This window comes from Nonomuraea sp. NPDC049637 (assembly GCF_040675235.1).
Classification (GTDB): Bacteria; Actinomycetota; Actinomycetes; order Streptosporangiales; family Streptosporangiaceae; genus Nonomuraea.
In genome coordinates, this window is sequence record NZ_JBFAOM010000052.1 from 1 (window position 1) to 54,690 (window position 54,690).

At 74.3% G+C, this 54,690-nt stretch carries 55 protein-coding genes and 1 pseudogene (1 of these 56 only partly in view); 17 read left to right on the forward strand and 39 right to left on the reverse strand.

Annotated elements, in window-relative coordinates; all coding sequences use genetic code 11:
• Positions 1–683: pseudogene (locus tag AB0J71_RS42285) on the forward strand (phospholipid carrier-dependent glycosyltransferase); the annotation flags it as partial.
• Between the two features lie 112 nt (positions 684–795).
• On the forward strand, positions 796–1,995 hold the full coding sequence (locus tag AB0J71_RS42290) for a hypothetical protein (protein ID WP_364419750.1): 1,200 nt from the start codon (positions 796–798) through the stop codon (positions 1,993–1,995).
• Here the strand turns inward: AB0J71_RS42290 and AB0J71_RS42295 are convergent.
• Complete coding sequence (locus AB0J71_RS42295; protein ID WP_352326258.1) at positions 1,982–2,380, reverse strand: MerR family transcriptional regulator; 399 nt, start codon at positions 2,378–2,380, stop codon at positions 1,982–1,984. The two genes, AB0J71_RS42290 and AB0J71_RS42295, sit on opposite strands and share 14 nt — an antisense overlap.
• 91 nt (positions 2,381–2,471) lie before the next feature.
• On the opposite strand from AB0J71_RS42295, the gene AB0J71_RS42300 reads away from it, so the two are divergent.
• Complete coding sequence (locus AB0J71_RS42300; RefSeq protein ID WP_364419752.1) at positions 2,472–3,413, forward strand: DUF5996 family protein; 942 nt, start codon at positions 2,472–2,474, stop codon at positions 3,411–3,413.
• A 214-nt stretch (positions 3,414–3,627) separates the two neighbouring features.
• Here the strand turns inward: AB0J71_RS42300 and AB0J71_RS42305 are convergent, their stop codons facing one another.
• On the reverse strand, positions 3,628–5,046 hold the full coding sequence (locus tag AB0J71_RS42305) for an MFS transporter (RefSeq protein ID WP_364419754.1): 1,419 nt from the start codon (positions 5,044–5,046) through the stop codon (positions 3,628–3,630).
• Positions 5,043–5,720, reverse strand: a complete 678-nt coding sequence (locus AB0J71_RS42310; protein WP_364419756.1) for a TetR family transcriptional regulator — start codon at positions 5,718–5,720, stop codon at positions 5,043–5,045. Before AB0J71_RS42310 ends, AB0J71_RS42305 begins: the two co-directional genes overlap by 4 nt.
• A 70-nt stretch (positions 5,721–5,790) precedes the next feature.
• Between AB0J71_RS42310 and AB0J71_RS42315 the strand changes: the two genes are divergently transcribed.
• Complete coding sequence (locus AB0J71_RS42315; protein WP_364419758.1) at positions 5,791–6,573, forward strand: alpha/beta fold hydrolase; 783 nt, start codon at positions 5,791–5,793, stop codon at positions 6,571–6,573.
• Here AB0J71_RS42315 and AB0J71_RS42320 read toward each other — a convergent pair.
• A complete protein-coding gene (locus AB0J71_RS42320) occupies positions 6,482–7,489 on the reverse strand; it encodes a YafY family protein (RefSeq protein WP_364419760.1) in 1,008 nt (335 codons plus the stop codon). The genes AB0J71_RS42315 and AB0J71_RS42320 overlap by 92 nt on opposite strands.
• 86 nt (positions 7,490–7,575) lie before the next feature.
• Between AB0J71_RS42320 and AB0J71_RS42325 the strand changes: the two genes are divergently transcribed.
• Positions 7,576–8,058 carry a VOC family protein gene (locus AB0J71_RS42325; RefSeq protein ID WP_352326251.1) on the forward strand — a complete coding sequence of 161 codons (483 nt, stop codon included), beginning with the start codon at positions 7,576–7,578 and terminating at the stop codon, positions 8,056–8,058.
• Here AB0J71_RS42325 and AB0J71_RS42330 read toward each other — a convergent pair.
• Both AB0J71_RS42330 and AB0J71_RS42335 read right to left on the reverse strand, forming a co-directional pair.
• Positions 8,009–8,428 carry a DUF5360 family protein gene (locus AB0J71_RS42330; RefSeq protein ID WP_364419762.1) on the reverse strand — a complete coding sequence of 140 codons (420 nt, stop codon included), beginning with the start codon at positions 8,426–8,428 and terminating at the stop codon, positions 8,009–8,011. The two genes, AB0J71_RS42325 and AB0J71_RS42330, sit on opposite strands and share 50 nt — an antisense overlap.
• The gene (locus AB0J71_RS42335) at positions 8,412–8,960 is read right to left on the reverse strand and encodes a TetR/AcrR family transcriptional regulator (protein ID WP_352326247.1); all 549 of its coding nucleotides are present in this window, start codon (positions 8,958–8,960) and stop codon (positions 8,412–8,414) included. The genes AB0J71_RS42330 and AB0J71_RS42335 overlap by 17 nt, the downstream gene beginning before the upstream one ends.
• 101 nt (positions 8,961–9,061) lie before the next feature.
• Between AB0J71_RS42335 and AB0J71_RS42340 the strand changes: the two genes are divergently transcribed.
• The gene (locus AB0J71_RS42340) at positions 9,062–9,853 is read left to right on the forward strand and encodes a maleylpyruvate isomerase N-terminal domain-containing protein (RefSeq protein ID WP_364419764.1); all 792 of its coding nucleotides are present in this window, start codon (positions 9,062–9,064) and stop codon (positions 9,851–9,853) included.
• Between the two features lie 13 nt (positions 9,854–9,866).
• Here AB0J71_RS42340 and AB0J71_RS42345 read toward each other — a convergent pair whose 3' ends face one another.
• Together AB0J71_RS42345 and AB0J71_RS42350 are read right to left on the reverse strand one after the other, a co-directional pair.
• The gene (locus AB0J71_RS42345; RefSeq protein ID WP_364419766.1) at positions 9,867–10,322 is read right to left on the reverse strand and encodes a pyridoxamine 5'-phosphate oxidase family protein; all 456 of its coding nucleotides are present in this window, start codon (positions 10,320–10,322) and stop codon (positions 9,867–9,869) included.
• Between the two features lie 4 nt (positions 10,323–10,326).
• Complete coding sequence (locus AB0J71_RS42350) at positions 10,327–10,710, reverse strand: MerR family transcriptional regulator (protein ID WP_352326244.1); 384 nt, start codon at positions 10,708–10,710, stop codon at positions 10,327–10,329.
• 89 nt (positions 10,711–10,799) lie between these two features.
• Between AB0J71_RS42350 and AB0J71_RS42355 the strand changes: the two genes are divergently transcribed.
• Complete coding sequence (locus tag AB0J71_RS42355) at positions 10,800–11,441, forward strand: SDR family NAD(P)-dependent oxidoreductase (protein ID WP_364419768.1); 642 nt, start codon at positions 10,800–10,802, stop codon at positions 11,439–11,441.
• Between the two features lie 4 nt (positions 11,442–11,445).
• Here the strand turns inward: AB0J71_RS42355 and AB0J71_RS42360 are convergent, their stop codons facing one another.
• The 18 genes from AB0J71_RS42360 to AB0J71_RS42445 all read right to left on the reverse strand — a co-directional run bounded on the left by AB0J71_RS42360 (position 11,446) and on the right by AB0J71_RS42445 (position 31,181).
• On the reverse strand, positions 11,446–12,624 hold the full coding sequence (locus AB0J71_RS42360) for a hypothetical protein (RefSeq protein ID WP_364419770.1): 1,179 nt from the start codon (positions 12,622–12,624) through the stop codon (positions 11,446–11,448).
• 37 nt (positions 12,625–12,661) lie between these two features.
• A complete protein-coding gene (locus AB0J71_RS42365; protein WP_364419772.1) occupies positions 12,662–13,090 on the reverse strand; it encodes a carboxymuconolactone decarboxylase family protein in 429 nt (142 codons plus the stop codon).
• Entirely contained in the window at positions 13,090–13,887 is a 798-nt protein-coding gene (locus AB0J71_RS42370) for a methyltransferase domain-containing protein (RefSeq protein WP_364419774.1), read from the reverse strand. Before AB0J71_RS42370 ends, AB0J71_RS42365 begins: the two co-directional genes overlap by 1 nt.
• Complete coding sequence (locus AB0J71_RS42375) at positions 13,884–15,545, reverse strand: fatty acid--CoA ligase family protein (protein ID WP_352326237.1); 1,662 nt, start codon at positions 15,543–15,545, stop codon at positions 13,884–13,886. The genes AB0J71_RS42370 and AB0J71_RS42375 overlap by 4 nt, the downstream gene beginning before the upstream one ends.
• Complete coding sequence (locus AB0J71_RS42380; protein WP_364419777.1) at positions 15,546–17,408, reverse strand: CoA transferase; 1,863 nt, start codon at positions 17,406–17,408, stop codon at positions 15,546–15,548.
• On the reverse strand, positions 17,399–18,991 hold the full coding sequence (locus tag AB0J71_RS42385) for a class I adenylate-forming enzyme family protein (protein ID WP_364419835.1): 1,593 nt from the start codon (positions 18,989–18,991) through the stop codon (positions 17,399–17,401). Before AB0J71_RS42385 ends, AB0J71_RS42380 begins: the two co-directional genes overlap by 10 nt.
• A gap of 76 nt (positions 18,992–19,067) precedes the next feature.
• Entirely contained in the window at positions 19,068–20,345 is a 1,278-nt protein-coding gene (locus tag AB0J71_RS42390) for an FAD-dependent oxidoreductase (protein ID WP_352322160.1), read from the reverse strand.
• Positions 20,342–21,268 carry a UbiA family prenyltransferase gene (locus AB0J71_RS42395; RefSeq protein ID WP_364419779.1) on the reverse strand — a complete coding sequence of 309 codons (927 nt, stop codon included), beginning with the start codon at positions 21,266–21,268 and terminating at the stop codon, positions 20,342–20,344. The genes AB0J71_RS42390 and AB0J71_RS42395 overlap by 4 nt, the downstream gene beginning before the upstream one ends.
• On the reverse strand, positions 21,265–22,404 hold the full coding sequence (locus AB0J71_RS42400) for a DegT/DnrJ/EryC1/StrS family aminotransferase (protein ID WP_364419781.1): 1,140 nt from the start codon (positions 22,402–22,404) through the stop codon (positions 21,265–21,267). Before AB0J71_RS42400 ends, AB0J71_RS42395 begins: the two co-directional genes overlap by 4 nt.
• The gene (locus AB0J71_RS42405) at positions 22,401–23,603 is read right to left on the reverse strand and encodes a DegT/DnrJ/EryC1/StrS family aminotransferase (protein WP_352322154.1); all 1,203 of its coding nucleotides are present in this window, start codon (positions 23,601–23,603) and stop codon (positions 22,401–22,403) included. The genes AB0J71_RS42400 and AB0J71_RS42405 overlap by 4 nt, the downstream gene beginning before the upstream one ends.
• A 169-nt stretch (positions 23,604–23,772) precedes the next feature.
• Positions 23,773–24,300, reverse strand: coding sequence for an EF-hand domain-containing protein (locus AB0J71_RS42410; protein ID WP_364419783.1), 528 nt, complete (start codon positions 24,298–24,300; stop codon positions 23,773–23,775).
• A 171-nt stretch (positions 24,301–24,471) separates the two neighbouring features.
• The gene (locus AB0J71_RS42415) at positions 24,472–24,930 is read right to left on the reverse strand and encodes a hypothetical protein (protein WP_352322150.1); all 459 of its coding nucleotides are present in this window, start codon (positions 24,928–24,930) and stop codon (positions 24,472–24,474) included.
• A complete protein-coding gene (locus AB0J71_RS42420) occupies positions 24,927–25,847 on the reverse strand; it encodes a Gfo/Idh/MocA family oxidoreductase (RefSeq protein ID WP_364419785.1) in 921 nt (306 codons plus the stop codon). Before AB0J71_RS42420 ends, AB0J71_RS42415 begins: the two co-directional genes overlap by 4 nt.
• Positions 25,844–27,028, reverse strand: coding sequence for an Ldh family oxidoreductase (locus AB0J71_RS42425; RefSeq protein ID WP_352322147.1), 1,185 nt, complete (start codon positions 27,026–27,028; stop codon positions 25,844–25,846). The genes AB0J71_RS42420 and AB0J71_RS42425 overlap by 4 nt, the downstream gene beginning before the upstream one ends.
• Positions 27,025–28,311, reverse strand: coding sequence for a M20/M25/M40 family metallo-hydrolase (locus AB0J71_RS42430; protein ID WP_352322145.1), 1,287 nt, complete (start codon positions 28,309–28,311; stop codon positions 27,025–27,027). Before AB0J71_RS42430 ends, AB0J71_RS42425 begins: the two co-directional genes overlap by 4 nt.
• Positions 28,301–29,149: a sugar phosphate isomerase/epimerase family protein gene (locus AB0J71_RS42435; protein ID WP_364419787.1), complete on the reverse strand. Its 849-nt coding sequence runs from the start codon at positions 29,147–29,149 to the stop codon at positions 28,301–28,303. The genes AB0J71_RS42430 and AB0J71_RS42435 overlap by 11 nt, the downstream gene beginning before the upstream one ends.
• A complete protein-coding gene (locus AB0J71_RS42440; RefSeq protein ID WP_352322141.1) occupies positions 29,130–30,152 on the reverse strand; it encodes an oxidoreductase in 1,023 nt (340 codons plus the stop codon). Before AB0J71_RS42440 ends, AB0J71_RS42435 begins: the two co-directional genes overlap by 20 nt.
• A 156-nt stretch (positions 30,153–30,308) precedes the next feature.
• Positions 30,309–31,181, reverse strand: a complete 873-nt coding sequence (locus AB0J71_RS42445) for an alpha/beta hydrolase (protein ID WP_352322139.1) — start codon at positions 31,179–31,181, stop codon at positions 30,309–30,311.
• 78 nt (positions 31,182–31,259) lie between these two features.
• On the opposite strand from AB0J71_RS42445, the gene AB0J71_RS42450 reads away from it, so the two are divergent.
• Positions 31,260–33,203 carry a BTAD domain-containing putative transcriptional regulator gene (locus tag AB0J71_RS42450; protein WP_352322137.1) on the forward strand — a complete coding sequence of 648 codons (1,944 nt, stop codon included), beginning with the start codon at positions 31,260–31,262 and terminating at the stop codon, positions 33,201–33,203.
• Between the two features lie 140 nt (positions 33,204–33,343).
• Here AB0J71_RS42450 and AB0J71_RS42455 read toward each other — a convergent pair whose 3' ends face one another.
• The 6 genes from AB0J71_RS42455 to AB0J71_RS42480 all read right to left on the reverse strand — a co-directional run bounded on the left by AB0J71_RS42455 (position 33,344) and on the right by AB0J71_RS42480 (position 37,942).
• Positions 33,344–33,475, reverse strand: coding sequence for a bacteriocin (locus tag AB0J71_RS42455; RefSeq protein ID WP_352322135.1), 132 nt, complete (start codon positions 33,473–33,475; stop codon positions 33,344–33,346).
• 183 nt (positions 33,476–33,658) lie between these two features.
• On the reverse strand, positions 33,659–34,837 hold the full coding sequence (locus AB0J71_RS42460; RefSeq protein ID WP_364419789.1) for an SMI1/KNR4 family protein: 1,179 nt from the start codon (positions 34,835–34,837) through the stop codon (positions 33,659–33,661).
• Positions 34,838–34,925: 88 nt separating this feature from the next.
• Positions 34,926–35,894 (reverse strand): TIGR04500 family putative peptide maturation system protein, encoded by a 969-nt coding sequence (locus AB0J71_RS42465; protein WP_364419791.1) that lies wholly within the window; start codon positions 35,892–35,894, stop codon positions 34,926–34,928.
• Positions 35,891–36,868, reverse strand: a complete 978-nt coding sequence (locus AB0J71_RS42470; protein ID WP_364419794.1) for an MvdC/MvdD family ATP grasp protein — start codon at positions 36,866–36,868, stop codon at positions 35,891–35,893. The genes AB0J71_RS42465 and AB0J71_RS42470 overlap by 4 nt, the downstream gene beginning before the upstream one ends.
• A 64-nt stretch (positions 36,869–36,932) precedes the next feature.
• Positions 36,933–37,085 carry a hypothetical protein gene (locus AB0J71_RS42475; RefSeq protein ID WP_352322127.1) on the reverse strand — a complete coding sequence of 51 codons (153 nt, stop codon included), beginning with the start codon at positions 37,083–37,085 and terminating at the stop codon, positions 36,933–36,935.
• A 146-nt stretch (positions 37,086–37,231) separates the two neighbouring features.
• The gene (locus tag AB0J71_RS42480; RefSeq protein WP_364419797.1) at positions 37,232–37,942 is read right to left on the reverse strand and encodes an amino acid racemase; all 711 of its coding nucleotides are present in this window, start codon (positions 37,940–37,942) and stop codon (positions 37,232–37,234) included.
• 111 nt (positions 37,943–38,053) lie between these two features.
• Between AB0J71_RS42480 and AB0J71_RS42485 the strand changes: the two genes are divergently transcribed.
• Positions 38,054–39,094 carry an Lrp/AsnC family transcriptional regulator gene (locus tag AB0J71_RS42485; RefSeq protein ID WP_352322125.1) on the forward strand — a complete coding sequence of 347 codons (1,041 nt, stop codon included), beginning with the start codon at positions 38,054–38,056 and terminating at the stop codon, positions 39,092–39,094.
• Between the two features lie 40 nt (positions 39,095–39,134).
• Here the strand turns inward: AB0J71_RS42485 and AB0J71_RS42490 are convergent, their stop codons facing one another.
• Together AB0J71_RS42490 and AB0J71_RS42495 are read right to left on the reverse strand one after the other, a co-directional pair.
• Positions 39,135–40,310: an amidase gene (locus AB0J71_RS42490; protein ID WP_364419799.1), complete on the reverse strand. Its 1,176-nt coding sequence runs from the start codon at positions 40,308–40,310 to the stop codon at positions 39,135–39,137.
• 111 nt (positions 40,311–40,421) lie between these two features.
• On the reverse strand, positions 40,422–41,297 hold the full coding sequence (locus AB0J71_RS42495) for a LysR family transcriptional regulator (RefSeq protein WP_352322122.1): 876 nt from the start codon (positions 41,295–41,297) through the stop codon (positions 40,422–40,424).
• Between the two features lie 118 nt (positions 41,298–41,415).
• On the opposite strand from AB0J71_RS42495, the gene AB0J71_RS42500 reads away from it, so the two are divergent.
• The 4 genes from AB0J71_RS42500 to AB0J71_RS42515 are packed head-to-tail and all read left to right on the forward strand — an operon-like array spanning position 41,416 to position 45,639.
• Positions 41,416–42,978, forward strand: a complete 1,563-nt coding sequence (locus AB0J71_RS42500) for an amidohydrolase (protein ID WP_364419801.1) — start codon at positions 41,416–41,418, stop codon at positions 42,976–42,978.
• A 14-nt stretch (positions 42,979–42,992) separates the two neighbouring features.
• Positions 42,993–43,955, forward strand: a complete 963-nt coding sequence (locus tag AB0J71_RS42505) for an ABC transporter substrate-binding protein (RefSeq protein ID WP_352322118.1) — start codon at positions 42,993–42,995, stop codon at positions 43,953–43,955.
• A gap of 2 nt (positions 43,956–43,957) precedes the next feature.
• Positions 43,958–44,866, forward strand: a complete 909-nt coding sequence (locus AB0J71_RS42510) for an amino acid ABC transporter permease (protein ID WP_352322116.1) — start codon at positions 43,958–43,960, stop codon at positions 44,864–44,866.
• A gap of 29 nt (positions 44,867–44,895) precedes the next feature.
• A complete protein-coding gene (locus AB0J71_RS42515; protein ID WP_358301108.1) occupies positions 44,896–45,639 on the forward strand; it encodes an amino acid ABC transporter ATP-binding protein in 744 nt (247 codons plus the stop codon).
• 32 nt (positions 45,640–45,671) lie between these two features.
• Here AB0J71_RS42515 and AB0J71_RS42520 read toward each other — a convergent pair whose 3' ends face one another.
• The 3 genes from AB0J71_RS42520 to AB0J71_RS42530 form a co-directional block, all read right to left on the reverse strand.
• On the reverse strand, positions 45,672–46,955 hold the full coding sequence (locus AB0J71_RS42520) for a hypothetical protein (RefSeq protein WP_364419803.1): 1,284 nt from the start codon (positions 46,953–46,955) through the stop codon (positions 45,672–45,674).
• An 87-nt stretch (positions 46,956–47,042) separates the two neighbouring features.
• Positions 47,043–47,612 carry a hypothetical protein gene (locus AB0J71_RS42525; RefSeq protein ID WP_364419805.1) on the reverse strand — a complete coding sequence of 190 codons (570 nt, stop codon included), beginning with the start codon at positions 47,610–47,612 and terminating at the stop codon, positions 47,043–47,045.
• A gap of 31 nt (positions 47,613–47,643) precedes the next feature.
• Positions 47,644–48,429: a hypothetical protein gene (locus tag AB0J71_RS42530; RefSeq protein WP_364419807.1), complete on the reverse strand. Its 786-nt coding sequence runs from the start codon at positions 48,427–48,429 to the stop codon at positions 47,644–47,646.
• 290 nt (positions 48,430–48,719) lie between these two features.
• Between AB0J71_RS42530 and AB0J71_RS42535 the strand changes: the two genes are divergently transcribed.
• The 3 genes from AB0J71_RS42535 to AB0J71_RS42545 are packed head-to-tail and all read left to right on the forward strand — an operon-like array spanning position 48,720 to position 51,798.
• The gene (locus AB0J71_RS42535; RefSeq protein WP_364419809.1) at positions 48,720–50,333 is read left to right on the forward strand and encodes a PP2C family protein-serine/threonine phosphatase; all 1,614 of its coding nucleotides are present in this window, start codon (positions 48,720–48,722) and stop codon (positions 50,331–50,333) included.
• On the forward strand, positions 50,330–51,433 hold the full coding sequence (locus AB0J71_RS42540) for a cobalamin B12-binding domain-containing protein (RefSeq protein ID WP_364419811.1): 1,104 nt from the start codon (positions 50,330–50,332) through the stop codon (positions 51,431–51,433). Before AB0J71_RS42535 ends, AB0J71_RS42540 begins: the two co-directional genes overlap by 4 nt.
• On the forward strand, positions 51,430–51,798 hold the full coding sequence (locus tag AB0J71_RS42545; protein ID WP_352322105.1) for an STAS domain-containing protein: 369 nt from the start codon (positions 51,430–51,432) through the stop codon (positions 51,796–51,798). Before AB0J71_RS42540 ends, AB0J71_RS42545 begins: the two co-directional genes overlap by 4 nt.
• A 94-nt stretch (positions 51,799–51,892) precedes the next feature.
• Here the strand turns inward: AB0J71_RS42545 and AB0J71_RS42550 are convergent, their stop codons facing one another.
• The gene (locus AB0J71_RS42550; protein ID WP_364419813.1) at positions 51,893–52,417 is read right to left on the reverse strand and encodes an STAS domain-containing protein; all 525 of its coding nucleotides are present in this window, start codon (positions 52,415–52,417) and stop codon (positions 51,893–51,895) included.
• Positions 52,418–52,568: 151 nt separating this feature from the next.
• On the opposite strand from AB0J71_RS42550, the gene AB0J71_RS42555 reads away from it, so the two are divergent.
• Positions 52,569–53,618 (forward strand): lytic transglycosylase domain-containing protein, encoded by a 1,050-nt coding sequence (locus AB0J71_RS42555; protein ID WP_364419816.1) that lies wholly within the window; start codon positions 52,569–52,571, stop codon positions 53,616–53,618.
• A 19-nt stretch (positions 53,619–53,637) separates the two neighbouring features.
• On the opposite strand, the gene AB0J71_RS42560 is transcribed toward AB0J71_RS42555, so the two are convergent.
• Positions 53,638–54,690, reverse strand: partial view of an FAD-dependent monooxygenase gene (locus tag AB0J71_RS42560; protein ID WP_364419818.1) — the 3' portion only. Its footprint extends 117 nt past the window's final position; only the last 1,053 of its 1,170 coding nucleotides appear in the window; its start codon lies beyond the right edge, outside the window; the stop codon is at positions 53,638–53,640.

Genomic DNA, 54,690 nt, shown 5'->3' on the forward strand with positions numbered 1-54,690 from the left:
GCTGGTTCGCCTCCGCCAACGGCTACGGCCGCAACTGGGACCAGGCCACCTCCTCCGGCCCCTTCTTCTTCCTGTTCGACTCCATGCGCTCATGGGTCCAGTACCAGTGGCAGGTGTTCTCCTTCCACAACGGGCTGGAGACGTCCCATCCGTACATGTCCGAGCCGTGGCAGTGGCCGCTGCTGCTGCGTCCGGTGGCCTTCTTCTACGAGGGCAAGCAGAACGTGTGCGGGGCCAAGGACTGCTCGGAGGCGGTGCTCGGCGTGGGCACGCCGGTGATCTGGTTCGGCGCGCTGGCCGCGCTGGTGGCCCTGATCGCCTGGTACGTCTCCTCGCGCGACTGGCGGGCGGGGGCGGTGCTGCTGGCGTACGCGATGGGCTGGCTGCCCTGGTTCTACTTCGCCATCTCCGAGAACCGCACGATGTTCCTGTTCTACGCGATCCCCATGGTGCCGTTCATGATCCTGGCGCTGACGTTGTGCGCCGGGTTGCTCATCGGCCCCGCCACGCCGACGGAGAGCGGGGCCATGCCGATGCGCCGTACGCTGGGGGCCGCGGTGGTCGGCGCGTACGCGCTGCTCGCACTGATCAACTTCTGGTGGTTGCACCCCATCCTGTCCGCCGAAGTGATCCCCTACACCGAGTGGAAGGCCCGGATGTTGTTCGACAAACGATGGATCTGACCCGCTCACTGTAGGTAAACATCGGTTTCGTAGGGTAGTCGCTGTGCAAGACCCAATACGCACCGCATTCGGTCATCGTCATAGCTGGGTGCGATACGGCAAACTTCGAGGCATGAGTGCACCGGATGTCACCGCCCTTCTCGCCGAGTTGGAGCGATCTCAGCCGGACCTGGCCGAGGAGGCCAGGACCGCCGTCGAATGGTTGACGGGTGGGGAACCGCTGGAGACGGTGACCCAGCTCGACGTCTGCGAGTTCCTCTGGTACACGCTTCCGATCAAGGTGGGCCCGCTCCGGCCCGGAGGCGACCACGAACGCCTGTCCCGCTCGCTCGGGCGGCTGCTGCAACTGGGCGGCATGGAACGTTACGCCGCCCTGTGCGTGTCCCCCACCACCGCGCAGATCCTGCGCACCTACGCCCAGGAGGGCGAGGACGCCGGCACCAGCGCCTACCAGAAGGCTCTTGAGGCCACGGGCGTGCTCCCGCCCGACGTGCCCGAGCTGCAGTGGAGCATGATCATGGGTCCGGAGGAGCTGGGCGCGCACGTGGCCTGCTCCGCCGCGCTCGAACTGGCGATCGTCGCCGGCGACGACCTCGACCGCACCGCGCTCACCCGCCGCTGGCTCACCGAGCCCCGCGCCGAGCTGGGCGGCGACAGCTGGCTCAACCGTGTGCACGGGGAACGGCTCAACCGCTGGGTGCTCGGCCGCGGCCCGGCCAGGCGGGAGCTGGCGCAGCCGTTCGAGGTGCGCCTGTACGCGCCGGTGACGCCGCAGCCCCTGCCCGCCCTGCGCAAGTTGTTGTCCCTGGCCGCCTCCGAGGGCAGCCTGCCGCTGCGGCTGGCCCCCTCGCCCGCGGCGCTGCGGCTGCGCGAGCTGGCCGAGCGCGAGCTCGGCGCGATCAGCCGCGACGGCGTCCGGCTGACCATCACCGACTACGGCCGACACCTGCTGGGCTCGCCGGAGGCCATGTGGGAGGCGGTGACCCGGCTGCTGCTGGCCAGGGGCGAGCACGAGTTCGAGGTCTCGGCCCGCGAGGCCACGCTCATGCTGCTGGCCGACGGCGTCCTGATGTCCCCCGCCCAGCTGCGCGAACGGGTGGCCGAGGTGGTGGGGGGCGAGGGCTGGCACCCGGCCACGAGCCTCGACGACGTCACCGCGCCGGTCGCCGACCTGGTCTCCCAGCTCACCGCGCTGGGCCTGGCCTACAGCGACGACCTGGTCGTCCGGATGGACCGGCCCGGCCAGTACGCGGCCCTGGCCGCGCTGCGCGCCCACGCCCTGCGCCCGCGCAAGTACGTCAGCTCTGGCTGACGGCCTTCACGGCCTGCTTGAACTCGGGGCACTCGACCAGCGGGTCGTGCTCGCACACGGCCGCGTGGCGCAGGCTGTCGCGCAGCCGGGTGAGCTGCCGCACCCGCTGGTCCACCTCGCGTTCCTTGGCGGCCATGCGCTCGCGCAGCCGCGTGTCCGCCGGCCGGGCGCGCAGGAACTCGGCGATCTCCGACAGCGTGAACCCGGCGTCGCGGGCGCAGGTGATCAGCGCCAGCCGGTCGAGCGTCTCGGGCAGGTAGACGCGGCGCAGGCCGTTGCGGCCCTCGGCCTCGATGAGCCCTTTGCGCTCGTAGAAGCGCAGCGCGGACGCGGCCAGCCCGGTACGCCTGGCCACCTCGCCAATGTCGATCAACGTGTCCCGCATGCCCCGGCTCCTCGGCTTGAACCACCCTTCGAGCCGGATATTAGCGGAGACCCACTGAAGAATCGTTACGCAGCGTAGTTACGATGGACACATGGAGCTCTTTCCGGCCATGCCACTCGAAAAGTGGGCCGACACCAAGGAGACCTTCCACCGCTTCGCGCAGATCGTCGGGAAGATCCGGCTGACGGTGAGTAACCGGCGTAACCACTGGTGGCAGGTGCCGTTCCATCTGACCGGGCGTGGCCTGACGACGCGTCCCATGGGCGGGCTCGGCGAGCAGCCGCTGTTCTGCGTGGACTTCGACCTCGTCCGCCACCGCCTGGTGATCGACGTGCTGGACGGCCGCAGCGCGGAGTTCAGCATGATCGGGCTGTCGGTGGCCGCGTTCCAGTCCCGGCTCTTCCAGACGCTGGCCGACCTGGGCATCCGGCCGGAGATCTGGGCGGTGCCCTACGACCTGGACGACGAGACGCCGTTCGCCGAGGACACCCGCCACGCGCACTACGACCCGGTCCTGATCAACCGCTACTGGCGGATCCTGTCGCAGGTGGCGCAGCTGCTCGACCGGTTCGCCGCGGACTTCGGCGGCAAGGTCAGCCCAGTGCACCACTTCTGGCACACGTTCGACATCGCGGTCACCCTCTTCACCGGACGCCGGGCCGAGGTGCCGGAGGAGGCCGACCCGGTCACCCGCGAGGCGTACAGCCGGGAGGTGATCAGCGCGGGGTTCTGGTTCGGCGACAAGGAACGGCCCTGGCCGGCGTTCTACTCCTACACCGCGCCCGAGCCGGCGGGGCTGGAGCGGGAGCCGCTGCTGCCCGAGCAGGCCGAGTGGCTGCCCGCGCGCGGCAGCCATCTGGCCGTGCTGCGCTACGACGACGTGCGGGCCATGGGCGATCCGGTGGCAAGCGTGCTGGAGTTCCTGCAGAGCGCCTACCAGGCCGGGGCCAAGCTGACCCACCTGGACGTCGAGGAGCTGGCCTGCCCCGGCGGCATCACCGACCCGTACTACGTGAAGAACCGCCCGGCCTGAACGACGCGAAAGCCCGCCCTCCGGAGAGGGCGGGCTTCCACGTGTGCGTGTACCGGTGTGCAGGTCGCCTCTCGGCGAAAGGCACAACGCGGCTCCAGCCGAACGGTAGTCCGCGAAGGCAATAGGTGAGGCCCGGGGACACTGGACACACCGGCCACGGTCTATATAACGGGCGTTCCCCCAGGAACATTCCCCGCGTTCCCCCAGAATCCGTTCAGGCCCGGACGGCGGCCGGCTGCCGGGCCGGCAGCCCGCTCTCGCGGACCAGCAGCAGGACGGCGAAGGCCAGCAGGCCCGCGACCCCGCCGGTCCAGGCGACGGTGGAGCCCACGGCCGCCGCACTGACCTGCGCGCCGATGAGCGACTGGGCACAGGCCAGGCCGAAGGAGCCGCCGAGCTGCTTGGACAACGCCGAACCCGCGGTGGCCGTGCCCATGTCGGCGGGCGGGACGCTGCCCTGCGTGGCGATGGTGAGGCCGCCCATGGCCGGGCCCGTGCCGAGCCCCACGAGCAACAACCAGACTCCCACCAGGTACGGCGAGGTGCGCGGCCCGAGCGCGGCGAAGGCCAGCGTGCCGGCGGTGAGCAGCGCGGCCCCGGCCAGCAGCACCGGCCTGGTGCGCCCGGAACGCAGCACGAGGACGGCCGTCAGCCGGTTCCCGGCGATCATGCCCACCAGCATCGGGAGCAGCAGCAGGCCGGACACCGTGGCCGAGTAGGCGCGTACGTGCTGGAGGTACAGCGGCAGCAGCACGCCCGCGGGCAGCCCCGCCACCTGGAAGAAGAACCCGCCCGCGAGCAGCGCCGCGTACGTGCGGCGGCGCATCAGCCGCGGCGGCAGCACCGGCGTGTCCGCCCGCCGCTCGACGGGGACGAGCGCGGCCAGCAGCGCCGCCCCGCCGAGCAGCGAGCCGAGCACGGCCGGGTCGCTCCAGCCGCGGCCGGTGTTGCCCTTGAGGCTCAGGCCGATCAGCACCAGCGACAGGCCCGTGGTGAGCAGCGCGATCCCGGCCGCGTCGAGCCTGCCCGAGGTGCGCGGCGGACGCCGGTCGGGCAGCAGCAGCACGATCAGCGCGGCCGCGAGCCCCCCGGCGGGCAGGTTGACCAGGAACGCCCAGCGCCAGCCCGCGTGGTCGGCGAGCAGGCCCCCGAGCAGCGGCCCGCCGACCATGCCGGCGATCATCATGGTGGCCAGCAGGGTCTGCATGCGGATCAGGCCCTCGCTGCGGTGCGGCGGATGGAGGTCGCGGATCAGGGCCATGCCCAGGGTGAGCAGCGCGCCCGCGCCGACCCCCTGGACGGCCCTGCTGACGATCAGGACCTCCATCGAGCCGGCGAGTCCGCAGGCCAGGGAGCCGGCCAGGAAGATCGCGAGGCCGGAGAGGAGGAGACGGCGGCGGCCGTACAGGTCGGAGAAACGGCCGTAGATCGGGACGCTCACCGACGAGGTGAGCAGGTAGGCGGTGATCAGCCAGACGTACCAGGAGGTGGTGCCGCCGACCTGCGCGACGATGCGCGGGAGCGCGGTGCCGACGACGGTGCCGTCGAGCATGCCCAGGAAGGCGCAGCCGAGTAAGGCGTAGGTGACCGCCGTGCGACGGCCGGGCGCGAGGTCCTCGTAGAGGTCGGTCAAGGGCGTTCGCCCGCCGCGAGCGCGCCGTTCAGGAACAGCTCCACCAGCTCTTCCGAGCTCAGCGGGGACGGGCCGCGGCCGGCCGCCATCACCAGGAACTGGAACGCCTCGGCCAGGCGCTCGGGGGCCAGCCTGAGCCGGTCGCGCTCGGGCTCGAACAGCCCGGCCAGGGCCTCGCGGGAGGCCGCCATCGACTCCTCCCGCCCGGACCCCGGCCGCCCGCCCCCCTCGGCGGCGCGGGGCTCGCCTCCTGAGGCGGGGCTGGCCTCGTCTCCGGGTGCCGGGCGGTCGCCTCCGGGGGCGGGGCGGCGCAGGCCGCCCGTGGTGGCCAGGGCGCCCGCGACCGCGCCCATCCTGGCCAGGTAGCCGCGCAGCGCCTCGGCGGCCTCCACCAGCCGGTCGGCCAGCGGCAGGTCGAGGGAGATCGCGGACACGTGGGCGAGGGTGTCGTCGGGGCGCAGCGCCTCGGCCAGGCAGGCGGCGAGCAGCGCCTCCTTGTCGCCGAAGGCGCGGAAGATCGTGCCCTCGCCGATGCCGGCCGCGCGGGCGACCTGGGCGGTGGTCACGGAGGTGCCGTACTCCACCACCAGGGGGAGGGCGGCCTTCACGATCATCTCGCGGCGTCGTTCCGGGCTCATCGCCGGCGCTCTCCGCCGGCTCGTCTCGTTCGTCATGCCGTCAACGGTACGGAGTGAGTACTCACTCCGTCAAGGGCACGGACGTCGCCGTGGCACCATCGAAGGCGTGCCTTTCGCCATGACGGGCGGCGTCAAGCTGTCCTACCAGGTCCGCGGCAGCGGCCCCGCGCTCATGCTGCTCCAGGGCCAGGCCAACGACCACCGCTGGTGGGACCCGGTCCGCGACGACTTCGACCGCGCCCACCGCACGATCACCTTCGACTACCGCGGCACCGGCGACAGCGACAAGCCCGACGAGCCCTACACCACCCGCGGGTTCGCCGAAGACGTGCTGGCCGTGCTCGACGAGCTGGGCGTCGCCCGCGCCGACGTCTACGGCACGTCGATGGGCGGCCGGGTGGCCCAGTGGCTGGCCGCCGACCACCCCGGCCGGGTGGGGGCGCTGGTGCTCGGCTGCACCTCCCCCGGCGGCGTCCACGGCTTCGAACGCGGCGCCGACGTGCGCAGGGCGCTCGCGCAACCCGACCGGGCCGCCGCCGGACGGGCGCTGCTGGAGCTGATGTACACGCCGGGCTGGCTGGCCACGCATCCGGGGCCGTACCGGACGGTGGGCGATCCGGGCATGCCCGCCCACGCGCGCCGCCGCCACCTGGCCGCCAGCGCCGGGCACGACGCCTGGGCCGTGCTGCCCGCCATCGCCGCACCGACCCTGGTCGTGCACGGCGCCGACGACGTGTTCAACCCGGCCGCCAACGCCCCGCTGCTGGCCGGGCGCATCCCGGGGGCGGAGCTGCGGCTCATCGAGGGGGCGCGGCACGCCTACTTCGAAGAGTTCCGCGAGGTGGCGAGCCCGCTGGTGCTGGAGTTCCTGGCGCGCTCGCGCGGGTGAGCCGGGCGGCCAGCCCCTGAAGGTGGGCGACGAGCTCGGGCGGCTCGTGCGCCTCGAACTCGCAGCCGAGCGTGATCAGCCGGAAGGCCAGCCAGTCCAGGGTGTCGGCGGAGGCGCGCAGCAGGCAGGTGTCCGCGTCCAGCGGGGTGAGCTCGCCGGGGATCGCGCGGGCCACGACCTCGGCGGGCGCGTGCAGGGTCACCACCGCCTCGTACGTGGGCACGCCCGAGTAGAGCTTGGCGGCGACGTACGCGGCGGGGTCGGCCGGCTCGGTCGTGGTGACGCGGGCGCCGGTGGCCCGTACGTCGTCCATGCGGTCGACGCGGAACAGCCGCCGGTCGTCCCGGTCGTGGTCGTGGGCCAGCAGGTACCAGCGCCGCCCGGCGGCCACCAGCCGGTACGGGTCCACCAGCCGGGCGCTTCGCGCGCCGTCGGCCGCCAGGTACCGGAAGCGCACCCGTTCGCGGTTGGCGACGGCCATGGCCAGCGTCGTGAGCCGGCCCGGATCGACGTCGAACCCCTCGGAGCCGGGCAGCGGGACGGTCGCGGCGCCGAGCGAGGCCACCCGATGGCGCAGCCGGGACGGCAGCACCTGCTCCAGCTTGGCCAGCGCACGCACCGACGCCTCCTCGATGCCCTGCACGGGATGCCGGGCCGCGGTCACCAGGCCCACGGCGATGGCGACGGCCTCCTCGTCGTCCAGCAGCAGCGGCGGCATGGCCGCGCCCGCGACCAGCCGGTAGCCGCCGTCCGCGCCCATGGTGGCCACGACCGGGTAACCCAGGTCGCGCAGCCGCTCGACGTCGCGCCGGACCGTGCGGCGGCTGACCCCGAGCCGCTCGGCCAGTTCGCCGCCCGGCCATTCGCGCGGGGTCTGGAGCAGTGACAGCAGGCTCAGCAACCGCAAGGACGTCATGGTCCAAGAATGCCGTCGATATAGGACAGAAGTTGACCTACTGGCCTCCTAAAGTCGTCTCGACGCACCGATCGAGGAGGCACAACATGACCGTCAACCCCATCCCCGAGGGCTACACCACCGTGACGCCGTGGATCATCTCGCGGGACACGGCGGGGCTGATCGACTGGCTCAAGGCCGCCTTCGACGCCGTCGAGCTGGGCCGGATGACGGGCCCGGACGGCGACGTCCAGCACGCCGAGGTGCGGATCGGGAACGCCGTGGTGATGATGTTCGACGCCCGGCCCGAATGGCCTGACACGCCCGGTTTCCTGCGCCTGTACGTGCCCGACGCGGAAGCCGTCCACCGCCGCGCGGTCGAGGCGGGCGGCACGTCCGTCACCGAGGTCACGCACCTGTTCTTCGGCGACCTGGTCGGCCGGGTGCGCGACCCCTGGGGCAACCTGTGGTGGATCCAGACCCACATCGAGGACGTCTCCGCCGAGGAGGCGGGCCGCCGCCTGAGCGACCCCGGGTTCGTCAAGGCGATGGAATACGTCCAGGGCGCGGAATTCTTCCCCGGGCGGTGAGCGCGGCGATCGCCGGCAGCGGGAAGAGCAGCAGGTAGAGGTTGGGGATCCACCAGGCGGGCGAGAAGTCGCCGCGCAGCGTCCAGAACGCGATCGCCATCAGCCCCGAGGCCGCCGTCAGCACCAGCGAGACCAGCATCAGCGGCTCGCCCGCGGGCGAACGCCGGCGCAGCAGCCACAGGCTGGTCAGTCCGGTGGCGCTGGCCGGCAGGTCGATCCAGAGGAACGACCAGTTCCAGTCGGCCATCAGCGGATCGGCGTAGCCGGCGAAGGCCCACCCGGGCGGGATCAGGCCGAGCCCGGTGATCGTGAAGTAGGCCACGAAGCCGAGATCTGTCAGCACCATCAACGCCTTAGTCGCGCGCAGCACGGTCGATGGCCTCCATCAGGTAGCGGCGGGTGGGTTCGTGCAGGCCGGGGCCGGGTTCGCCGAGGCCGAGCAGGCGGGCGGCCCACCAGCCGTCCACCGCCAGCCGGACGGCGGTCGCGGCGGCCGGGTCGATGCCGTCGTCGGCCAGCCGGGCCTGCCAGGCGGCGAACCGCTCGCGCAGCGGCTCCAGCCCGGCCGGATCGACCAGCACGCCCGCCAAAAGCGCGACGGTGACCCGGTCGGCCGGGACGGAGGCGGTGTGGCGTTCGGGGATCGTGGCCCGGACGTAGGCCCGCAGGAAGTCGCCCGGACGCCCGCCCGCCGCCGCCAGCGCCTGGTCGAAGGCGTCGGTCAGCCGCGCGACCATGGCGGCGACCAGGGCCTGCTTGGTCGGGAAGTGGTAGAACAGGCCGCCCTTGGAGACGCCCGCCCGCCGGGCGACCGCCTCCAGCGTGAGCGACTCCGCGCCTTCGGTCAGCAGCACGTCGGCGGCGGCGTCGAGCAGCCGGTCCTTGGAACTGGGTCGTGGCATGGCCATTACTGTACCGGCTGACCGGTACAGTTTCGAGCCGTTCCCGCCTGCGCATAACCTCATCCGACCTTGCGCACACCCGGCCCGATCGGAGCGAGCCCATGGATCACGTCGCGCACTTCCACCGCGAGGTACGGGCGTTCGAGGCGGCCGCGCGGCGGGCGACCGCGTCGGGCGGCGCGCCCCTCGTGCCGTCCTGCCCCGGCTGGTCGGTCGCCGACCTGGTCATCCACCTGGGCGCGGTGCACCGGCACGTGCACGCGGTCATCGACGAGCGCCTTCCCGGGCTGCCCGACCCCGCCGACGTCGCCGTCCTCGGCCTGCCGGCTGACTTCGGCGACTGGCCCCATCCCGACCGCGCGCCCAACACCGGGCCGGTGCCCCCGGCCGTGCTCGACTGGTTCGCCGAGGGCGCCGCGCGGCTCGAAGCGCGCTTCTCCGCCGCCTCCCCCGACGACCCCGCCTGGACGTGGTCCGCCGAGCAGACCGTCGGGTTCTGGCAGCGGATGCAGGCCATCGAGGCCGCCGTCCACCGCTGGGACGCCGAGAACGCGCTCGGCACGGCCGCCCCGATCGACGCCGCGTTCGCCGCCGACGCCGTCACCCAGGTCTTCGAGGTGATGGCCCCGGCCCGCCGGTCCTGGACGCAGGCTCCGCCCGGCGCGGGCGAGCGCTACCTGTTCCGCCAGAGCGACGGGCCCGGAAGGTGGGCGGTGTGCTTCGACGGGGACGACGTCCGGCTCACCGGCGACTCCAAGGGCGCGGTCGAGGTCGCCGGAACGGCCTCCGACCTGCTGCTGCACCTGTGGCACCGGCTGCCGGCCGACCGGCTCGACGTACGCGGCGACCGGGCCCTGCTGGACCGCTACTTCACGCTCGTCCCGCCGGTGTGAGCCTGCCTCGGCCTCACGCCTCCCCGCCGAGGCGCTCGACCACCACCCCGCCCGGATGCAGCGGCAGGCGACGCCCGGACATGCGGTGCAACGGCAGCCGCACGAGCACCGGGTCGGTCAGCTCCGGCCAGGGCGCGCCGGTCAGCCGCTCCAGCCGCCCGACCTCCTCCCGATCCCGGACGACCTCCGCGACGCCGGTCACCAGCACGCTCCACCCGGTGCGCATGGCCGGCTCCATGTCGTCGATCTCGAACGCCATCGGCACCCGGTGCTCGATCGCCTCCAGGATGCGGCCGGGCGGGATCCGGAACACGACGGTGTCGGCGTCGAGCGTGAAGTTCACCGGCAGCACGATGATCGTGCCGCCCGGCCGCGCCCACGCCACCCGGCCCACGGGGACCGTGGACAGCAGCGTCAGGCACTCCTCGCGACTCATCGCCCGGATGGCCCCCAGATCCATGCCGTCCATCCTCTCACCTGGGCGGACGCTCCCCTTCTGCAGGCTCGCGGGCGGTGGCGAGCATGGAGTCGAGCGCGTTCCGCGAGGCCGCCAGGCGGCTGATCTCGCCGCTGATGCGGGCGCGCTCGCGGTTGAGGTTGTCCATCATCTCGGGGCAGGAGGAGGGCACCATGTCGGCGCCGTCGTCGTGCACGCAGTGCAGCACCCTGGTGATGACCGCAGTGGGCAGGCCGGCGTCGAGCAGCGCGCGGATGTGGCGCACCTCCGCGACGTCGGTCTCGGCGTACTCGCGGTAGCCGTTCGGCAGGCGCAGCGGTTTGAGCAGGCCCTGGTCCTCGTAGTAGCGCAGCAGCCTGCGGCTCACTCCGGTCTGCCGGGCGAGATCGCCGATTCGCATGGAACCTCCGGGTTGACCTTCACATGGATGTGACCCTTTATCGTCCCTATTGTCGCCAATACAGATGGGAGATGAAGGTGTCCGGAGCAGTGATCATCGCAGCGGGGCCGGGGATCGGGCAGGCGGTGGCGCGCCGGTTCGCCGCCGAGGGGCTGCCGGTCGGCCTGATCGCGCGCACCGCGCGGACGGTGGAGTCGGCGGCGGCGTCCCTGTCCTCCTACGGCGTGCCGGTCGCCACGGCGGTCGCCGACAGCACCGACGAGGACGCGTTGCGCGCCGCGCTCGACAAGACGGCCGCCGAGCTGGGGCCGCCCGACGTCGTGGTCTACAACGCCGCGATCGTCCAGGCCGACCGGCCCGGGGAGCTGCCCGCGAAGGCCCAGCTCGACGCGTACGCGGTCAACGTCGTCGGGGCGCTCACCGCCGCGGCCCACGTGGCGCCGGGGATGGCCGGGCGCGGCGGCGGCACGTTCATCGTCACCGGCGGCATGCCGCATCCCAAGCCGGGCTACGTGAGCCTGTCACTGGGCAAGGCCGGCGTACGGACCCTGGTGACCCTGCTCGACCAGGAGTACGGCGCGGACGGCGTGCACGTGGCCAGCGTCACGGTGGCCGGCGTGGTCGCCCCCGGCACCGCGTTCGACCCCGACGACATCGCCAAGCACTACTGGCGCCTGCACACCCAGCCCCGCGACCAGTGGGAACACGAGGCCCAGCACCTCGGCACCTGACCCCTCACCAGGCGGCGACCGGCGACTCGCCCTCGCCCGATCGTTTGCCCGCGTCGATCCGGACCGACGTGGTGGACCCGTCGGCGAGGTCGACCCGGCGCGCCCGCCATCCGTCCGTGTACAGCAGCTGCCTGCCGGTCCCGTCGATGCTGAAGCGAAGGCCCAGCGAGGCTCCCCGCGGCAGGGTCAGCCGCGCCACCACCTGGGGCCGGCCGCCCGCGACCGGCACCCGCTCGACGTCGTGACCGGCGGAGTAGAGCAGGGCGCCCCCGTCGGGGGTGAAGGCCACCGACTGGGGGATCCACACCGCCCTGTCCGCCCTGTCCGGCCTGACCGGCCGCGACGCGGCGATCAGATCGGAGCCCTTGTTCCCCAGGTCGAGCACCTTGACGCCGCTGGGGAGCATCGCCATGGCCAGCCGCCGCCCGTCGGGCGCCCAGGCCAGGCCCATGACGGCGGTGCTCTCCCGGGTGACCCAGTCCCGCCGCCGCCCGGTGGCCAGGTCGAGGACCGCCACCTTGGTCCCGCCGCCGACGAGCGTGACGGTGTAGGCGAGCCTGGTGGCGTCCTGGCTGAGTGCCATCGCGGTCACCTGGTCGGGCTCGGGTTCGAGGTCGGGCACGAGCTCCGGCTCGCCGGGCCGTCCCTTCTCGTCGAGACGGATGCGGAAGAGCCGGAGCGGCGTGTCCAGCCCCGTCCATCCGGCCAGCACGAACGTGCGGTTGTCGGGGGCGGCGGCGACGAGGTGCCAGGACGAGCGCACCCCGGGCGGCAGCGGCACGGCCGCCACGAAGGCGCCCGTCACGGCGTCGTTCACGGCGGGCGGCACCGGCGTGGCGTGCGCCGTCTTGGACGAGTCCGTGAAGGAGAAGATCGGCGTCCGGGCGGTGACGAAGAAGCGCGGCGGCCCGGTCGCCGTCAGGGGCCTGCCCGTCGCCATGGGCTCGGCCAGCGAGGTCGCCGGAACCAGCGGCGGCGGCCGGAAGGACGACGGCGAAGGAGTCCCGCCCGGCATCGTCGGGGCGTCCGTGGCGACGCGGGGCATGGCCGGCGCCAGGCTGGACGACGGCGGCGCGGACGGGTCGTTCATCAGGGAGACCCGCTGGGTCGCCGGGTCGGCGCAGGCGCCGGTCAGCGTGAGCACGATCAGGCCCGCTAAGGCCACCTCCGTACGGGATCGCATGCCTCGATCGTGCCACAGCCACCGCCACGATCACCGCCTATCCGGCGGGCGGACCGGCCGCGATCGCCATCCGGTTCCAGACGTTGATGGCGGCGATCGTCCACAGCAGGTGGGCCAGCACGGTCTCGTCGAAGTGCTCGCGGGCCGCGTCGAACACCTCCTCCGGCACCCCGGCCTCGGCGATCCTGGTCATCGACTCGGTGAGCGCCAGCGCCGCGCGTTCTGGCCCGGTGAACAGGGTGCTGTCGCGCCAGAGGGCGAGGGCGTGCAGGCGTCCGGCGTCCTCGCCCGCCTCCAGGGCGGCGCGGGTGTGCCTGCCGAGGCAGACCGCGCAGCCGTTGAGCTGCGAGGCCCGCAGCCGGACGAGCTCGGCGAGCGCGGGATCGAGCTCCCGGCTCGCGGCGGCGTCGAGGCGGGCCATCGCGGAGTGCACGCCCGGCGCGGCGCCGTACAGGTCGATGCGCATCACGCCACCTCCAGGGGACGGCGGCCCTGCACGGAGTAGGTCACGCACGAGGTGGCGCGGAAGTCCGGATGGGCCAGCAGCGCGCGCACGTCGGCGAGCTGCCGGTCGGTCAGGCCCTCCTCGGCGAACCGGCCGCGCAGGTGCCTGGTGTGGTGGGCGACCAGCCGCGCCCCCGGCGAGCGGGCGTCCCACAACTCCACCCGGGGCCTGGGGTCGACGCCGGTCAGCCCGGCCCGCCGCATCGCCCCGGCCGCGTGACGTCCCCAGGCCACGTCCACCCCGGCGCGCGTCATCACGCGGATCTTGGCCTGCATGAACGTCTCGTAGAGCTCGGCCGCAGCCGGGTCGGGCATCAGCAGCCCGGGGCCGTAGGTGATGTCGAACTCGTCGAGCTGCAGCACGCCGCCCGGCTTCAGCGCCCGGACGAGCCGGTCCAGCACGGCCAGCCGCTCCGGCAGGAGCAGCAGCACCAGCCGCGCGTGCACCACGTCGAACGCGGCCTCCGGCAGCGGGTCGCGGACGATGTCGTGCCTGATCACCTCCAGCCGGGGGGCCACGGGCGCGAAGGCGGGCTCGATGTCGGTGGCCAGCACGCTCCCGGCCGATCCGACGCGGCGGGCCAGCCACTCCGCCACGCTGCCGCCGCCCGCGCCCACCTCCAGGCACCGCATGCCGGGCCCGACGCCCGCCTCGGCCAGGCGCTCGACGGTCATCGGGTCGTAGGCCAGCTCCAGGCAGCGGTGCTGCTCGGCGACGTGGTCGCGGCGCTCGCCGAACACGTAGGCGGTCCGGCTCATCGGCCGCTCCTCATCGGGCTGCGCGGGACGGGCACCGCCGACCGCGCGGCCAGCCGGGTGAGGGTGGCGGCGCAGACCTTGCCGGTCGGGCCGAGCGGCAGTTCGGGCAGCCAGAGGAACCGTTCGGGGAGTTTGCGCCGGTCCAGGCCGCGTTCCTCGCGCAGGTAGACGATCAGCTCGGCCGGGGACGGCGGTCTCGCGCCGGGCCGCGGCGACACGCAGGCGCACATGCGCTCCCCCAGGTCGTCGTCCGGCACCGGGACGCAGAAGGCGTCGGCGACGTCGGGATGGGTGCTGAGCTCGCGTTCGACCTCGGCCGGGGAGATGCTGAGGCCGCCGCGCATCACGACGCGCTTGATCCGGTCGAGGACCCACAGCGTGCCGTCGGGGTCGAGGCGGCCCAGGTCGCCGGTGCGGACCCAGCCGCCGGGGGCGCGGTAGCGGTCGTCCAGGTCGGGGGCGGCGACGTAGCACAGAGGGGTCATCGGGCCGAGGGCCCAGATCTCGCCCGGCTCGCCCGGCGGCACCGGCTCGCCCTCGGCGTCCCGGATGGTGATCTCGGCGACGGCGGGGTCCGGGGTTCCGGCCAGGCCGGGGGCCCACCGGTCCGGGGCACGGCCGGTGTGGCAGTTGACGCCGTCGGTGGAGCCGTACACGTTGACGAGCGGCACGCCGAACCGGTGGGCGCACGCCTGCCTGGCCTCGCCGTGCAGGGGCTGGGCGCTGCTGACGACGCGGCGCAGCGACGACAGGTCGGCCTCGGCCGCCGAGTCGGCCATGCGGCGCAACATCGTCGGGACGCCGTACAGGTGGGTGGGGCGGTGCCGCTCGACGGCGCGCAACGCATCGGCGGCGTCGAAGCGGGCGCGCAGGATCAGCGTGCCGCCGTGCCGGGCCAGCAGCACGGACGTGCCGCAGGAGCCGTAGGAGGAGGCCAGCGAGACCAGCAGCAGGTTGCGCGTGGGCCCGTCCTCGCCCAGCACGGCCCGCAGGTAGGCGCCCCGGCCGCCGGCCATGGCGTTGTGGGAGTAGGCGACCATCTTCGGCTCGGACTCGGTGCCGGAGGAGAGCAGGATCCGGGCGGGCCACTCGGCGGCCGGGCACGCGGGCCGCCACCCGCGGACGTCGTGCTCTGCCACGTCGTCGAGCGATCGGGTGCCCGGCGTGGGCGGGCCGAACGTCCACGTCTGCGCCAGGTACGGCAGCCCGGCCCGCAGCCCCAGGGCCAGTTCCGGCACGGTGATCAGCGCGGCCGCCCGGGAGCGGTTCAGCAGGCCCGCGATGTCGCGCTGCCCCCGCGTGTGCGGGATGGGCAGGGCCACCGCGCCGATGGCGGCCACCGCCAGCTCGGCCACCACCGCGTCACGCCCGTTGGGCAGCAGAACGGCGATGATGTCGGCCGTTCCCCGCCCGGCGGCGGCAAGCGCGGCGGCGGCCCGGCGCACGCGGGCGTCCAGGCCGGCGAAGTCGAGCGAGCCGGTCTCGTCGGCGACCGCCTCACGGTCCGGCGTGCGGCGCACGTGCCGGCTGAACAGGCTGTACAGGTCCAGGCCGGGGCACAGGCCGCGGGCGGTCCATGCCGCGCGCACGTCCGCGGGCACGCGGTCGGCCAGGACGATCCCGTTGGCCGACGTCCAGGGCAGGGGGTCGGTACGCATTCAGAGGGCCTCCTCGTGGTGGGGGGCTGGCACGAACGTCCAGGGGGCACGGCTGTAGGCGGCTTGCGGGGTACGGTCGAGCACCTGGTCGAAGGCGGGGTCGTCGGCCATGGCGGCCAGGTCCGTCACGGCGGCGGCCGCCCGGCTCGCCGGCGGGGCGCCGGACGAGGTGGCGGGCGGGGAGCCGGGCGGGATGGCGGGCGGGGAGCCGGGCGGGATGGCGGGCGGGGTGGGGGGCGAAGTGGGGAGCGGGGTGGCGCGCAGCAGGCGGGCCGCGTCGATGAGCGCCGTCCCCGCGCGTACGCCGGCGCCGGTGCGGGCGCGGGCCACCAGCGCCGCGACGACGGCTTCCGCGCTGATCAGCGCGCCCAGCACGTCGGTCAGCGTCATCAGGGACGGCGTGGGCTGCTCGCCGGGTCCGGCCAGCCGCGCCGCCACCCCGCTGTAGGCCTGCACCAGGTAGTCGGTGCCCATGGGCTGCGGCGGGGGCAGCGCCTCGGCCCACCCCCCGGCCTGCGCGTACACCAGGGACGGCCGGACGGGCGCGAGGTCGTCGTGGTCCAGCCCGTACGAGCAGGCCCTGCCGGGCGGCCAGTTGTGCAGGAACACGTGGGCGCAGGCGATCAGGCGCAGGGCGGCCCGGCGTCCGGCGGCGGACTTGAGGTCGGCTTCGAGGGCGCGTTTGCCCCGGTTGAGCGCGAGGAACCGGGCCGACGTCGGCCCCGCCATCGGGGGCACCCCGCGCAGCGGGTCCCCGCCGGGCGGCTCAAGGCGCACGACGTCCGCGCCGAGCAGGCCGAGCACGTGCCCGGCCAGCGGCCCCTGCACCCGGTTGGTGGACTCCACGACGAGCAGCCCGGCCAGCGGGCCCCGGGCGTCCCGGGCGAGCGGCGGCAGACCGGCCGGCTCCCCGGCGGCAGCCTTGGTGGCGGCCCCGGCGGCGGCCCCGGTGGCGGTCTCGGTCAGTGCGCGCAGCCGCCACGGCGAGGCGGGCGGGGGCGCCAGCGGTGCGTCCGCGTCCCGTACCGGGAGCACGCTGACGCCGGCGTCCGCGGCGGCCGCCACGACGTCCCGGTAGCAGGCGGCGGCGGCCGTCCGGCCCAGCTCGGCCGGCAGTGCGCAGGTCGCCGTCGCGAACCGCTGCTGGAACGGCGGCCAGCCCGCCGCCACCGCCATCGGCTCGGCGCCGAGCAGCTCCCAGAACCGCCGCCAGCACTCCGCGTCGAACGTCTCGATCTCGAACCGCACGCCGTCCGCCGACCGGAACGGCGGCACCCGCCCCTCGCCCGGGGCCGGCACGCGTCCGGCGGAGAGGGGCGGGTCGAAGCGTTCACAGGTGGCGACGGCGATGTACTGGGTGAGCGCGAGCAGCGCCGCCTGCGCGACGGACGTGCGCGCCGCCAGCGCGGGCCCGCCCCGCAGCAGGGCGAGCAGGACCGCCGTGAGCGCCTGGGCGGTGAGCACCCCGGCGCACACCGACGCGTAGTCCAGGCGCAGCGCCCTCGGCCCGCCGGCGGTCCGCCCGTGCACGTGGGCGATCCCGCAGGCCGCCTGTACGTCGTGCTCGCCCGCCATCGGCACCCCGACCGGCCCCGACCAGCCGATCCCGCACTCCGGCAGCGCCTCCCCCGGCCTGCCGAACGGCGTGGAGGCGACCCCCAGCCACCCGGCGGGCGACCCGCCGGGCGGCGGCGCGCCGTCGAACCGGACCTCGCAGCCCAGCGCGCACAGCCGCTGGACGGCCACCCGCAACGCGACCGACTCGCCCCGCGCCCGCACGACCACGCCCGCCAGCGGCCAGGCGACCGCCTCCCGCTCGGCGACGGACCGGCCGGCGGCCCGCGACCCCGGCGTCACGTCCACCGCCCGGTGCCGTACGTGTCGGGGGTCTCGCCCAGCAGCTCGCGCAGCGCCGTCCTGCGGACCTTGCCCGTGCCGGTGCGGGGGACCTGGTCCCAGGTGATCACCACGGGGTCGGCCAGTTCGGGCAGGTCGGCGACGGCCCGCCGCCACGCGTCGCGGTCGAGGCCGCCGTCCTCGGTGACCACGACCGGCACGGTAGGCCGCCCGGGGACGCCCAGGATCACGCACTCCAGCACTTCGGGCAGCCGGTCGTCGATCACGTCCTCCAGCTCCACGCAGCTCGCGCCGGGGATCGTGTCGGTCTCCCGGTCCACGAACCGCACCCGGCCGGTACGGCTGAGCGTCCCGACGTCCCCGGTGTGCCACCATCCGCCGAGTCGTTTGCCCAGCCACCGTTCCTGCTCGCCGACGTACCCGAGGCACAGGGCCTTGGTGCGGCAGACCATGAGCCCGCTCGCGCCGCGCGGCAGCGGACGCAACGTCTCCCGGTCCACCACCCGCAGCCGGGTCCGCGTGGGCACCGGACGTCCGAGGTCGCGCGTGGTGGGGTGGCGGCCGTCGTCGCCCGCCATGGAACGGCGGGTGAGCAGGCGGAAGGTCAGCGGGCCGGTCTCGCTCTGCCCCCAGCCCTGCATCCACACCGGCCGCCGGTGCCGGGTGGCGTTCAGGAAGGCGCGCACGGTCGGCGGGTGCACGGCGTCGAACGTGCTGATGTACAGGCGTACCCGCGCGAACGGGCCGGCCTCGCCGAGCGTGCGCCGCTGCCACCGCACGTACGTGGCCGGCAGCGCCTCCAGCGTCGTGGGCCGGTGCCGGGCCAGGAACGGGCCGGCCTCCTCCCAGCCGGGTGCGGAGACGGCCAGCACCTTGGCGGGGCCGAGCCACAACACGCTCGCGGTCCAGGCCAGGGCCCGCCCGTGGGCGAAGGAGATGGCGCTCGCCACGACGTCGTCGGGACGGCTGCCCAGCACCGGCCACCGGTGGGCCTCGAACCCGGCCAGGCGGCGCAGCAGCGTACGGGTGGAGTGCACGACGAGTTTGGGCACCCCGGTCGTCCCCGAGGTGTGCATGACGGCCAGCGGGTCGTCCAGCGCGGGCCGGTGCGCCGGCGGCACGGCCCAGCCGCGGACGTCGTCCAGCGACAGCAGCCCCTTCGCCGGGCCGTCGAGGACCAGGGTGCGCGGCGCCTGGAACGCCACGCCGGGCCGGGCGGCGAGGGCGGAGTCGGTGACGAGCAGCGCGGGCTCCAGCCGTTTGAGCAGGATCTCCAGCACGTCGGGCGGCAGGTCGGCGGACAGTGTGGCGGGCACCGCCCCGATGCGCGCGGCGGCGCAGGACAGCAGCACGTAGTCCCAGTGGTTGCGCTTGACGACGGCGACCCGGTCACCCCGGCGCGCGCCGGCCGCGGCCAGCCAGCCGGCCGCCTCCCTGACCAGCTCGGCCAGGTCCGGCAGGTCGAGGTCGGTGCCGAGGTGGGGGGCGATGTCCAGGGGACGGCTCACGTGCACGCCGGTCCTGCGTCCGCGATCGGCGAGGTCGTCGAAAAGGGTGCCCAACTCGATGGGCCGGGTGAAGAAGGCCATCTGCTTTCTCTCCATGCGCGTACGTCATTGACAGGCGGGCGGCCCCGGCAGGCGGGCGGCCCCGGCAGGCGGGCGGCTACGACAGGCGGGCGAGCACCCGCGCGGCGGCCTGCTCCCCCGCCGCGACCGCGCCCTCGCTGCACGGCCGCTGGGCGACCCAGTCGCCCGCGTAGTCGACCGCCGCCCCGGGACGCCCCTCGAACGCCGCCCGCAGCGCCAGCGCCCGGGGCGTCGCCTCCGGCAGCCCGTGCGGGAAGCGGTGCACGTGGAAGCGGGCCACCCGGCCGGCCAGGCCGGGCACGAATCGCTCGGCGCGCCCGACGAGCTGGTCGGCGACCTTCTCGTCGCTCTCCCCCATGAGCGCGGCGGTGCCCTGCGGCGAGGTGATGAGCGAGATGAGCCCGGTACCGGCGGGGGCCCGGCCCGGGTGCTTGTGGTGGTCGACGGTGATCACGTTGAGCACGGGGTCCTCGGCCGCGGGCACGAGCGTGGCGAACCCGCGCCAGCCGGGCGCCGCCGGCCGGGACAGGACGAGACTGAGCCGGAGCATGGGCGCGTACGTGGACGCCTCCAGGTACGCCCGCTCCTCCGGCGGGGCGCCGGGGTGCAGCCGGGCCGCCACGGGCGCGGGCACGGCCAGGACCGCCGCCCGCGCGCTCACGCTCCCCCGCGGCGACTCCAGCCGCACCCCTCCCGGGCACGGGACCACCCCTGTCACTTCGTGCCCGGTGACCACGTCGAGCCCGGCGGCGAGCACCCTGGCCAGGGTGTCCATGCCGTCGCGGTAGGTGTGCCAGGTGCTGGTGCTGCCGGTGCTCGTCAGGTGCTCGGCGAACACCGCGGCGGACGAACGCCCGGCGTCCCAGCCGAAGAACCCCGCGACCAGCGGCTCGACGAGAAACGCGCGCAGGTCGGGATGGTACTTCCCGACCAGGTCGGCGACGGTGGCCTGCGGCCCTGGACGGCCGCGGGCCAGGCGGAGGCGCAGGCGTACCAGGTCGAGGCGGGCACGCGGCGGCAGGCCCGCGCCGGTGAGCAGCCCGAGCGGGCGGCCGACGTGCGGATGGACGCGCCCGTCGCGCCACACGCCGAGGGCGTCGGGCACCCTCGGCACGGCCGCCGCGTCGAGGCCGACCGCCCTGATCAGCCGCCAGGTGGCCGGGTAGCCGTCGGCGGACGGCAACATCTCGGCGCCGGTGTCGATCAGGCAGCCCCGCGCCCGCAGGGTGCGCATCCGCCCGCCCACCGCCTCGGCCGCCTCCAGGACGCGGACCGCGAGCCCGGCCCGGTCCAGCGCGTACGCCGCCGCCAGGCCCGCCGGCCCGGCGCCCACCACCGCGACGTCCACGTTCATGCCAGGACCAGGTTGGCCAGGATCAGCACGCCGACGGTGACGCGGTGGGTGCGGATCGCCACCCGCCGGGCCCGCAGCACGTCTCCCCGTACGAACCCGATCACGAGCTGGGTGACGCGGAGGGAGACCAGCGGAACGAGCACGCCCAGGAACCACCGGGGCGCGACCCCGGCGGCCACGGCCCACACGACGACCAGGCTCTCGGCCGCGCTCACCGCGGTGACGAAGGCGGCGTTGGCCCGCGGGGACGTCCGCGCCGCGACGGTGAACCGCCCGGCCTCCCGGTCACCGCGGGCGTCGTTGGTGTTGGAGTACAGGCCGAAGATCATCGGCCCGAGCCCGAAGAGCACCGCCTGCACCGCCACGAACCCGCTCGCCTGCCCGGTCAGCAGCCCGTACGGCACCAGCACCCACCCCACGCCGAGCCCGACGAGGAACAGCTCCTGGAACCCCCGGTAGCTGAGCTTGAGCCCCCACGAGTACTGCACGGCCGCGACCGCGCACGCCGCCGCCGTCACGACGACCCAGGCGGGCCGGTGGGGGGCGGCGGCCACGACGGCGGCCCACAGCACGGCGCTGATCGCGGTGGCCGTCCACGCGAAGCGCAGCGCCTGCCGTTCGGTGAGCGTGCCGGCGACCAGCGGTTTGCGGGCCAGTCTGCGGCGGGCGGCGTCGGAGGAGTAGTTGGCCGCGTCGCTGCCGTCGCGGTGGCCGGTGATGTCGTCGAAGCCGACCATCGCGGCCACCACGGCCGCCTCGGCGATCAGCACGGACAGCAGCAGGCCGACCGCGTACGGCTGCCATCGCCCGGCCGGCGGCAGCAGCGACCACACCAGCGGCAGGCCCAGGTAGTAGTCGTAGATGTCGAGCTTGGCCAGCCGCGCGTAGGGGCCGAGGCCGCGGGTGACCACCTGGTCGGTCATGGGTTCTCCTGCGGGGAGCCGTGAGCGAACGCGCAGACCGCGTCGGCGATCCGTTCGACCTCGGCGTCGGCGAGCCGCGGGTGCAGCGGCAGCGACAGGTTGCGCCGGGCGGCCGACTCGGCCACCGGCCACGACGCGCCGGGCGGCGCGAAGCGGGCGAAGGCCGGCTGGGCGGGCAGCGTGCGCGGGTAGTAGACGTGGGTGGCGATGTCGTGGGCGGCCAGGTGGGCCGCCAGCGCGTCCCGATGCTCGGTGAGCACGGTGTAGACGTAGTGGAACCGCCCGTCCCCTCCGACGGGCGGTGCCACGATCCCGCGTTCCGCCAGGGGTTCGAAACGCCGGGAGTAGTAGGAGGCGATCTCGGCCCGGCGCGACAGGCGGTCGTCCAGGCCGGCCAGCCGGTGGAGCTGGAAGGCCGCCATCACCTCGTCGAAGCGGCTGTTGTGGCCGACGCGGCGGTGGTGGAAGCGCCGGGCGCCGTCCTGGCCGTGGTTGCGCAGCATCCGTACGTGCGCCGCCAGGGCCGGGTCATCGGTGATCACGACCCCGCCCTCCCCCGGCATGCCGAACGTCTTGACCTGCACGAACGAGTACACGCCCGCGTCACCCCACCGACCGGCGGGCCGCCCGCCCAGCGTGCCGCCCTGGGCCAGCGCGGAGTCCTCGACCAGCCGCAGGCCGTGCCGGTCGGCCAGCTCGCGGAAGCGCGGCATGTCGGCCATCACGGAGAACATGTGGGCCGGCATCACCGCCTTGGTCCGCCCGGTGACCAGCGACTCGGCGGCGGCGGGATCGGCGGCGAGCGTCACGGGGTCGACGTCGGCGAACACCGGCCGCGCCCCCGCGCCGACGACGGTGGCGGCCAGCGGGGCGCAGCCGAAGGCGGGCACCACGACCTCGTCGCCGGGGCCCACGTCCATGGCGGCCAGCACCAGGGTGAGCGCGGACGTGCCGCTGGAGCAGGCCACGACGTCGGCCGCGCCGAGCCGGTTGCGCAGCTCGCGTTCGAACCGGGCGGTGTGCTCGCCCAGGATGAACTTCTGGGCCTCGCCGGTGCCGATGGCGTAGACCGTGCGCAGCAGCGTCGCCCGGTCGGCCTCGAACAGGTCGGCGGCGAAGAACGGCACCCGGCTCATCCGCGCCGCCCTCGGTAGAAGCCCTCGATCTCGTCGCACACCCGGTCGGCCGCGGCGTCGGACAGGTCGGGGTAGAGCGGCAGGGCGAGGGCCCGCTCGCAGGCCGCCTCCGCCCTCGGGAAGTCGCCCCGGACGTGGCCGAGGTGGGCGAAGCAGGGCTGGAGGTGCAGCGGGACCGGGTAGTAGACCTCGGTGCCGATGCCCGCCGCGGCCAGGTGCGCCGCCAGCGCGTCGCGCGACTCGACCTCGACGAGGTAGACGTAGCAGACCCGGTTGCCGCCCGGGTGCGGCGGCGCCGCGCCCGGCACGGCCAGCACGCCGGGCACGTCGCGCAGCCGCGCGTCGTAGCGGGTGGCCAGCTCGGACCTGCGGGCGATGTCGGCGTCGAGCCGGGCGAGCTTGGCCAGCAGGACGGCGGCCTGGAGATCGTCCATCTTGCTGTTGCAGCCGGGCAGGATCGTGGGGTTGGCGATGCCGGGGAAATGGTCGAGGGTACGGCCGCCGCGGCCGTGGTGGCGCAGCGCCCGCGCGGTCTCGGCGATGCCGTCGTCGTCGGTGAGCAGCGCTCCGGCGTCGCCGATGGCCCCGAGCGTCTTGGACGGGAAGAACGACAACACGCCGCCCGCGCCGACGAGCCCGGCGTGCGTGCCGTCGAGGCGCATGCCGATGGCCTCGGCGCTGTCCTCCAGCACGGTCAGGTCGCGCCGCCGGGCCACCTCGCACACGCCCCGCAGGTCGGCCAGGCGGTCGAACAGGTGCGCCGGCATGACCATCGTGGTGCGCGGCCCGGCCACGGCGTCGACGGAGGCCGGGTCGATGCCGTAGCCGTGCTCCTCGATGTCGGCGAAGACCGGCACGCCGCCGGCCAGCACGACGGAGCTGGCGGTCGCGATGAAGCTGTAGGCGGGCACCACGACCTGGTCGCCCGGTCGCAGGCCGGCCGCGCGCAGCAGCAGCACCAGCGCGTCGGTGCCGGAGTTGACGCCGACGACGTGCGCGGCGCCGGTCCACAGGGCGAGCCGGCGTTCGAGCTCGGCGACCTTCGCGCCGTGGGAGAACTTGCCGCGGTCCAGCACGTCGACGCACCCGGCGCGGATCTCCTTCCACAGCCGGTCGAACGTGGCCGCCTGGGAGAAGAAGGGGATGGGAGCGGCGGCGCGGGGCGGCGATCCCCCGGGCGGAGAGAGTGTTTTCTCCAAGGTTCCCGTCCTGGTGCGATGGTGGCGGCGGGGCCGCCCGGGGATGCGGCCCGGACGGCCCCTTCTTCGGGCGGAGCCGCCCGGGGACAAGGCCCCCGGACGGCTCCCTCGGCGGAGCCGCCCCGGAGACAGCGGCTCTGGGCGACCCTTCGGCCTGCTCGGGCCTAGGTCACCTGCCGAGCAGAGGGATGTCGTTCTTGCCGAGGTGGTAGTCGCGGACGGCGGCGACCAGCTCGTCGACGGAGAGTCTGCCGGTGCCGTCGGTGTCCATCTGCCGGAAGGCCTCGGCGGCGACCTCGCCGTCGAGCCCGATGGCCGCGAACCACTTGGCCATCTCGGAGGAGTCGACCTCGCCGTCGTTGTCACGGTCGAGGACGTTGACGATGGCCTGGATGGTCGGGCCGACGACCTGGGCGAACCCGTCGTCGCCCCTGCTGATGATCTCGCGCTCGGCGGCCTGGAGGAACTGCGCCTGGTCGAGCCGCGACGCGCCCACCGCCCCCGCGAGGTGGTCGAACATCGCCAGGTACGCCTGCTTCAGCTGGTGCGCCTGCGGCGTCCCCTGCACGCCCAGGCCCTCGATGATGCCGTCGGCCTCGTTCTCGAAGTCGGAGCGCTCGATCGCGCCGGAGCCGTCGTTGTCCCAGAGCCGGAAGCGCTCTTCCAGCCGGCTGGTCGTCTTGGTGCCCGCAGCCATTGTCTGTCCTTTCGTGACACGCGCCCGCCCGCCGTCGTGGGGATCATCGGGGGGAGGGACGCGACCTTTAGTGGGCTCGAAATCGAGTGGTTCCCACTACTGTGCGCAACCAACACATTACCCTGAGTGACTGAAGGTAAACCAGAGGTCACGGAAAGTAATCGAAAGCTTCTACAGCAGAGGCCAGCGGAGGACGCGGGCGCCGCCCTCTTCGGGGCCCTCCGGGAGGGCCTGGCTGAACACCAGCGGCTCGCCCGGCATGAGTCCCAGCTCCCGTCCGGTGACCGCGGGATCGCTGTGGATCAGCACGTTGTAGTGGTTGGGCAGGTGGCAGCCGTCGAAGCCGAGCAGCACCCCGACCCGGCGCCCGCCGATCCACACCTCGTCGCCCCGGTCCAGCACGCCGGCCGCGACGATCTCGGCGAAGCCCAGGAAGGCGACCCGGTCGATCCGGGCGCCTGCGTCGGTCTCGGTGTGGTCGGTGGCGACCAGCTCGTGCACCTCGCCGGCGCGCACGCACCGGCTGGCGTACGGTTCGAGCCGCATGCCGCGGTCCTGCCTGCGGTGCACCAGCACCTTGAGCAGGGTCCCGGTGACCGCGGTCTTGGGGCCGTCCTCGTCGGGGTTCACGCGGCACCCCGTCCGGCGCCGGCCTTCTCCAGGCGGTAGACGTCCTCGACGAAGCGCAGGGCGGGCAGGCCGCCCTCGCCGTCGGGGGTGCCGTAGCGCACCGAGCGTTCGAACGCGGCCAGCACGCCCTCGTACTCGTGCCACAGGGAGTTCTTGAAGCCGGAGTGGCCGGCCAGCATGTCGGCGTACAGGGTGCGGCCGTCGGCCAGGCGCACCTCCAGGTCCTTGCGCTCGCCCGGGTAGGACCAGTCGAGCAGGATGCGCGCGCGGGCCGTGCCGGCGCGCAGCTCGACGTCCGCCTGCCGGTCGGCCCCCGCGGCGTCCCGGTCGACGTGCGCGGAGACGACGTGCGCCGGGCCGAGCAGCAGGTCCACCAGGTCGTAGGCGTTGGGGCCGTTGTCGGCGACGCAGCCGCCGCCGCAGCGCCGTACGTCCAGGTACCAGGAGTCGTCGCCGGCGTGCTCCTCGATGCGTTCCAGGTAGCGCACGGTCAGCTCCTCGACGCGGGCGCCCGCGCACGCCGCGCGCAGCCGTCCGACGGCGGAGTTGTAGCGCCGGTGGAAGGCGGTGAACAGCGGCACGCCTGAGCTCGCGGCCAGGTCCGTGAGCCGCCTGCCCTGCGCGGCGTCGAGGGCGAGCGGCTTCTCCACGCAGACCGGGACGCGCCGCTCCAGCGCGTCTGCGCAGACCCGGGCGTGCAGGTCGTTGGGGACGGTGACCACGACGGCGTCGGGCCGTTCCTCCTCCAGCAGCCGGACGTGGTCGCGGTAGCCGGGGACGCGATGCCCCTCCAGGACGCGCGGATCGGTGTCGCACACCGCGGCCAGCCGCAGCCCGGGCGAGCTGTGCAGGGCCGCCAGGTAGAACCGCGAGATCACGCCGAGCCCGATGACCGCGACGCGCAGCCGGGCGCTCACCGCGCCACCACCGGGGCGGGGGCGTCGAGCCCTGTGGCGGCGGCGAGGGCGGCCAGCTCGTCGTACAGGTCCGGGCCGAGCGGGACGCCCGAGCGCCGGTGTTCCTCGGCCCGGCGATGCTCGTGCCAGCCGGGATAGCTCACCGGCGAGGCGGGGTCGGCGGGCGGGCAGCCGAGCAGCGCGCCGAACATCGTGGCCGCGTCGCCCTCCACGCCCTCGCGCAGCGCCCCCGGCGCGACGGCCAGGGCCAGGAAGCCGATGTCGTCGTCGCGCCCGCTCGGGCCGCCGTCGCCGTCGTGGGCGTCGGGGTGGGCGCCGAGACCCGCACCGGACACCAGCGCGGCCAGCACCTCGACCGCCACCCCCAGCCCGAAGCCCTTGTACTGCCCCGCCTGGCCGCCCAGCCAGAGCAGGTGCGCCCGCCCCTCGCCGAACGCCGCCGCGTCGGTCACGGGAGCGCCGTCGTCGCCGGCCAGCACCCCTTCGGGCAGCTCGGCGCCGTGCCGCGCGGCCTGCCTGACCCGTCCGGTGGGCATGGCGGTGGTGCTCATGTCCAGCACGAACGGCGGATGCCCGCCGGCGGGGGCCGCGACGCTGATCGGGTTGGTGCCCAGCATCGCCACCGCGCCGCCGGGCGGCCTGGCGATGCGCTGGCGGCCGCAGTTGCCGGCGATGACGCCGACCATGCCGTACTCGACCGCGCGCAGCGCGTGGTGCCCGGCGCAGCCGAAATGGGTGCCCCCGCGCACGGAGACCATGCCGACGCCGTACGTCGAGGCCCGGCCCGCGGCGATCTCCATGGCCAGGCCGGCGGCCCACAGGCCCAGGGCGCGATCGGCGTCGAGCAGCACGGCCGCGCCCCGGTCGGCCAGCACGGACGGCTCGGCCAGCGGATCGGCCCGCCCCTCGTCGAACAGCGGCAGGTAGAGCCGGGTCAGGTTGGCCAGGCCGTGCGAGGTCATGCCGACGAGGTCGCCGTAACACAATGCGGCGGCGGCCTCGCGGGCGCGTTCCGGGGCCAGGCCGCGGGTGGTGAACACGGCGGCGACGAAGTCCAGCAGGTCGTCGTGGCGCACCCGTACGGCGGCCCGCGCCGGCCGGGCGGCTGCCGGGACTGCCGGGACCGGCGGGTACGGCTGCGCGGGCGGTGCGTCCGTCGCGGGTGAGGCGGTGGGGTTCATGCTCCTCGTCCAATCCTGTCGTCGGTGAAGGCGATCATCAGCCGGGCCACGGCGGCGGCGAACCCGGCGAGTTCGGCGGCCCGCGCGAACTCCCCTTCGGCATGGGCGTTGTTGCCGGCCAGGTCGCCCGGCCCCAGGACGACCGTGCACGCGCCCCCGACGCCCGCCATCCAGATGGCGTCGCAGGTGAACGCCGGTTCTCCGGCGGGCCAGGGCGGGATCCCGGCCCGGTCGCGCAGGAGCGCGTGCCCCCACGCGTCGCGGTCGTCGAGCACGGGCAGGCCGCGCTTGCGCCACTCCAGCCGGGTGACCGCCCTGGCGTCGCGGGCGGTTCTGGCGAACAGGGCGGTGCCGCCGAAGGCCGCCGCGAAGGCCGCGAGCCCGTCGTCCAGGGCGCGCGTGAGGTCCCGTTCCAGGCGGCGTCCGGTGGCGGGGGTGGCGTAGGGCAGGTTGAGCAGGAGGGAGCCGCGGCCGTACACCTGGTTGTGGCGGGTGCCGGTGTGCAGGCCCGCCACGCACACGGTGTCCGGGTCGAGCGCCCTGGCCAGGTGCTGGGCCAGGAAGCCGAGCAGGACCGTGGCGTTGTGCCCGGCGGCCGGGCGGTCGTCCACGGCGTGGTCGCCGTCCACCACGATCCGCGCGGTCGCGGCGGCCGTGCTGCGCGTCAGGAACCGTACGCCGGTGGGCTCGCAGAAGACGTTGAGCCGCCCGACGTAGCCGCGTTCGACGAGCGGACGGGTGCCGAGCACGCCCATGGCCCCGCCCTCCTCGCCCGCCACGGCCTGGATCAGCACCCCGACCTCGCGCCCGATGGCGGGCCGGCACGCGCGGGCCGCCCGCAGCCCGGCCAGCAGCGCGACGGCCGGGCCCTTGGCGTCGATCGCGCCGCGGCCGTGGAACCGCTCGCCGTCGAAGCCGGCCGGTCCGCCGCCGGCGACCGTGTCGAGATGCACGTTGAACATCACCGTGCGGGACGCCGGGAGGCCGGGGCCCAGCCGCAGCACCAGACTGGGCTGGCCGTCCAGGAAGCCGGGCAGGCCGAGGGCCTCGCGCACGGGCGCGGGGACGTCGGCGCGGTCCAGTTCGGCCGGGCGCACCGAGGTGTGCCGCACGGTGCGGAAGCCGAGCGGCGCGGCGGCCCGCGCGTACTGCTCCTGGGCCTCGCGCAGCCGCGGCGGCGGCCCGGCCGGTCCGGTCTCCAGCGGGCCGGCCGTGGGCAGCCGCAGCAGCCTCAGCAGCAGGTCGTGCTCCGCCGCGTCGAGGGGCACGGCGTCAATGTCCATCGACCTGCCCCACCAGCCGTTCCAGCGCCCGCCCGTACCGGACGAAGGCGGCCCGGTCGCCGGCGCCCGGGTCGTCGAGGTGGGGGCGCAGCCGCAGGTGCGGCTCGATGGACAGGGCGCCGGCGTAACCGTGGGCGGACAGCAGGCGCAGGCACTCGGCGACGCCCGCCCGCCCCTCGCCGGGCAGCACGTAGACGACCTCGCCGCCGGGCCCGGTGACGGCGTCCTTGACGTGGACGTGCGCGACGTACGGGACGACCTCGCGCAGCATCGGGGCCGCCGGGTAGCCGTGGGCGACGCCGTTGCCGATGTCGAACAGCAGCCGCAGCGCCGGGCTGCCGATCCCGGTGACCAGGTCCAGCATGCGGTCGGCGCGGTCGCCCGCCCAGCCGGCGCAGTTCTCGTGGACCAGCAGCAGGCCGGCGTCCTCGGCCCGGCGGGCCAGCTCGCGCAGCCGGTGGCGGACCCTTCGCCCCCACTCGGGCTCGGGCAGGCCGCCCGAGGGGAAGGACATGATCCGCACCAGCCGCGTCCCCAGCAGCGGGCAGCGGCGGGCCAGCATGTCGAGCTCGGCGAGGTCGAGCGCGAAGTCGCCGGTCACCGGCCGCGACCAGTCGCCGATCTTCGAGGCGATCGCGACGACCTCGACCCGCGCCTCGCGCAACCGCCGCGCCGCGCGCCGGAACGCCCGCTCGCCGAGCGCGGCGACCGGCACGCCGTCGACCGTGCGCAGTTCCAGCCGGTTCCAGCCCAGCTCCCCCACGGCGGCGAGCTGGCCGTCGAGGTCGGGGGCGGCCTCGTCGCCGATGCCGGCCAGCTCAGGAGGTGGTGCCTGCACGCGGCGCCTCCTCACGCCCCGGCTCGTGCGCCGCGCACAGGTGCTTGGCCTCGGTGAGCAGCCGCACGGCGTCGACCTGGACGGGCAGCGCGCCGGGCGAGCGGCGGGCGCGGGCGTAGCGGCGGTAGGCGGCCAGCAGGAAGGCGGGCAGGGCGTCGTCGGTGAACACCGTGCGCCGTTCGCCCTCGGCCGTGGCCACCCTGAGCTGGGCGGTGTGGTCGGCGTCGCTGCACGGGTAGTGGCCGGTGAGCGTGCCGCGTTCGAAGTGCAGGGTGATGCGCCGCTCCCGGACGGGCGAGGTCAGGTCGGAGTCGATCTCCGTGCGCACGCCGGAGTAGTGGTCGAGCCGCAGCCTGGCCCGTCCGAGCCGGGGCAGCCGCAGGCGTTCGGTGACCATGTCCTCCCAGGACGCCGCCGAGATGCGGGCGCCGCCGGCCAGGCTGAGCACCACGGCGAGCGCGTGCGGCATCTCGATGTCGAAGGCCGTGGTGGCGTCGGGACGCGCCGCGCTGCGGGTGAACCTGGGCTTGTTCTGCACGACCCGGATCTGCCGCAGCGGGCCGAACTCCTCGGCGCGCATCGCCGCCCGCAGCCGGCCGGTGAGCGTGCTGTCGAGCCAATGGGTGGCGACCGTGAGGTCGAGGCCCCAGCGCCGGCGCACCCGGGCCACGGCGGCCAGCCCGACCAGGTCGAGCGCGAGCGGCTTCTCCACGATGAACTTGCGGTAGCCGAGCGGCGCCAGCCGGGCCAGCATCCCGGCCCTGACGTGCGGCGGGGTGCACAGGTGCACGACGGTCCGGTCGGGCGGAGCCAGCGCGGCGGCCTCCTCGGGCGACCCGGCCGTCACCGCTCCCCGCACGCCGCCGAGCGGCAGGAGGGGATCGAGGACGACGACCGGGTCGGGCGCCAGCAGCCCGGGGGCCGCCTCGCGCACCTTGGCCAGGGACGGCAGATGCAGCCCTGCGCCGGATCTGCCCATCCCGACGATGAATGCGTGCAACATGCTGGCGAGCGCCTCTACTCCGTCGCGTGCTCGGCTTTCCGGCCCGTACTTTTCCCGCCGGAAAGACGACCTCATTTGGCGCTGCCATTGTCGAATAACTTACCGTGACATGTCAATTACTTTAAGTTACGAGACGGCCCCTGACCAGGAGAGCGGCTACCGGGCCACGAGCTCGCGGAGCGCGCGGGCGATCTCGGCGGGAGACTCCTCGGCCATGAAATGTCCGCTCGTGACCGTGTCGTGCCGCAGGTCGGGCGCCCAGGCCCGCCACACCGCCGCGGCGTCGTAACCGAGGGCGGCGCCCCAGTCCTGCTGGAGCACGGTCACCGGCATGCCCAGCCGGTTGCCCGCGGCCAGGTCGGCGCGGTCGTGCTCGACGTCGATCCCGGCCGAGGCGCGGTAGTCCGCCACGATCGACGGCACGGCGGCCCGGCAGGCGTCCAGGTACGCGGCCCGGACGTCGGCCGGGATCGCCGCCGGGTCGTTGGTCCACAGGTCGAGGAAGTGGCCGAAGAAGGCGTCCGGGCTCGCGCCGATCAGCTGCTCGGGCAGGCCGGGCGGCTGGGCCATGAGGTAGAGGTGGAAGCCGACGGCGGCCGTGACGCCGCGCATGACGTCCCACATGTCGAGGGTCGGCAGCACGTCGAGGCAGGCCAGGTGGGTGATCGCCGCCGGGTGGTCGAGACCGGCGCGGAAGGCGACCAGCGCGCCGCGGTCGTGCCCGGCCAGGGCGAAGCGCTCGTGGCCGAGAGCCGCGGCCAGGGCCACGACGTCGGCGGCCATGGTCCGCTTGGAGTAGACGTCCGGGCCGGTCTCGGCCGGTTTGTCGCTGGCGCCGTAACCGCGCAGGTCGGGGCAGATGACGGTGTGGTCCGCGGCCAGGTCGGCGGCGACGTGCCGCCACATCAGGTGGGTCTGCGGGAAGCCGTGCAGCAGCACAATGGGGCTGCCCGAGCCCCCGACGGCGGCGTGCAGCGTGACGCCGTCGGCGACGGTCACGCGGCGGTGGTCGAATCCGGGGATGGTCATGAGGTGCCCTCCATCGATGGGTGACCGGTTCGGTTCCCAGCGTGCCGGGGGCGGATGAGCATCCGGTGAGCAGGAAGGATGGGGAGTGTGTTCGGGGTGCTGGGGCCGGTGGTGGCCTGGGACGACGAGGGCGAGCCGATCCCGCTGAAGGGGCCGCGGCACCGCGCCGTGCTGGCCCGTCTGATCGTCGCACGGCGCCGGGTCGTCCCGGTGACGCGGCTGGTGGCCGACCTGTGGGACGATCCGCCGCCGGACGCGGTGGGCGCGGTGCGCACGTTCGTGGCCGCCCTGCGCCGGGCGCTGGAGCCCGCGCGCCCGCCGCGCGCCCCCGCCCGGCTGCTGGTCACCGAGGGCCCCGGGTACGCCCTGCGCGCCGCGCCCGACGCCGTCGACGCCTGGCGCTTCGAGCAGGCCGTGACCGCCGGCCCGCCGGAACCGGCCCGGCTGACGGAGGCGCTCGGCTGGTGGCGCGGCCCGGCCTACGCCGAGTTCGCCGACGAGCACTGGGCCCGCGCCGAACGTGCCCGCCTGACCGAGCTGCGGCTGCACGCCGTCGAACGCCGGGCCGAGGCGCAACTGGCGCTCGGCCGGGCCGCCGAAGCCGTCCCCGACCTGGACTCGCACGTCGCCGAGCACCCCTGGCGGGAGGACGCCTGGCGGCTGCTCGCCCTCGCCCTCTACCGCACCGGACGCCAGGGCGACGCCCTGGCGGTGCTGCGCCGGGCGCGGACGCTGCTGGCCGAGCATCTCGGCGTGGACCCCGGGCCCCGGCTGCGCCGCCTGGAGTCGGACATCCTGCACCAGGACCGCGGCCTCGCCGCCCCCGCCGACGCCACGGCCCAGGTGTGGGCGCAGGCGGCCGAGGCGTACGACCGCACGGTGGGGGCCGGGGCCCGGGCGCGGCTGGAGTCGACGGTCGGCCTGCTGCGCAACCTCGCGGTGACCGGCGGCGGCGGTCTGGAGGCGGCGCGCGGCCACCGTACGGCGGCCATCGCGGCGGCCGAGGAGCTGGGCGACCCGGAGCTGACGGCCCGGGTGATCGGCGCCTACGACGTCCCGGCGATCTGGACCCGGTCGGACGATCCCGAGCAGGCGGCCCAGGTCGTCGCCGCGGCGGAACGGGCCCTGGCCGGCCTGCCGCCCGGCGCGCCCGAGGCGGCGCGGGCGCGGCTGCTGGCCACGATCGCCGTCGAGTCGCGCGGCGTCCGGTCGGCCCGCGGCCCGCTGGCCGCCGCCGAGGCCGAGCGCATCGCCCGCCGCCTCGACGACCCGGCGCTGCTGGCGTTCGCCCTCAACGGGGTGTTCATGCAGGCGTTCGAGCGGGCGGGGCTGGCCTCCTACCGGGACGGGATCGGGGCCGAGCTGGTCGCGTTGTCGGCGCGGCACGGGCTGGTGACGTTCGAGGTGCTCGGGCATCTCGTGCGCGTCCAGGCGCTGGGGGCGCTCGGCGACTTCGGGGCCGCCGACCGGCACGCGGCCGCCGCCGACCGGCTGGCGGAACGGAACGAGCTGCCGCTGGTCAGCGTGTTCACCGACTGGTACCGGGTGGTGCGGAAGGCGGCCGGCGGGCGGGTGCCGGCGGCCGAGGAGGAGGCGGCCTACCGGGCGGCCGCGGCCCGGCTGGACGACGTCGGCATGCCGGGGCTGGCGCGGGGGCTGCTGCCGCTCGCCCTGCTGTCCGTACGGATGCGGCACGGCCTGCCGGTCCTGGGCGAGGCCGATCGGGGCGAAGTGGAGTGGGGGCCGTACGAGCCGTGGGTGCGGCCGCTCGTCCTGCTGGCGGAGGGGCGGGACGCGGAGGCCGCCGAGGCGGTCGGCCGGATCCCGGAACCACCCCCTGACCTGCTGCTGGAGGCCATGTGGTGCCTGGTCGCGAGGGCCGCCGTCGCGGTCGGCGACCGGCGGGCGGCGGCCCGCGCCCGCCAGGCGCTCGCACCCGCCGCGGCGGAGCTGGCCGGGGCGGGCAGCGGCCTGATCACGCTGGGCCCGGTCGCCGCCTTCCTCGCCGAGCTCGGGGACTAGCCACGCCCCGGGGCCGCCGGACTGTCGGTGGCGGGCTGTTCGATGGCGGGCATGACCACGCACGACCCGGGCGGCTCGTCGGGCGGGGCGCGTGCCGGGGCCGCCCCTGCGTGAGGCGGCCCCGGCGGTGTGCGGCGTGGTTACGGCAGGGCGTCGATGACGGCGTCGCGCCAGTCGTAGTTCATCCAGTCGTAGTTGGCCCACATGCCGCCGGTGACGGCGGCGAGCTCGTTGTCGTCGAGCTCGCGGGCGCCGGTCTCGAAGCCGTTCATCTGGGAACGTCCCCCTCTGTCGTGGTGAATGTCGCGCACTCACGGTCGCAGGAGGCACTTGGGGACGTCTTGGCGATCACTAGGCGCGGGCGGCGTGCCCACTTGCGCGTCACTGAAGGAGCGGCCAGCCGCTGCCGGTCAGGACCGGCCTCACCACGCGCGGTCCCGACGGCGGCGGGCGGGTCAGGGGATGTGCCACTCCAGTTCGCCGGCGACCGCCTCGGGCTTCCAGTAGCCGACGGTTCCGCCGGTCTCCAGGGCGTCGGCGGTCGCCTTCAGCAGGGCGTGGTAGGAGCGGATGCGGATCCCGCCGGGGGTGAAGCTCATGTCGCCCTCGTGGTCGGTCTCGCCGACGTCACGGCGTACGGAGTCGATCACCAGGCTGTTGCCCATGCCGTCGAAGCCGACGGGGATCATGCGTCCGTCCCACCATTCGGTGCGGGGGTCGTCCGAGTCGTCGGTGGCGTCGATCTTGCACAGGGCGCGCCATTCGTCCCGGATCTGGCGGATGGTCGCGTTCACGTTGCCCAGGAACCCGAAGGGCCAGGTCGCCTCGGTGACGGCGGCCCCGTCGTGGCGCAGCAGCGAGGCCCGCAGGTCGTCGGGGAAGGACAGGCCCGTCTGGGCCTCGGCGACCGCGATGGTCCTGGCCCTTCCCGGCCTGCCGAGCGTGCGGTGGCTCTTGGGGGCGTTGGCCTTGAGCCAGGTCTCGATCCGCCGCCACTGCCGGTTCACCGCGCGGGTGACCTTGGGATTGATCGCGCGTACGTGCGGCTCGGCCGTCCGCGGACGGCAGTCGGCGTCCACGGCCTCCTGGGCGAGAGGCGGTTCCTGGGACTCGGCGGGCTGCTGCTCGCCTGTGGCCGGCTCCGCGGCCGGTCCCCATTCGATGTCCGTGTCCACCACGCAGCGGACGCCGGCGTTCGCGTAGGCCGGGGCGCAGCTGCCGAAGTGTTCCTCGGTCGAGTGGTCGCCCTTGGAGAACACCGCCGACTCCAGGACCTGCGCGCCCCCGGCCAGCAGGACGACCGCCAGTGCCACCATGGCCCAGCGGTTCAGGCGTCGCCGGGTGGGGCCGTCGAGCGGCTGGGTCTGGGCGAAGAAGGCGGCGACGGCCGGTCTGTCGAAGAAGCCGGCCGGTCTGGTGGCGTAGCGCTCGATGTCCGCCTTCGTCGGCGTGCCGAGGATGGGGACGGGCGGCCACGGCGGCGGGGCGTCCCGCTCGGGAGGCGGCCCGTCCGGGGCAGGACGCTCGTCGGGCAGGGCGGGGTACGGCGTTCGCGAGCGGCGGATGAACACGGCCGCCGCCACCGCCACGGCCGCCGCCGCGAGCGCCCACCACAAACCCCGAGAGGTGATCATCCGCCGCACGTGCGGCACAGTACCCGAAGGCACCGACATGACCGGAGAAATCACTCCAAATGGCCCGGCGCGGAGGGCGCCGGACGCGTCAGAGCCAGTGCCAGGTGATCCGGGCCTCCCGGGCGGCGTCGGCGACCCATTCGTCGAAGGCGGCCTCGCCGGCGGCCTTCAGCGTGGCCTCGTCCGCCACGGCCTCCTGGCGTTCGACGACCTGGCCGGTCAGGAAGCCCCCCTCGTAGGGGACCGGGCCGGCGGCGTCACCGGCCGGCACCTCCCGCAGCGGTACGGGCAGCTCGCCCGCCCACGTCCGGGCCCTGGTCAGCCGCAGGTCCCAGCGGCCGGCGAGCGGCCCGTCGAGCTCGGCGGGCTCGACCGGGTCGTCCGCCAGCACCCAGGCCGCCCGCACCCGGGCGAACCGGTCACGATGGCGGTCGAGGTACGCCGGAGCCAGCTCGGCCCGCTTCCGGGCGCGGAACCGCTGGTCCTTGGCGGTCATCGTCATGTGGTCGTGGAACGCCTCGGCGCTCATGCCCATCCGGTCCAGCCACTCCGCCATCGTGTCGTGGCCGAGCAGGCCGCGCCGCCTGCGGAACCCGTCCGCGGCGGCCTGGACGTCGGCCAGGCCAACCTCCTCCTGCTGGGCGGCGTTGCGCAGCACGCAGAACCGGACCAGCTCCTCCTGCGGCGACATCCCGGGACGCGCCAGCGAACGCAGCATGAGCATCGCCTCGGACACCGACACGTGCGTCCCGTCCACGGTCAGCACGTAGCCGGCGGCCCAGTGGGTCGAGTGGTCGACCAGCCAGGACGTGCCGTCCTCGGCCTGCACGCCGAGCATGATGGTGCCGCCCGACGGATGGTCGAGCAGCAGGTCGTAGTCGACGACCGGCGAGCCGGGACGCGGGCTCGTCACGAGCTGCGCGCCGAGCCGCGGGTGCGCCTGGGCCCAGGCGGCGGCGGTGCGGCGGGCCTCCTCCACGGCCGAACGCCGGCGGGTCAGCCCCCGCAGCAGGTTCACGCCGCTTTCGAGGGCCGGCCCGAGGGAGAGCTGAGTCATTGCGCGTCCGTTTCTCCGGCGGTGAGCCAGTCGGCGACGGCGTCGCTGATGGGCAGGCCGGTCAGGTCTTCGATCCAGGCCCACTGGCCGTTGGGGTTGATCTCCAGGAAGACGTACTCCCCGTCGGGGGTGAGGATGAGGTCGATCGCCCCGAAGGACAGGCCGAGCGCGGCGACCAGGTCGACGCAGCGGCCTGCGACGTCGTCCGGCAGGCGGTGCACGCTGTGGCGGGCGCGGGCGAAGTCGTAGTGACGCCAGTCGTCGCGGGTGCGCGGCGAGTCCTGGGAGGCGATCTCGGCGGTGAACGCCTGCCGTCCGACCACGGTGACCCGCAGCTCCACCGCCTTGGGCACGTACGGCTGCAGGATGACCGGCTCGTGGACGATCCGCCCCCGGCCGCCGAGCGACCGCCGGGTGACCACGGTCGTGTAGACGGCGTGCGCGCCGCCGTCGATCTCGAACAGGGTGTGCTCCATCGCCTTGGCGATCAGCCGCCCGTCCGCGTGTTCGTAGGCGGGCACCAGCTCGGACGGGTCGTTGGTGATCACCGTCCGCGGCACGGCGAAGCCCAGCCGCCGGGCCAGGGCCAGGTGGACCAGTCTGTTGTGCGCCCTGCGCAGCACCGGTTGGCGGGCCGGCAGCCAGCGCGCGTCCAGCAGGTCCCAGAAGCCGTCGGTGAACCACTCCGACAACTCGCCCACCCGCGCCCGGAGGTCGTCGGCGGTGACGTCGTCCGCGGCGCGCGGGCGTCCGGGGCGCCGGGTCCAGACGGCCGTCGTGCCGGAGAGGTCGAAGACCTGCCCGTCCCTGGTCAGGACCAGTTCCTCACCGTCGGCGCCGAAGCGCGCGGTCAGCCGGGCGGCGGACGGGTACTCGCCCGGATCCCACCACAGGACGTCCGCGCCCCTGGCCTTCAGCTTGGGCAGGACCAGGTCGACGGTCGCGTCGCCGGGCTCGCTCAGAATCAGTAGCACGTGTCCCCCCAGCCGCGTGGGAGGGAAGCGGGCTCCCCTCCCACGCGACCGCGAATCGTCTTTATCAGTAGTCGGAGACCCAGTCGGTGGGCGGGTTTCCGTTGGTGCCGTAGCAGCGCTGCATCGGCATGCCGCCCGCGACGAGGCCGAGATCGGCCTCCTCGATCACCGCCAGTTCGTCACCCAGATCGTCCAGACTCACGATCTTCTTGCTCATGGTCGTAACCTCCCTTCGCATCGAGCTGCGAGCCCCCCGGCTCGCGGACGTGCGGGCACGTCCTCAGCTCATGCGCCAAGCCCACCATCCGGAGATTGGAAGTGGCTTGGATGTGACTTGAGAGGCGGAAGTGAAAGAAGTCCGGTTCAGCCGCGCGCGGCCAGCGCCACGCGGACGACCTCGCGGGCCAGCAGCCGCGCGGGGTCCACGACGGGGACCGGGACCGTGGCCGGGTCCAGGGCGAGCAGCACCTCCGTGCACGCGGCCACCACGCGCCGGGCGCCGCGCGCGGCCATCGACCGGGCCTGCGCGGCCAGCGCGTCGGCGTGCTCGCGGCCCGCGTGACCGCCCTTGACGGCGGCGATGGCGGCCATGACCTCGCGCTGGCCCGGCTCGTCCGGCTCGATCGGGGTCACGCCGTGCCGGCGCAGCGCGGGGCCGTACAGGTCGGCGCGGAGCGTGCCGGTGGTGGCCAGCAGCCCGGCGGCGCGGACGCCGTCGGCGGCGAGGGCGGCGGCGGTGACCTCGACGATGCTGACCAGCTCCAGCCCGGCCTCCTCGGCCAGGCGCGGCACGAACGCGTGCGCGGTGTTGCACGGCACGGCCAGCAGCTCGCACCCGGCCCCTCTGAGCGCCCCGATGCCGCGCCGCAACTGCGGGGTCGGGTCCTCCCCCTGCCCGAGCAGGCTCGTCGACCGGTCGGGGACGCGGGGGTCGCCCCAGATGACGACCGGCACGTGCTCCTGGTCGCTGGTGGCGGCGGTCTCCGCCACGAGCTTGCCGTAGAAGTCGACGGTGGCGGCCGGGCCCATGCCGCCCAGCACGCCGACCATCCTGGCCCGGCCGAGCGAGGTCATCCGCGGGTCTCCCTTTCCGATGGCTGCGCCTGACGGCGGTCGGGGCCCAGGATCCCGGTATAGGGTGTCCCGACCGCTGGAACGCAGCAATCAGACATCGAGGGAGGATCAGTGCAGGATTCCGGCGTGGAGCCGCCGTCGTTGCTGGCCGAGTCCGACCTTGAGCTCATCGACGCTCTGCAGATCAGCCCGCGGGCGAGCTGGGTGGAGGTGGGGGCGGCCGTCGGGGCCGACCCGGTGACGGCGGCGCGGCGCTGGCAGCGGCTCACGAGCACCGGCGAGGCGTGGACCACGGTCGCCCTCGGCCCCCGCCAGATGCACGCGCTGAGCATGGCGTTCCTGGAGATCGACTGCGCGGCCGGCGCGGCGGCCGAGGTCGCGGCGGCGCTGGCGCGCGAGCGCCATCTGATCACCGTCCAGCACGTCGCCGCCGGGCACGACCTGTTCGTGATCGCCGTGGCCCCGTCGATGGCGGCCCTGGCCGATCACGTGCTCACCGCGCTGCCCCGGGTGCCGGGGGTGGCCAAGGTCCGCACGCACGTCGCCACGCGGGTGTTCGAGGCGTCGTGCCGGTGGCGGCTGCGGGTGCTGCCGCCGCGAACCGCCGCCGCCCTGGCCAGACGGCCGGCCGCGCCGGAGTCGACCAGGGAGATGGACGAGATCGACCGGCGGCTGTTCACCGCCCTGCTGCCCGACGGCCGCGCGCCCTACGCCGAGCTGGCCAGGGCGGTGGGCACGTCCGAGCGCACGGTCCAGCGCCGGCTGACCAGGCTGGTGGCCACCGGCGACCTCGACTTCCGCTGCGACCTGGCGCGGTCGCACGCGGGCTGGCACTCCGCCGCGCTCTTGTGGCTGCGGATGCCCGACGCGCTGCTGGAGGAGACCGGCCGGGCGCTGCTCGGCTGGCCGGAGACCCGTACGTGCGCGGCGCTCGCCGGGCCGCGGAACATGCTGCTGACGGTGGGCCTGCACGGCGTGGCCGACCTGCATCCGCTGGTGGTGCGGCTGGAGGAGCGTTTCCCGCACGTGACGGTGGCCGACCGGCAGATCGTGCTGCGCCAGTCGAAGCTGTACGGGCGGCTGCTCGACCCGTACGGGCGGTGCGCCGAGGTCGTGCCGGTGGACCCGTGGAGCCTGCCCAGCGCGGCCTGACCGGCGGATCCTTGAGGGTCAGCGCGGCGATCCGCGAGGGTCAGCGCGGCTCGGGGATCGTCCCGCCGCGGGCCTCCCTGCACATCCCCGCCCGCAGCACGGCGGCCTCGCTCGTGGCGACGAGCTGCAGGTCGCCGACGGCCAGGGCGGGCAGGCCGAGCGCCGACACCGTCGCGGTGATCCGGCCGACCTCGCCGCGCACCCGGGCCTCGTCGCAGCCGACCCTGGGCGCGGGGGCGCCGAGCGTCGGCATGACCAGCAGGTCGATGCCCTCGATGCCGGCCGTGAACGCGGCCCGCAGCGCCGCCAGCCGCTCGACGGCCCGCTGGTAGTCGTCGTGCCCGATTCCGCCGGCGGCCGCCAGCTTGGCCCGTACCCCGGGGCTGTAGCGGGCGGCGCACTCGGGGAAGGTGCCCTCGTGCGTCCGGCGCGCCTGCGCGCTCACGATCGTCCAGTACGGTTCCAGCACCTCGGCGGGCAGGGCCACCTCGCGCAGCCGCGCGCCCAGCTCGGCGAAGTCCCCGGCCTGGGCGCAGCCCTCCACGACGCCCACGACCAGCCCGGCCAGCGAGTCGGGCGGCTCGACGTCCTCGCCGGTCAGCGCCTGCCAGACGCGGGCGCAGTCGGCGACCGAGGTGGTCATCGGGCCGACCACGTCGAAGGCGGGGGCGAGCGGCGCCACCCCGGCGGCGGGCACGGCCCCCGCACGCGGGCGCAGCCCGACCACGCCGCAGCAGGCCGCGGGCATGCGCACCGAGCCGCCGGTGTCGGTGCCGAGCCCGAACCGGGCGATCCCGGCCGCGAGCGCCGCGGCGGTGCCGCCACTGGAACCGCCGGGGGTCAGGTGCGGGTGCCGCGGGTTGCCCACGTCGCCCCAGTGCGGGTTCTCGCTGGTCACGCCCCAGGCGAACTCGTGCTGGTTCGCCTTGCCGACCAGCAGCGCGCCCGCCGCGTCCAGGAGCTCGACGCAGCGGGCGTCGGCCAGGGCCGGTTCGGCGCCGTACAGGGCGGAGCCGCGGGTGGTGGGCAGGCCGGCCACGTCGATCATGTCCTTGACGACGTACGTCCAGTTCCGCAGGGGGCCGTCCGGCGTGCGGCGGTCGTCGCGCCCGAGGCGGCCGAGGACGGGTTCCTGGCCGGCCTCGATGAGGATGTGCTGCCCGCTGTGGAGGCGGATCGCCTCGACGGACCGGGCGATCGCCGCCTCGCGTTCCACGGTGGAAGATCTCCTTAGCCTTGCGCGGGCACGGCGACGCCAGGTGACACGCGGCCCGGGGATGATCCGGCACATGCTGGCAGATGGGCCCCGGCCGCGTCGAGAGGCGGTTCAGACGGTCAGCTCGTCCAGCAGCCACTGCAGGCGGGCGGTCTCGCGGTCGGGGTGGACCAACGTGAAGATGCTGCGGCTGATGTTGAGCCACGGCACGTCGACCACCACGACGTCCTCGCCGTGGCCGCGCAGCGCGAGGTCGGGGATGAGGGCCGCGCCCACGCCGGCGCCGATCAGCGACAGGGTGATCTTGAAGTCGTCGGAGTGGCAGACCACCCGCGGGTGCAGGCTCCAGTGGGCGAACAGGGCCTCGAAGAGGGTGGCGTCGCTGCTGGCCGGGTGGTGCATGATCCACGGCAGGTCCACGAGCTGCTCCGCCCGGTACGGCGACAGGTCCGGCCAGAGCCTGGGCAGCACGAGCCGGTACCGGTCCTCGGCGATCCACCGCCTGGTCAGCACCGACGGCCACGACAGCCCGGTGTTGCCGACCTGGTAGACCACCGCGGCGTCCATCTCGCCGCCGCTGCCCAGACGGGCGATGAGCTGCGAGGACTCGGCGACCGACAGCCGGATCCCGGCCCGGTCCTCCGGTTCCATCCGCCGCATGACGTCGGCCAGCACGCCGGTGAAGCTGGGGAACAGCCCGAGCCGGATCTGCGGCTCGCTGTTGCGGTGCACCGCCTGGACGGTGGCCACCATGCGCTCGATGTCGGCCAGCACGGTCTCGGCCTGCCTGGCCAGCACCTCCGCCGCGCTGGTCGGCAGCACGCTGTGGGCGAAGCGGTCGAACAGCCGCACGCCGGTCTCCCGCTCCAACGCGGCCATCTGCTGGGAGACGGCCGAGGAGGTGTAACCGAGCCGGTTCGCCGCCGCCGCGAACGACCCCAGACGCACGACCTCACGCAGTGTGCGCAGATGTTCCGGCTTGAGCATAAGCGTTCCTTGCTCTCAGCGCTGCTAAATGTCGTGTTTATATCGCTTCCTACTTCTTTCCGCCACTTCTACAGTGAGCCGCACCACCCCCACCCGAAACCCCTGAGAGATCCATGACATGCGCGTATACCGCAACGCCACCATTCGCACCGGCACCAACGGCGCCCCCGCCGCCCAGGCCATGGCCGTGGACGGCGAGCTGATCGTCGCCGTCGGAACCGAGGCCGACGTGCGCGCGGCGGCGGGCCCGGGAGCCGAGCTGGTGGACCTCGACGGCGCCGCCGTCCTGCCCGGCCTGTACGACGCCCACATCCACACGGCCCAGTACGCCCAGAGCCTCGGCGCGGTCGACCTGCGCGACGTGCGCTCCCTGGACGAGGCCCTGGCCAAGGTGGCCGAGCACGCGGCGACCCTGCGGCCGGGCGCCTGGCTGTTCGGCGGCCGGTGGAACAGCAACATCTGGAACCCGCCGGTCCAGCCCGACCGCAAGGCCCTCGACTCGGTCTGCCCCGACCTGCCGGTGGCGCTGCCCAACGTCGACGGCCACACCGTCTGGGCCAACTCCGCCGCCCTGCGGATGGCCGGGATCGACGCCTCCACCCCCGACCCGGTCGGCGGCGAGATCGTCAGGGACGCGTACGGGGAGCCCACCGGCATCCTGCGCGAGTCCGCCTCCTACCCGCTGCGCGCCCTCATGGTCTCCGGCGACCTGCGCGACCGGCTGCGCGCCGGCCAGGAGGAGCTGCTGTCGTTCGGGCTGACCAGCGTGCACGACATCGACGGCGAGGACTGCCGGGCCGCCTACCTGGAGCTGCGCGACGCCGGCGAGCTGAAGATCCGCGTGCACAAGGCGATCCCCACGGTCGCCCTGGAGGCCGCCATCGCCGAGGGCCGCCGTACCGGCCAGGGCGACGACTGGGTCCGGACCGGGCCGGTCAAGGTGTTCAGCGACGGCGCGCTCGGCTCGCACACCTGCCACATGCACGAGGCGTTCGCCGGTGAGCACGACAACACCGGCATCGCGGTCACCCCGTACGAAGACCTCGTACGGATCTTCAGCAAGGCGGCGGCGGCCGGCATCGCGGTCGCCACGCACGCCATCGGCGACCGCGCCAACCGGCTGGTCCTCGATGCCTACGAGGCGATCGGGCCCACCGCCGGCCTGCGGCACCGCATCGAGCACGCCCAGCACCTGCGCCCCCAGGACCTGACCAGGATGGCCCGGCTGGGCGTCGTCGCCTCGATGCAGCCGGTGCACTGCACCACCGACATCGCGCTGGTGGACTCGCTGCTCGCCGGCCACGACCTGGCCTCCTACGCCTGGCGAGGCATGCTCAACGCCGGGGTCGCGCTGGCCTTCGGCTCCGACGCGCCGGTGGAGAGCCCCGACCCGTGGGCCGCACTGTACGCCGCGGTCACCCGTACCCGGCAGGACGGCACGCCCGCCGGCGGCTGGCAGCCCGAGCAGCGGCTGAGCATGGCAGAGGCGATCACCGCGCACACCCTCGGCGCCGCGTACGCGGCCGGCGAGCAGGACCGCAAGGGCGTGCTCGCGCCCGGCATGCTCGCCGACTTCATCGCCGTGGACACCGACCCGTACCTGGAGCCGCCGGAGGCGGTGCTGCGCACCCAGGTCCTCACCACCGTCGTCGGCGGCGAAGTCCGCTGGCAGCGATCCTGAAGGAGCACCCCCTCGTGAACATCCGCACTCTCTCCGCCCTCGCCGCCGGCGCGCTGCTGGCCGCCACCACCGCCTGCGGCGCCCAGTCCCTGGACGACGGCGGCGCCGCCGCGGCCCCCGCGGACGGCGGCGCGGCGGCGGTCACGCTCGACCAGGCCCCCACCGAGGAGAAGGCGGCCGACGTGATCAACGCCATCACCCCGGACCAGGCTCTCGCCGCCAAGGCGCCCGCCCGCCTGAAGACGCAGGGCCTGAAGGTCGTCACGTCCGTCGGCTACCCGCCCATGGAGCTGTATGCGAGCGACGGCAAGACGGCGATCGGCTTCGACCCGGCGCTGGCCAGGGCCATCGCCAGGAAGCTCGGCGCCAAGGTGACCATCTCCGACGAGGAGTTCAACTCGCAGATCCCCGGCGTGCTCACCGGCCGCTACGACTTCGTCATCTCCTCGATGAGCGACACGCCGGAGCGGCAGAAGCAGGTCACCTTCGTGGACTACGTGCAGGCCGGCGCCGGTCTGCTGGTCAAGAAGGGCAACCCGGCCAAGATCAGCGGCCCGGCCGAACTGTGCGGCAAGACGGTGTCCGTCGTCGACAACGGCTCGTCCATGGAGCTGGCCGAGCAGTACGACGCCGACTGCAAGAAGGCCGGCAAGGCGGCCGTGAACATCCTGAAGTTCCCCGGCGACCAGGAGGCCCTGATCCAGGTCACCGGCGGGCGGGCGCAGGCCACCATCACCGACTACGTGGTGGCCGCCAGCAAGGCCGCCGACCCCAAGCTGGACGTCGAGGCGATGGCCCTGGACGGCACCGAGAGCCCGTGGGGCATCGGCATGAAGCCCGACGACAAGGAGCTCGTCGACGCGGTGAAGGGCGCGCTCGACTCCCTCATCACCGGCGGCGAGTACGCCAAGCTGCTGAAGGCGTGGAACCTGGACAAGCTGGCCGTCCAGTCCGCTGTCGTCAACGGCGGTAAGTGACCATGCGCACGGAACCCTTCACCGGGCCGTCCGGGGAGCACGTCCCGGTCGCCAGGACCCGCCACTGGGGCCGTCTGCTGGCCGCGGCGGTCGTGACGGCGATCGCCGGCTGGCTGGTCTACCTGGTCGTGGTGAACCCGCGCCTCGACTGGGGCAAGGTCGCCGAATACCTGTTCAACGACCGCATCCTCGCCGGGGTCTGGGTCACCATCGAGATCTCGGTGCTGGCGACCGTGCTGGGGCTGGTGCTCGGCGTCGCCGTGGCGATCATGCGGCTGTCGCACAACCCGGTGCTCAGCGGGCTGGCCACGCTCTACATCTGGTTCTTCCGCGGCACGCCGGTGCTGGTGCAGCTCATCTTCTGGTACAACCTGGCCTTCCTGTTCCCCGAGCTGGTGCTCAAGGTGCCGTTCACCATGATCGGCGTCAAGTGGGACACCAACGAGGTGATGACCGGTTTCACCTCGGCCATGCTGGGGCTCGGGCTGAACCTGGCGGCGTACTTCGCCGAGACCGTGCGGGCCGGGATCCAGGCCGTCGACCACGGCCAGACCGAGGCCGCGTACGCGCTGGGCATGACCCCGGCCAAGCGGATGCGCGTGATCGTGCTGCCGCAGGCGCTGCGGATCATCATCCCGCCCACCGGCAACGAGTTCATCTCCATGCTGAAGACCACGTCGCTGGTCTACGTGGTGGCCGGGCACGACCTGATGACCAACGCCAGCCAGATCTACAAGGCCAACAACCTGATCATGGAGCTGCTCATCGTGGCGAGCCTGTGGTACATGCTGATGACCGCCGTCGCGACCTTCCTCCAGGGCCGCCTGGAACGCCGGTTCGGCTCCGAGGCCGTACGGCTGGTCCGCGGCGGCGGGCTCGCGGCCCGGATCCTGCCGAAGGCGGCGGCGTGAGCCCCGTCGTGCACGCCACGGGCGTGCGCATGGGCTTCGGCGACACGCAGGTGCTCAACGGCGTCGACTTCACCGTCGCGCCGGGCGAGGTGAGCTGTGTGATCGGGCCGTCCGGATCGGGCAAGTCGACCTTCCTGCGCTGTGTCAACGGGCTGGAGCCGGTGCTCGGCGGCAGCCTGCGGGTGCTCGGCGAGGAGGTCGGGCACAGCCTGCGCGAGGGCCGCTACCGGCCGTGGACGCCCAAGGAGTTCGCCGTCTTCCGCCGCCGGATCGGCATGGTGTTCCAGCGGTTCAACCTGTTCGCCCACCAGAGCGCGCTGGAGAACGTGGCCTGCGCCCCCGTCCACGTCCTCGGCGTCTCCGCGGAGCGGGCCCGGGCGACCGCGATGGAGCACCTGGAGCGCGTCGGCCTGGCCGCCCACGCGCACAAGCGGCCCCACCAGCTCTCCGGCGGCCAGCAGCAGCGGGTCGCCATCGCCAGGGCGCTGGCGATGAGCCCGGAGCTGATGCTGTTCGACGAGCCCACGTCCGCGCTCGACCCCGAGCTGGTGGACGAGGTGCTGGAGGTCATGCGCGGCCTGGCCGCCGACGGCATGACGATGGTCGTGGTCACCCACGAGATCGCCTTCGCCAGGGAGGTCGGCGACCGGCTGGCCTTCTTCGCCGACGGGGTCGTGGTCGAGAGCGGCCCGCCGGCCGAACTGCTGGCCAACCCGGGACACGAGCGGACCAGGGCGTTCCTGTCGAGCGTCCTGACCCAGGACCGCACCTGAGGCGAGGGGGCTCCGCCCGCCGGAGCCCCCTTCTAGGGGTCGCGCCGACGCGCGCTGAACCGCAGGAACCCGGCGGTCTGCGTCACGACGACGAGCAGCGAACCGGCGATCAACGCCAGCCACAGCCCCCGCAGCCCCCAAGCCCGCGCCGCCGGACCCGCCACGGACGCCAGCAGGCCGTTCCCCAGGACGGCCGACCCCAGCGTCCAGGACGACCGCCTGAGCGCCGTCAGCCCGGCCGCCATCACGATCGCGCAGTGGTCGGCCAGGGCGTGCACCACCGACAACGGCAGCAGGCCGACGGCGACGGCGAGCACGGCGGCGTCCGAGGTGAACAGCCCGAGCACCGCCTCCCCCAGGACGACCAGCACCAGCCCGCCGGCCAGCACACCGGCGGCGGCGATCGTCAGCGCCGCCCGGTTCAGCCGGCGGGCCTGGCCCGGCAGGGCCGCCCTGGCGATCTCCGGCGTCGCGGCCTGCGCGACCGCGACGGCGGCCAGCCCCAGGAGTCCGTGCAGCGACAGCAGGACGGCGTGCGCGGCCGCCCCCTGCGCCCCGGTCCGCGCGGCGGCGTACGTCACCCCGCCCATGACCGCGAACTTCACGACGAGCGTGGCCGACATCGGGACGCCCACCCGCGCCATCCGCACGATCTCCCGCCACCGCGGGCGGCCCGGCCACGACGACCGCCCGGCCAGCTCGGGCAGGCGCAGCAGCAGCGCATTGGACACGACCACGGCCACGGCGGTGGACGCCACCAGCGCCACCCCGCTGCCCTGGACGCCCATCCGCGGCACCAGGACGAGCTGCAGCACCACCCCCGTGGCCGTGCTCGACAACCCGGACCGGAGCACCAGCCTGCTGTGTCCGAGCGCGACCAGCACGCCGCCGGCGCCGCTGCCCGCCGCGTACAGCAACACCTGGAGCGCCAGCAGCGGCGGCAACGCCCCGAACTCGGCCACCACCTCGCCGGGCGCCCCGCCGATCCGCGCGATCACCGGGACGCCGAGCATGACGCCCGCGCCGGCCGTGCCGAGCCCGGCGGTGAGCCACCGCGCGTCCTTCAGGACGAGCAGCGCCTCCGCCGGACGGTCCCGGCAGACGGCGACGAACGGCGCCATCCCCCGCAGACCACCCGACACCGCCGCCGTCACGGGGGTGAGCACAGCGTTGACCAGCGCGAAGGCCGCCAGTTGGGCCGTGGCCTGGCGGCCGAGGAGTGAGGTGGTGACGAGCTGGGCGACGATCCCGGCGCTCATGGACAGAAAGAGCGGGACGGCCGCGGCGAGCAGCGCTCGATGAGGTGTGGAGGGCATGACATGCAAGATCCCGGGAGCGCCTGCCCGCCGGGATGCATGATCATTATATCGGTGGGCCGCCCGTCCTGTCTGCCCCTTCGCGTCTCAGCCGCCGTTGAGGTGGCCCTGCTCAAGGGGGCGTCCGGAGTGTGGGTCGAGGGTGACCGTCCGCGCGGGCCGGTCGTCCAGGCGGACGTGTGCGGGGTCGAGCCAGGTCACCCTGGGCGGGCCGTCGTCGGGTCCGGCGGTGAAGCGCTCCGTCAAGGGCCATTCGCGGGTCAGCAGGCCGTCGTCCCGGCGGACCACGAGCCTCCAGTCGGGGGCGATCCAGTCGTCGGACAGCACCCGCACCTCCAGCCCGCTGCCGTCCGGGCCGGGGATCCTGGCATGCACCCGCATGCCGGTCACGAGAGCGATCAGCCCGGCCATCGCCCAGATCATCACGAGCGCGACGACGGGCGCGCGCGGACCGCCGCCGAAGGCGAGCGCCCCGGAGACGACGACCAGGCTCGCCGCCAGCGTCCCCAGCAGGACGGGCCGGTCGAGCAGCACGTAGTGCCCGAGGCCGCCGACCAGGGCGGCCGCCACCGCGACCACCGCCAGAACCAGCAGCCCGACGGCCACCCGCGCGTGCGCACGCGAGGCCACGGCCTCCGGCTTCGGATCATCGTTCATGTTCGTCGAGGTGTTCCGCGGCACGGCCGGGTCAGCCGAACCTGACCTCCAGCCTGATCCGCTGGTTGGTCCCGCTCTGCTCGAAGTCGGCGGTGACCTGCGGGCCGAAGGCGGCCGAGCCGGTCAGCTTCACCTGGAGCGGGTAGACCTTGCCACTGGTGGCCGAGCGGTAGGTCGCGGTGATGCGGTACCGGCCCAGGGGCACGTCGACCACCGCCCAGCCGCTGTCCGTGTAGACCGGTGCGCGGCCGGAGACGACCTTGCCCTCGCTGCCGTCGATCAGCGGGCCGACCGGGGTCATCGTCAGCCGTACGTTCTCCTGGTCGACGTCCTCCGGGAGGTTGTCGAACCAGAGGTTCGTGGCGACCAGGCCGCCGTAGTACCGGCCGTCGGCGCCCGGCCGCCTGCCGGTCACGCGCCAGGTGAAGTTCCGCACCCCGCCCGCGCTCGCCCGGACGGAGCCGGTCGAGGACGGCTCCAGGTCGAAGGTGTACTGCCGCCCGTGGAACTGCCGCGTCACCGAGGCGCTGACCAGCCAGGACGACGGCTCGCGCGGCAGTTGCGCCCGGTAGAGGCCGTTGCCGTCGCTGTGCAGCACGATGTCGCTGTTGTAGTAGCGCCGGTCCTTCACCACGACCTTGGCGCCCTGGACCGGGCGTCCGGCCGAGTTCACCACCTTGCCCCGCACCACGTACGCCGCCGCGCCGACGCTCGCGTCCGCCGCGCCGGCGGAGCCCGGCGCGCAACCGAGCACCGCGCTCAGGACGAGCGTCGCCCCCGTCCTGCCCAGAACCGACCGGGTCCTCGTCTCGCCCATCTTCTCCCCGTCCGCCGACTGTGTCCTGACTGACCAGACCCTGGCCGCGGCTCCTTGGAAACGACTGGAAACCGCTGGAGACGGCCGGTCGGAGGCGCTCGACCGGGCCGTCCGCGGCTGGGGCGGTGGGCGAGCCTCGGCTACAGTGGGGAGAAGAACGTGTATACGCAACCATTCTTCAGGGAGGCAGGGCCCGTCACGGCGGGCTCGTTGTTTTGACAGGTCTGACGAGCAGTCTGGGACAGGACGAAACCGGGACCGTGTGGCGCGGCGCCCCTTACCCGGTCCTGGTGGTGGACACCGCGGGTGTCATCACCCAGGCCAACGACGCGGCGCTGCGGCTGCTGCCCGGTGCGGTCCCCGGCGCGGCGCTGGCGGACAGCGCTCCCGCCTGGCTCTCCCACGCCCACGCCGCCACAACCCCTCTCCCTGACGCCGCCCTTCCCGACGCCGCCCTTCCGGACGGCGCTCTTCCCGACGGCGCTCTTCCCGGCGGTGTGCGTGGTTCGATCGGGGCGGCCACGTTCGAGGCGCGTCCGGTCCGCGACGGCGACGTGATCGCCTGGTGGCTGGCCGACACCACCGAACTCGACCGCGCCACCCAGGCCCTGCACCTCGAACGCGAGCGCACGTCGTTCCTCGACAAGGCCTCCAGCGAGCTGCTGTCCTCGCTCAACCTCGATCGCTGCCTGGAGGTGACCGCCCGGCTGGCCGCCCGCCACCTGGCCGACGCCGCGCTGGTCATCCTGCCGCCCTACCGGCGCCGGCACCCCATCGCGTACTGCGGGCCGGACGGCGTCGTCGTCCGCGAGGAGCTGGCCGTCGATCCCGAGGCCGTGCCCGGCCTGGCCGAGGCGCTGCAGGGCTACCCGCCCCAGCCCTCCCGCTGGATCGACCCCGCCGCCGCCCCCGCCTGGCTGGCCCGCGACGGGCTCGACGAGATCGGCTCGATGGTGGTGACCGCGCTGCCCGGCCACGGCGTCCCGGCCGGGGCGCTCGTCCTGCTGCGCGGCAGCGGCCAGGCGTGCTTCTCCGACGGCGAGGAGGTCTTCGCCCGGCTGTTCGCGGCCCGCGCGGGGGCCGCGGTGTCCGCCGCCCGCCTGTACGCCGAGCAGGCCGACATCACCGAGACCCTCATGCGCGAGCTCCTGCCGCCCCGCGTGCGGAGCCTGCACGGCGTCGAGGTCGCCGCCCGCTACCGTCCCTCGGAGCACACCGCCCGGGTCGGCGGCGACTTCTACGACCTCCACCCGCCCACCGAGCCCGGCCAGGAGTCGCTGGTGGTGCTCGGCGACGTGGCCGGCAAGGGCCTGGAGGCCGCCGTGCTCACCGGCAAGATCCGGCACACCCTGCAGGCCCTGCTGCCGATGGCCGGCGACCATCAGCGCGTGCTCGAACTGCTCAACGGCGTTCTCGTCAAGGGCGGCGACCGCTCCCGCTTCGTCACGCTCGTCCTGGCCTCGATCCAGCGGGCCGGGAACCGCGTCCTGCTCCGGGTCACCAGCGCCGGGCACGCGCCGCCGCTCGTCGTACGCGGCGACGGGCGCGTCGACGTGGCCAGCACCAAAGGCACCCTCATCGGCATGCTCGAACGCGTCACGAGCGTCACCGACACCGTGGTCCTGGAACCCGGCGAGACCTGCCTGCTCTACACGGACGGCATCACCGAGGCCATGGGCGGCCCGCTCGGCGACGAGATGTTCGGCGACGAGCGGCTGCAGGAGGAGTTGCGGCAGTGCGGCGGCATGCCGCCCGAGGCGATCACCGAACGTGTGGAGATGTTGTCGTCCCAGTGGGTAGGAGGTGGCGATCACGATGACATGGCCGTCATCGCCATCACCGCGCCGCGCGGGGCCCATCTGAGCGCGGTGGGAGGACACGGACGGGGAAGGTTCACCGCATGACGCACGCAGACGGACTCTCCGCCTGGCGCGAAAAACTCTGGGACGCCGCCGTCGCCGGAGACGAGTACGCCGCCACGGACGCCGCGCTCGCCGCGCTCGACCAGGACATCTCGCTGGAAGCCCTGCTGCTGCACGTGGTCGCCCCCGTACAGGCCCGCGTCGGCCTGGAGTGGGAGAGCAACCAGATCACCGTGGCGCAGGAGCACACCGCCACCGCCGTCAACGAGCGGGTGCTGGCCGCGCTCGCCCACCACCCCGCCGCCCGCGCCGCCGCCGCGAGCGGCCCGGCGCTCGGGCGCATCGCCGTCGCCTGCATCGACGGCGAGTGGCACGCCATGCCCGCCCGCATCCTGTCCGAGGTGCTGCGGCTGCGCGGCTGGCAGGTCGACTACCTGGGCGCGCAGGTGCCGACGCACCACCTCATCACCCACCTCCACCGCACGGCCTGCGACGTGGTGGCGCTGTCCAGCTCCATCCCGACCCGGCTGCCCGGCGCCCACGCCGCCATCACCGCCTGCCAGGCGACCGGCACGCCGGTGATGGTCGGCGGCGCCGCCTTCGGACCCGACGGCCTCTACGCCGGCCTGCTCGGCGCCGACGCCTGGGCCGCCGACGGCGCCGCCGCCGCCGACCGGCTCGCCGCCGGCCCGCTGACCCGCCCCGTCGCCCCCCGCCAGGCCGTCGACGACCTGCCGCACCTGGACGACCAGGAGTACACCATGGTCAGCCGGTCGGCCCGGGCCCTGGTCAGGGACGTCATGGGCGGCCTGGAGGAACGCATCCCGGCGATGGCGGACTACACGCCGCAGCAACGCAGGCACACCGCCGAGGACATCCTGCACATCGTCGACTTCCTGGCCACCGCGCTCTACGTGGACGACCCCGGCCTGTTCACCCGGTTCCTCACCTGGACGGCCGGCGTCCTGACCGCTCGCGGCGTCCCGGCGGGCACGCTGCTGCCGGCACTCGACCTGCTGGGCAGGCGGCTGGAGGACTTCCCGCGCGCCTCGGCCCTGATCAGCAACGGGCGCGACGCCGTGAGCGCCGCGGCCACCCCGACCGACAAGACCCCGCTCCCCGGCCACGGAAAGATCGCATGACCGCCTTCGCCCCCGACCCGCTGACCCTCGTCCAGGCCACGCCCCGCCCGGGGGTGCTGCGCGTCGCCGTCACCGGCGACCTGGACTACAACACTGCGCGAGAGCTCCTGACCACCGCCCTCGCCGCGCTCGCCGACGGCGGCCTGACCGACCTGCACCTCGACTTCGACGGCCTGCACTTCTGCGACTCCAGCGGCCTGTCGGCGCTGCTGATGATCCACCAGCACGCCGTGACGGCCGGCACCCGGCTGCACCTGGAGCAGCGCCCGCGGGTGCTGGAGCGGCTGCTGGACGTCAGCGGCACGTACGAGCACCTCACCGGCGCCCCGGCCGGCGTCCCCCAGCACTCCTTCACCCAGGACTGATCCCCACCGCCCGTCCTGGGTCTTCACCCAGACTGACTCCCGACGTCCGTGACTGACTCCCGGCGTCCGTCCGCCGGGATCCGGCCGGCCTGGTTCAGCCGGCGGCGGCCTCGTCGGCCGTGTCGCTTCTCGTGCGTCGCAGGATCGCCGCCCCGGCGATCGCGGCGGCCACCGTGTCGCCCATGGCGATGTGGTCGGCCAGCCCCGTACGCCGCATCATGTTGGCGCAGATCGGGGGCGGCGCGGCCACCGCCAGATCGCCGCCGGCGTCACGCGCCTGCCGCCACAGCGCGATGACGACGGACAGCCCGGTGGAGTCGAAGAACTCGATGCCCCTGAGGTCGAGCACGACCATCGGCGCCGCGCTGTCGCCGTTGTCATCGTGCCCGGCGTTGTCACTGTTCCCGGCGTTGTCGCCGTTCCCGGCGTTGTCGCCGTTCCCGGCGTTGTGGCCGCCGGTCACGACGCCGAGCGCCCATTGCCGGAATTCGGGTCTTTGCATGTAGTCGAGCTCCCCGCTCAACCCCATGACCAGGCACCCGTCCGCCTGTCTCGTCTCCGCCCGCAACCGGGGCCCTCGCCAGCTCGTCTCGTCCGCTCCGCCGTCGATGCCGATCACCTCCCGGTGGTTCCTCTCCTACCCGGCCGCTTCCGGGCCACGCCGCCGTCCTGTGAGAAGCGTACGCATCCCAGGTGTCAAGTGCTGCCGGTGGAGTGCTACAAGGCGAGATGTCCGGTATGAAGCCGTGATGCAGGTAGGTTGGCCGACCATGGACGACCTCCGACGCCCGTTCCGCGCCCGCCCGCCGAAGCCCCGCACCGGCCGGGGCCGTACGCTCGCCTGTCTGCTGCTGGTGAGCGCGGCAGTCGCCGGGACGGCCGGATGCGGCGCCACGGCCACGACCACCGCCCCCTCCCCCACGTCCACCCCCTCCTCGGCCTCCAAAACGGCGGAGGTCCCCTCCTCGGCCTCCAAAACGGCGGAGGTCCCCTCCTCGGCCTCCGCCACGGCGGCGGACGCCTCCCCGTCCGCGACGGCGAGCGCCGGCGCCTCCTCCGGCCAGGCGCTCCCCGCCCCCGGCGCGCCGCTCCCCACCGACCCCGCCCGCCTGGCGACGGCCCTGCGCGACACGACCACCGCCCTGAACGCGGCCATCGACCGCTGGCGCCCCTCGACGGGCGCCCCGCCGCGGGACGTCGAACTCCTGGCCCTCTACCAGCAGCGCCTCTACCGCCACGCCGCCCGCAACCGCGCCCTGGCCGACCGCGCCTTCGCCCGCCTGCCCGCCGCCCTCGCCGCCCAGGCCAAGGACAACGTCAGCGCCCTGCGCGAACTGCTGGCCCTGACCCGGCCCATCAAGCCGTCCGCCGTGTTCAAGGTGCAGCCGGCCCGCCCGGCCGCCGAACTGCTCGGCCACTTCAAGCGGGCCGAGCGCCGCTTCGGGGTGGAATGGGAGGTGCTGGCGTCGGTGATGTTCGTCGAGACGAAGTTCGGACGGGTACGCGCCGACAGCCACGCCGGCGCCCAGGGGCCCATGCAGTTCATGCCGGCGACCTGGCGCGCGTACGGGATGGGCGGCGACGTCCGAAACCCCCGGGACGCCGTCATGGGCGCGGCCAACTACCTCCACGCCAGCGGCGCCCCCCGCGACTACCGGCGGGCCCTGCACGCCTACAACCCGTCCCAGGCGTACGTGGACGCCGTCCTCCTGCACGCCCGCCAGATGCGCCGCGACCCGCGCGCGTACTACGCCTACTACAACTGGCAGGTCTTCGTCCTCACCACAGCAGGCGAACGCCGCCTGACCGGCCCGAAGTAGTCCCGGCCCCCGGGTCGCTTCACCGGACCCGGGTGTACTCCGGCAAGGGGCGGGGGTTCCTGGTCTGGACGCGGCGTTCCACCGCTCCCATGGCCTTCAGCAGCGGGAGGCGGATCAGGGCGTCCCGGACGCATCGGCCGCCCTCGGTTCTCGGCACCATGAGCCGGACGTTCGGGCCGATCTGCTGCTTCCTGGCCACCAGCGGACGATGGACGGCCTCGTACCGCGCGAAGGCGACACGGTGCTCACCGCCGGCGGCGGCGAGCTCCCCCGCCAGCCGGTACGCCCCCACCAGGGCCAGCTCCGCGCCCGCCCCGGAAGCCGGCGAGGCGCACCAGGCGGCGTCGCCGACGAGCACGACGCGGCCCTTCGACCAGGAGTCCATGTGCACCTGGCCCAGCGCGTCGAAGTAGAAGTCGGGGTCGGCCAGGGCCGAGTCGAGCAGCTCCCGGGTACGCCAGGACGTCTCGCCCCCGAACGTCCGGCTCACCAGCCGCTTGTGCTCGGCGACGTCCCGGCGGTCGTAGTCCAGCGGCGCGGAACGGAAGATGAAGTACGCCTTGGCCTGCGCGTGGTTGCCCGACCGGTAGATGCCGGCCATGCGTCCCGGCGTGTTGAACATCGTGACCCAGCGGTCCTCCCCGAGCGCGGCGTCGGCGTCGGCGAAGGCGAAGTAGTGGTCCTTGTGCCGGACGAACTCCTCCTCCGGTCCGAAGGCCAGCCGCCGCACGTGGGAGTGCATGCCGTCCGCGCCGACGACCAGGTCGAAGGCGCGGGCGGCCGCGTGCTCGAAGGCGACTCGCACACCCTGCTCGTCCTGGTCCAGGCTGCTGATCGCGTCACCGAACATGATCTGCACGTCGGTCGCCTCGCGCAGCAGCGTCACCAGGTCGCCGCGCATGATCTCCACCGAGCCGGGGTCGCGGGTGTCGACGCGGGCGACGGGCCGGCCGCCGGCGTCCACGAACTTCATGCCGTGCACGTCGGCGGCCAGCGCGCGCACCTGCGGCATGAGGCCCATCCTCGCGGCCACCTCGACGGCGTGGTCACGCAGGTCCACACCGTTGCCGCC

Bases quoted from the DNA above. Each gene is read 5' to 3' on its own strand.
- AB0J71_RS42525 (WP_364419805.1), bottom strand. From the start codon at position 47,612: ATGAACGATGATCCGAAGCCGGAGGCCGTGGCCTCGCGTGCGCACGCG.
- AB0J71_RS42460 (WP_364419789.1), bottom strand. From the start codon at position 34,837: ATGATCACCTCTCGGGGTTTGTGGTGGGCGCTCGCGGCGGCGGCCGTG.
- AB0J71_RS42400 (WP_364419781.1), bottom strand. From the start codon at position 22,404: ATGAGCCGGGTGCCGTTCTTCGCCGCCGACCTGTTCGAGGCCGACCGG.
- AB0J71_RS42365 (WP_364419772.1), bottom strand. From the start codon at position 13,090: ATGCGCATCGACCTGTACGGCGCCGCGCCGGGCGTGCACTCCGCGATG.
- AB0J71_RS42465 (WP_364419791.1), bottom strand. From the start codon at position 35,894: ATGACTCAGCTCTCCCTCGGGCCGGCCCTCGAAAGCGGCGTGAACCTG.
- AB0J71_RS42445 (WP_352322139.1), bottom strand. From the start codon at position 31,181: ATGACCATCCCCGGATTCGACCACCGCCGCGTGACCGTCGCCGACGGC.
- AB0J71_RS42455 (WP_352322135.1), bottom strand. From the start codon at position 33,475: ATGAACGGCTTCGAGACCGGCGCCCGCGAGCTCGACGACAACGAGCTC.
- AB0J71_RS42530 (WP_364419807.1), bottom strand. From the start codon at position 48,429: ATGGGCGAGACGAGGACCCGGTCGGTTCTGGGCAGGACGGGGGCGACG.
- AB0J71_RS42540 (WP_364419811.1), top strand. From the start codon at position 50,330: ATGACGCACGCAGACGGACTCTCCGCCTGGCGCGAAAAACTCTGGGAC.
- AB0J71_RS42520 (WP_364419803.1), bottom strand. From the start codon at position 46,955: ATGCCCTCCACACCTCATCGAGCGCTGCTCGCCGCGGCCGTCCCGCTC.
- AB0J71_RS42545 (WP_352322105.1), top strand. From the start codon at position 51,430: ATGACCGCCTTCGCCCCCGACCCGCTGACCCTCGTCCAGGCCACGCCC.
- AB0J71_RS42370 (WP_364419774.1), bottom strand. From the start codon at position 13,887: ATGAGCCGGACCGCCTACGTGTTCGGCGAGCGCCGCGACCACGTCGCC.
- AB0J71_RS42385 (WP_364419835.1), bottom strand. From the start codon at position 18,991: ATGGCCTTCTTCACCCGGCCCATCGAGTTGGGCACCCTTTTCGACGAC.
- AB0J71_RS42360 (WP_364419770.1), bottom strand. From the start codon at position 12,624: ATGCGATCCCGTACGGAGGTGGCCTTAGCGGGCCTGATCGTGCTCACG.
- AB0J71_RS42515 (WP_358301108.1), top strand. From the start codon at position 44,896: ATGGGCTTCGGCGACACGCAGGTGCTCAACGGCGTCGACTTCACCGTC.
- AB0J71_RS42335 (WP_352326247.1), bottom strand. From the start codon at position 8,960: ATGCCACGACCCAGTTCCAAGGACCGGCTGCTCGACGCCGCCGCCGAC.
- AB0J71_RS42430 (WP_352322145.1), bottom strand. From the start codon at position 28,311: ATGGACATTGACGCCGTGCCCCTCGACGCGGCGGAGCACGACCTGCTG.
- AB0J71_RS42395 (WP_364419779.1), bottom strand. From the start codon at position 21,268: ATGACCGACCAGGTGGTCACCCGCGGCCTCGGCCCCTACGCGCGGCTG.
- AB0J71_RS42480 (WP_364419797.1), bottom strand. From the start codon at position 37,942: ATGACCTCGCTCGGCCGGGCCAGGATGGTCGGCGTGCTGGGCGGCATG.
- AB0J71_RS42555 (WP_364419816.1), top strand. From the start codon at position 52,569: ATGGACGACCTCCGACGCCCGTTCCGCGCCCGCCCGCCGAAGCCCCGC.
- AB0J71_RS42295 (WP_352326258.1), bottom strand. From the start codon at position 2,380: ATGCGGGACACGTTGATCGACATTGGCGAGGTGGCCAGGCGTACCGGG.
- AB0J71_RS42320 (WP_364419760.1), bottom strand. From the start codon at position 7,489: ATGACGTCCTTGCGGTTGCTGAGCCTGCTGTCACTGCTCCAGACCCCG.
- AB0J71_RS42425 (WP_352322147.1), bottom strand. From the start codon at position 27,028: ATGAACCCCACCGCCTCACCCGCGACGGACGCACCGCCCGCGCAGCCG.
- AB0J71_RS42375 (WP_352326237.1), bottom strand. From the start codon at position 15,545: ATGCGTACCGACCCCCTGCCCTGGACGTCGGCCAACGGGATCGTCCTG.
- AB0J71_RS42500 (WP_364419801.1), top strand. From the start codon at position 41,416: ATGCGCGTATACCGCAACGCCACCATTCGCACCGGCACCAACGGCGCC.
- AB0J71_RS42300 (WP_364419752.1), top strand. From the start codon at position 2,472: ATGGAGCTCTTTCCGGCCATGCCACTCGAAAAGTGGGCCGACACCAAG.
- AB0J71_RS42310 (WP_364419756.1), bottom strand. From the start codon at position 5,720: ATGACGAACGAGACGAGCCGGCGGAGAGCGCCGGCGATGAGCCCGGAA.
- AB0J71_RS42350 (WP_352326244.1), bottom strand. From the start codon at position 10,710: ATGCGAATCGGCGATCTCGCCCGGCAGACCGGAGTGAGCCGCAGGCTG.
- AB0J71_RS42450 (WP_352322137.1), top strand. From the start codon at position 31,260: ATGGGGAGTGTGTTCGGGGTGCTGGGGCCGGTGGTGGCCTGGGACGAC.
- AB0J71_RS42345 (WP_364419766.1), bottom strand. From the start codon at position 10,322: ATGGACGGCATGGATCTGGGGGCCATCCGGGCGATGAGTCGCGAGGAG.
- AB0J71_RS42290 (WP_364419750.1), top strand. From the start codon at position 796: ATGAGTGCACCGGATGTCACCGCCCTTCTCGCCGAGTTGGAGCGATCT.
- AB0J71_RS42390 (WP_352322160.1), bottom strand. From the start codon at position 20,345: ATGAACGTGGACGTCGCGGTGGTGGGCGCCGGGCCGGCGGGCCTGGCG.
- AB0J71_RS42325 (WP_352326251.1), top strand. From the start codon at position 7,576: ATGACCGTCAACCCCATCCCCGAGGGCTACACCACCGTGACGCCGTGG.
- AB0J71_RS42440 (WP_352322141.1), bottom strand. From the start codon at position 30,152: ATGTTGCACGCATTCATCGTCGGGATGGGCAGATCCGGCGCAGGGCTG.
- AB0J71_RS42475 (WP_352322127.1), bottom strand. From the start codon at position 37,085: ATGAGCAAGAAGATCGTGAGTCTGGACGATCTGGGTGACGAACTGGCG.
- AB0J71_RS42410 (WP_364419783.1), bottom strand. From the start codon at position 24,300: ATGGCTGCGGGCACCAAGACGACCAGCCGGCTGGAAGAGCGCTTCCGG.
- AB0J71_RS42340 (WP_364419764.1), top strand. From the start codon at position 9,062: ATGGATCACGTCGCGCACTTCCACCGCGAGGTACGGGCGTTCGAGGCG.
- AB0J71_RS42510 (WP_352322116.1), top strand. From the start codon at position 43,958: ATGCGCACGGAACCCTTCACCGGGCCGTCCGGGGAGCACGTCCCGGTC.
- AB0J71_RS42495 (WP_352322122.1), bottom strand. From the start codon at position 41,297: ATGCTCAAGCCGGAACATCTGCGCACACTGCGTGAGGTCGTGCGTCTG.